The sequence below is a fragment of the Streptomyces sp. NPDC017225 genome (assembly GCF_044331465.1).
Classification (GTDB): Bacteria; Actinomycetota; Actinomycetes; order Streptomycetales; family Streptomycetaceae; genus Streptomyces.
This window is the reverse complement of sequence record NZ_JBIRNE010000031.1, coordinates 1-57,671: the sequence shown is the minus strand read 5'-3', so window position 1 is coordinate 57,671 and position 57,671 is coordinate 1. Positions and strand designations below refer to the sequence as shown.

At 70.3% G+C, this 57,671-nt stretch carries 45 protein-coding genes and 3 pseudogenes (1 of these 48 running past the window's edge); 15 read left to right on the top strand and 33 right to left on the bottom strand.

Going from position 1 to position 57,671, the window contains the following annotated elements; all coding sequences use genetic code 11:
* The 6 genes from ACH4NX_RS36210 to xylB form a co-directional block, all read right to left on the bottom strand.
* Positions 1-761: the start of an SDR family NAD(P)-dependent oxidoreductase gene (locus tag ACH4NX_RS36210; RefSeq protein WP_398130150.1), read on the bottom strand. The gene continues 5,728 nt to the left of window position 1, outside the view; 761 of the gene's 6,489 nt are visible here — the first part of the coding sequence; the start codon lies at positions 759-761; its stop codon lies off the left edge, out of view.
* A 457-nt stretch (positions 762-1,218) separates the two neighbouring features.
* The gene (locus ACH4NX_RS36205) at positions 1,219-2,742 is read right to left on the bottom strand and encodes an aldehyde dehydrogenase family protein (protein WP_351392997.1); all 1,524 of its coding nucleotides are present in this window, start codon (positions 2,740-2,742) and stop codon (positions 1,219-1,221) included.
* A 139-nt stretch (positions 2,743-2,881) separates the two neighbouring features.
* A complete protein-coding gene (locus ACH4NX_RS36200; RefSeq protein WP_351393000.1) occupies positions 2,882-4,150 on the bottom strand; it encodes a GAF domain-containing protein in 1,269 nt (422 codons plus the stop codon).
* 120 nt (positions 4,151-4,270) lie between these two features.
* Positions 4,271-4,876, bottom strand: a complete 606-nt coding sequence (locus ACH4NX_RS36195; protein ID WP_351393004.1) for an N-acetylmuramoyl-L-alanine amidase — start codon at positions 4,874-4,876, stop codon at positions 4,271-4,273.
* 482 nt (positions 4,877-5,358) lie between these two features.
* The gene (locus tag ACH4NX_RS36190) at positions 5,359-6,567 is read right to left on the bottom strand and encodes an ROK family transcriptional regulator (protein ID WP_351393006.1); all 1,209 of its coding nucleotides are present in this window, start codon (positions 6,565-6,567) and stop codon (positions 5,359-5,361) included.
* Positions 6,568-6,852: 285 nt separating this feature from the next.
* Entirely contained in the window at positions 6,853-8,298 is a 1,446-nt protein-coding gene (gene xylB / locus ACH4NX_RS36185; protein WP_351393009.1) for a xylulokinase, read from the bottom strand.
* A gap of 222 nt (positions 8,299-8,520) precedes the next feature.
* On the opposite strand from xylB, the gene xylA reads away from it, so the two are divergent.
* Positions 8,521-9,684 (top strand): xylose isomerase, encoded by a 1,164-nt coding sequence (gene xylA / locus ACH4NX_RS36180; protein WP_398130149.1) that lies wholly within the window; start codon positions 8,521-8,523, stop codon positions 9,682-9,684.
* A 377-nt stretch (positions 9,685-10,061) separates the two neighbouring features.
* Here xylA and ACH4NX_RS36175 read toward each other — a convergent pair whose 3' ends face one another.
* Together ACH4NX_RS36175 and ACH4NX_RS36170 are read right to left on the bottom strand one after the other, a co-directional pair.
* Positions 10,062-11,330 carry an SWF or SNF family helicase gene (locus ACH4NX_RS36175; protein ID WP_351393015.1) on the bottom strand — a complete coding sequence of 423 codons (1,269 nt, stop codon included), beginning with the start codon at positions 11,328-11,330 and terminating at the stop codon, positions 10,062-10,064.
* The gene (locus ACH4NX_RS36170; RefSeq protein WP_398130155.1) at positions 11,327-14,194 is read right to left on the bottom strand and encodes an SNF2-related protein; all 2,868 of its coding nucleotides are present in this window, start codon (positions 14,192-14,194) and stop codon (positions 11,327-11,329) included. Before ACH4NX_RS36170 ends, ACH4NX_RS36175 begins: the two co-directional genes overlap by 4 nt.
* 263 nt (positions 14,195-14,457) lie before the next feature.
* Here ACH4NX_RS36170 and ACH4NX_RS36165 point away from each other — a divergent pair, with 263 nt between their 5' ends.
* Complete coding sequence (locus ACH4NX_RS36165) at positions 14,458-14,640, top strand: hypothetical protein (RefSeq protein ID WP_351393018.1); 183 nt, start codon at positions 14,458-14,460, stop codon at positions 14,638-14,640.
* 3 nt (positions 14,641-14,643) lie between these two features.
* Here the strand turns inward: ACH4NX_RS36165 and ACH4NX_RS36160 are convergent.
* The 3 genes and pseudogenes from ACH4NX_RS36160 to ACH4NX_RS36150 all read right to left on the bottom strand — a co-directional run.
* Positions 14,644-15,112, bottom strand: a pseudogene (locus ACH4NX_RS36160) (tannase/feruloyl esterase family alpha/beta hydrolase); the annotation flags it as partial.
* A 51-nt stretch (positions 15,113-15,163) separates the two neighbouring features.
* Entirely contained in the window at positions 15,164-16,129 is a 966-nt protein-coding gene (locus ACH4NX_RS36155) for a hypothetical protein (protein ID WP_351393021.1), read from the bottom strand.
* A gap of 139 nt (positions 16,130-16,268) precedes the next feature.
* Positions 16,269-16,565 carry a hypothetical protein gene (locus tag ACH4NX_RS36150; protein WP_351393025.1) on the bottom strand — a complete coding sequence of 99 codons (297 nt, stop codon included), beginning with the start codon at positions 16,563-16,565 and terminating at the stop codon, positions 16,269-16,271.
* A 97-nt stretch (positions 16,566-16,662) separates the two neighbouring features.
* Here ACH4NX_RS36150 and ACH4NX_RS36145 point away from each other — a divergent pair, with 97 nt between their 5' ends.
* Positions 16,663-17,559 (top strand): oxygenase MpaB family protein, encoded by an 897-nt coding sequence (locus ACH4NX_RS36145; RefSeq protein WP_351393028.1) that lies wholly within the window; start codon positions 16,663-16,665, stop codon positions 17,557-17,559.
* A gap of 305 nt (positions 17,560-17,864) precedes the next feature.
* On the opposite strand, the gene ACH4NX_RS36140 is transcribed toward ACH4NX_RS36145, so the two are convergent.
* Positions 17,865-18,464, bottom strand: coding sequence for a class I SAM-dependent methyltransferase (locus ACH4NX_RS36140; RefSeq protein ID WP_398130148.1), 600 nt, complete (start codon positions 18,462-18,464; stop codon positions 17,865-17,867).
* Between the two features lie 137 nt (positions 18,465-18,601).
* Between ACH4NX_RS36140 and ACH4NX_RS36135 the strand changes: the two genes are divergently transcribed.
* The gene (locus ACH4NX_RS36135; protein WP_398130147.1) at positions 18,602-19,039 is read left to right on the top strand and encodes a DUF742 domain-containing protein; all 438 of its coding nucleotides are present in this window, start codon (positions 18,602-18,604) and stop codon (positions 19,037-19,039) included.
* A gap of 65 nt (positions 19,040-19,104) precedes the next feature.
* A pseudogene (locus ACH4NX_RS36130) lies at positions 19,105-19,729 on the top strand (GTP-binding protein).
* A 31-nt stretch (positions 19,730-19,760) separates the two neighbouring features.
* Here the strand turns inward: ACH4NX_RS36130 and ACH4NX_RS36125 are convergent.
* A complete protein-coding gene (locus ACH4NX_RS36125; RefSeq protein ID WP_351393037.1) occupies positions 19,761-20,189 on the bottom strand; it encodes a PPOX class F420-dependent oxidoreductase in 429 nt (142 codons plus the stop codon).
* Between the two features lie 128 nt (positions 20,190-20,317).
* Between ACH4NX_RS36125 and ACH4NX_RS36120 the strand changes: the two genes are divergently transcribed.
* Complete coding sequence (locus tag ACH4NX_RS36120) at positions 20,318-20,731, top strand: roadblock/LC7 domain-containing protein (protein WP_279563170.1); 414 nt, start codon at positions 20,318-20,320, stop codon at positions 20,729-20,731.
* A 137-nt stretch (positions 20,732-20,868) separates the two neighbouring features.
* Positions 20,869-21,819, top strand: coding sequence for a DUF6397 family protein (locus ACH4NX_RS36115; RefSeq protein ID WP_398130146.1), 951 nt, complete (start codon positions 20,869-20,871; stop codon positions 21,817-21,819).
* Between the two features lies 1 nt (position 21,820).
* Here ACH4NX_RS36115 and ACH4NX_RS36110 read toward each other — a convergent pair whose 3' ends face one another.
* Both ACH4NX_RS36110 and ACH4NX_RS36105 read right to left on the bottom strand, forming a co-directional pair.
* Complete coding sequence (locus ACH4NX_RS36110) at positions 21,821-22,687, bottom strand: acyl-CoA thioesterase II (RefSeq protein ID WP_351393044.1); 867 nt, start codon at positions 22,685-22,687, stop codon at positions 21,821-21,823.
* 19 nt (positions 22,688-22,706) lie between these two features.
* The gene (locus ACH4NX_RS36105; protein ID WP_351393047.1) at positions 22,707-25,220 is read right to left on the bottom strand and encodes a DUF3516 domain-containing protein; all 2,514 of its coding nucleotides are present in this window, start codon (positions 25,218-25,220) and stop codon (positions 22,707-22,709) included.
* Positions 25,221-25,365: 145 nt separating this feature from the next.
* Between ACH4NX_RS36105 and ACH4NX_RS36100 the strand changes: the two genes are divergently transcribed.
* On the top strand, positions 25,366-26,160 hold the full coding sequence (locus ACH4NX_RS36100; RefSeq protein ID WP_351393050.1) for a metal-dependent hydrolase: 795 nt from the start codon (positions 25,366-25,368) through the stop codon (positions 26,158-26,160).
* Positions 26,161-26,183: 23 nt separating this feature from the next.
* Here ACH4NX_RS36100 and ACH4NX_RS36095 read toward each other — a convergent pair whose 3' ends face one another.
* The 5 genes from ACH4NX_RS36095 to ACH4NX_RS36075 form a co-directional block, all read right to left on the bottom strand.
* Positions 26,184-26,456, bottom strand: a complete 273-nt coding sequence (locus ACH4NX_RS36095; protein WP_351393052.1) for a type B 50S ribosomal protein L31 — start codon at positions 26,454-26,456, stop codon at positions 26,184-26,186.
* 63 nt (positions 26,457-26,519) lie between these two features.
* Positions 26,520-26,990: a DUF5709 domain-containing protein gene (locus tag ACH4NX_RS36090; RefSeq protein ID WP_351393055.1), complete on the bottom strand. Its 471-nt coding sequence runs from the start codon at positions 26,988-26,990 to the stop codon at positions 26,520-26,522.
* Between the two features lie 514 nt (positions 26,991-27,504).
* Entirely contained in the window at positions 27,505-27,678 is a 174-nt protein-coding gene (locus tag ACH4NX_RS36085; protein WP_398130145.1) for a hypothetical protein, read from the bottom strand.
* Positions 27,679-27,736: 58 nt separating this feature from the next.
* Positions 27,737-29,518, bottom strand: a complete 1,782-nt coding sequence (locus tag ACH4NX_RS36080) for an ABC transporter ATP-binding protein (RefSeq protein WP_351393058.1) — start codon at positions 29,516-29,518, stop codon at positions 27,737-27,739.
* Positions 29,515-31,380, bottom strand: a complete 1,866-nt coding sequence (locus ACH4NX_RS36075) for an ABC transporter ATP-binding protein (RefSeq protein ID WP_351393061.1) — start codon at positions 31,378-31,380, stop codon at positions 29,515-29,517. Before ACH4NX_RS36075 ends, ACH4NX_RS36080 begins: the two co-directional genes overlap by 4 nt.
* Before the next feature lie 267 nt (positions 31,381-31,647).
* Here ACH4NX_RS36075 and ACH4NX_RS36070 point away from each other — a divergent pair.
* A pseudogene (locus ACH4NX_RS36070) lies at positions 31,648-31,882 on the top strand (hypothetical protein); the annotation flags it as partial.
* A 15-nt stretch (positions 31,883-31,897) separates the two neighbouring features.
* Here ACH4NX_RS36070 and ACH4NX_RS36065 read toward each other — a convergent pair.
* Positions 31,898-32,359, bottom strand: coding sequence for a MarR family winged helix-turn-helix transcriptional regulator (locus ACH4NX_RS36065; protein WP_398130144.1), 462 nt, complete (start codon positions 32,357-32,359; stop codon positions 31,898-31,900).
* A 128-nt stretch (positions 32,360-32,487) separates the two neighbouring features.
* On the opposite strand from ACH4NX_RS36065, the gene ACH4NX_RS36060 reads away from it, so the two are divergent.
* Both ACH4NX_RS36060 and mltG read left to right on the top strand, forming a co-directional pair.
* The gene (locus tag ACH4NX_RS36060) at positions 32,488-34,290 is read left to right on the top strand and encodes an ABC transporter ATP-binding protein (RefSeq protein WP_351393066.1); all 1,803 of its coding nucleotides are present in this window, start codon (positions 32,488-32,490) and stop codon (positions 34,288-34,290) included.
* A gap of 43 nt (positions 34,291-34,333) precedes the next feature.
* A complete protein-coding gene (gene mltG, locus ACH4NX_RS36055; protein WP_351393069.1) occupies positions 34,334-35,203 on the top strand; it encodes an endolytic transglycosylase MltG in 870 nt (289 codons plus the stop codon).
* 12 nt (positions 35,204-35,215) lie between these two features.
* Here the strand turns inward: mltG and ACH4NX_RS36050 are convergent, their stop codons facing one another.
* Entirely contained in the window at positions 35,216-36,310 is a 1,095-nt protein-coding gene (locus ACH4NX_RS36050) for an NAD(P)-binding domain-containing protein (RefSeq protein WP_398130143.1), read from the bottom strand.
* Positions 36,311-36,437: 127 nt separating this feature from the next.
* On the opposite strand from ACH4NX_RS36050, the gene ACH4NX_RS36045 reads away from it, so the two are divergent.
* On the top strand, positions 36,438-36,860 hold the full coding sequence (locus ACH4NX_RS36045) for a secondary thiamine-phosphate synthase enzyme YjbQ (protein ID WP_398130142.1): 423 nt from the start codon (positions 36,438-36,440) through the stop codon (positions 36,858-36,860).
* Positions 36,861-37,094: 234 nt separating this feature from the next.
* Here ACH4NX_RS36045 and ACH4NX_RS36040 read toward each other — a convergent pair whose 3' ends face one another.
* Together ACH4NX_RS36040 and ACH4NX_RS36035 are read right to left on the bottom strand one after the other, a co-directional pair.
* Positions 37,095-37,601, bottom strand: a complete 507-nt coding sequence (locus tag ACH4NX_RS36040; RefSeq protein ID WP_279563156.1) for a hypothetical protein — start codon at positions 37,599-37,601, stop codon at positions 37,095-37,097.
* 471 nt (positions 37,602-38,072) lie between these two features.
* Positions 38,073-39,104, bottom strand: a complete 1,032-nt coding sequence (locus tag ACH4NX_RS36035; RefSeq protein ID WP_279563155.1) for a hypothetical protein — start codon at positions 39,102-39,104, stop codon at positions 38,073-38,075.
* Between the two features lie 373 nt (positions 39,105-39,477).
* Between ACH4NX_RS36035 and ACH4NX_RS36030 the strand changes: the two genes are divergently transcribed.
* Together ACH4NX_RS36030 and ACH4NX_RS36025 are read left to right on the top strand one after the other, a co-directional pair.
* The gene (locus tag ACH4NX_RS36030; RefSeq protein WP_279563154.1) at positions 39,478-39,849 is read left to right on the top strand and encodes a helix-turn-helix domain-containing protein; all 372 of its coding nucleotides are present in this window, start codon (positions 39,478-39,480) and stop codon (positions 39,847-39,849) included.
* Between the two features lie 11 nt (positions 39,850-39,860).
* Positions 39,861-40,415, top strand: coding sequence for an ImmA/IrrE family metallo-endopeptidase (locus tag ACH4NX_RS36025; RefSeq protein WP_398130141.1), 555 nt, complete (start codon positions 39,861-39,863; stop codon positions 40,413-40,415).
* 137 nt (positions 40,416-40,552) lie between these two features.
* Here ACH4NX_RS36025 and ACH4NX_RS36020 read toward each other — a convergent pair whose 3' ends face one another.
* The 9 genes from ACH4NX_RS36020 to ACH4NX_RS35980 all read right to left on the bottom strand — a co-directional run bounded on the left by ACH4NX_RS36020 (position 40,553) and on the right by ACH4NX_RS35980 (position 56,133).
* The gene (locus ACH4NX_RS36020; RefSeq protein WP_398130140.1) at positions 40,553-42,121 is read right to left on the bottom strand and encodes a restriction endonuclease; all 1,569 of its coding nucleotides are present in this window, start codon (positions 42,119-42,121) and stop codon (positions 40,553-40,555) included.
* Positions 42,122-42,306: 185 nt separating this feature from the next.
* Positions 42,307-42,693, bottom strand: coding sequence for a DUF6221 family protein (locus tag ACH4NX_RS36015; protein WP_279563151.1), 387 nt, complete (start codon positions 42,691-42,693; stop codon positions 42,307-42,309).
* Between the two features lie 353 nt (positions 42,694-43,046).
* Entirely contained in the window at positions 43,047-44,771 is a 1,725-nt protein-coding gene (locus tag ACH4NX_RS36010; protein WP_279563150.1) for an MGMT family protein, read from the bottom strand.
* Positions 44,772-45,116: 345 nt separating this feature from the next.
* The gene (locus tag ACH4NX_RS36005; RefSeq protein WP_383525053.1) at positions 45,117-47,081 is read right to left on the bottom strand and encodes a hypothetical protein; all 1,965 of its coding nucleotides are present in this window, start codon (positions 47,079-47,081) and stop codon (positions 45,117-45,119) included.
* Positions 47,082-47,223: 142 nt separating this feature from the next.
* Positions 47,224-48,504, bottom strand: coding sequence for a TIGR02679 family protein (locus ACH4NX_RS36000; protein WP_279563148.1), 1,281 nt, complete (start codon positions 48,502-48,504; stop codon positions 47,224-47,226).
* Entirely contained in the window at positions 48,501-52,739 is a 4,239-nt protein-coding gene (locus tag ACH4NX_RS35995; RefSeq protein ID WP_398130139.1) for a TIGR02680 family protein, read from the bottom strand. The genes ACH4NX_RS36000 and ACH4NX_RS35995 overlap by 4 nt, the downstream gene beginning before the upstream one ends.
* Entirely contained in the window at positions 52,736-54,061 is a 1,326-nt protein-coding gene (locus ACH4NX_RS35990; protein WP_398130138.1) for a TIGR02678 family protein, read from the bottom strand. Before ACH4NX_RS35990 ends, ACH4NX_RS35995 begins: the two co-directional genes overlap by 4 nt.
* On the bottom strand, positions 54,058-55,686 hold the full coding sequence (locus ACH4NX_RS35985) for a TIGR02677 family protein (protein WP_383525047.1): 1,629 nt from the start codon (positions 55,684-55,686) through the stop codon (positions 54,058-54,060). Before ACH4NX_RS35985 ends, ACH4NX_RS35990 begins: the two co-directional genes overlap by 4 nt.
* Before the next feature lie 138 nt (positions 55,687-55,824).
* Positions 55,825-56,133, bottom strand: a complete 309-nt coding sequence (locus ACH4NX_RS35980) for a transposase (RefSeq protein ID WP_398130137.1) — start codon at positions 56,131-56,133, stop codon at positions 55,825-55,827.
* A gap of 265 nt (positions 56,134-56,398) precedes the next feature.
* Here ACH4NX_RS35980 and ACH4NX_RS35975 point away from each other — a divergent pair, with 265 nt between their 5' ends.
* A complete protein-coding gene (locus ACH4NX_RS35975) occupies positions 56,399-57,394 on the top strand; it encodes a hypothetical protein (protein WP_279563143.1) in 996 nt (331 codons plus the stop codon).
* Positions 57,395-57,671 lie beyond the last annotated feature (277 nt).

Here is a 57,671-nt window from a genome sequence, read left to right as displayed (position 1 = left end):
CCGCAGCCCTCTCCGCGTACGTAGCCGTCGGCGGCGGCATCGAAGGCGTGGCAGCGGCCGGTGGGGGAGAACACGCCCCACAGCGCGGGGGCGATGACGCCCTCGGGGCCCAGAGTCAGCATGGCGGCCCCGGCCAGGGCGACATCCGACTCGCCGGCCCGCAGGCTCTGGCAGGCGGTGTGCACGGCGACCAGTCCGGACGCGCAGGCGCTTTCCACGACGACCTGAGGACCCCGGAGGTTCAGCATGAACCCCACGCGGCCGGGGCCGATGCTGTCGAAGCCGGTGTACATCGCGTAGGCGTTGACCTCTTCAAGAGGTCGCTGCACCCGCAGCATGTAGTCCTTCTGGTAGATACCGAAGAACATGCCCGTCGGCGTGCCCGACAGCCGCCCGGCGGGAATGCCGGCGTGCTCGATGGCCTCCCATACCACTTCGGACAGCAACCGGTGCTCCGGATCCACCCAGGGCGCTTCCTGCGCGTTGATCCCGAAGAACTCCGGCTCGTAGGCGTAGACGTCGTCCTCCAGGAAGCAGCCGTAGCGCAGTCTCTCCGCGACCTGGGCGGGAAGGCCGGCCAGTTCCGCCTGCGCCCACCGCTCACGGGGTACTTCCCGCGCCGCGTCCCGACGCGCCATCAGCAACCGCCACAATGAGGTGAGAGAGCGCACCTCACCGGGGAACCGACAGGCGGCTCCGACGACCGCGACCGGTTCGTCCCGAACCGCTCCTGGCTCCTCGACGCCGGGTTGCACATGCATGGGCTGTCCGTCCTTCACCACGAAGAAGCCGGGGCCGCGGCCGGTTTCCGGAGCACTCCGCGCCGCGCCTCGCATCGAACATGCGACACGGGTTGCATCGGCACATGGCTGGGGGGAGCCCAAGGGCGCATGGCTTTCGGGCGGTTGCACGTCCGGAATCACCAACGCCCCAACACGCCAGGTTCAGCCGCTCGGGTGACCTGCTGGAAGGTGTTCGGTCGGGGCGGACGGGGAAGGCCCGGACCGCGCCGGCAGAGGGCCGAACACGTCACCGGGCCGGCCGGTCCAACAGAGCATCCGGGCACCGCACACGAACAGGCCACGGCCCGTCCCATGGCCGCTGAGGAAGACGGCTCCGACTCCGACGGCAGGCGCGGGGCGACCGCGTCGCCGTCCGCCCCGGCGACGGAGGGCGCCCGACGGGTGGAAAGCCAGGTCAGGCGCCCGTGAGCGGTGTCTAGAAGAAGCCCAGCTTCTTCGGTGAGTAGGACACCAGGAGGTTCTTCGTCTGCTGGTAGTGCTCCAGCATCATCTTGTGGTTCTCCCGGCCGATCCCCGACTGCTTGTAGCCGCCGAAGGCGGCATGCGCCGGGTAGGCGTGATAGCAGTTCGTCCAGACACGCCCCGCCTGGATGGCGCGGCCCGCGCGGTAGGCGGTGTTCATGTCGCGGGTCCACACACCGGCGCCGAGACCGTACAGGGTGTCGTTGGCCGTCTTGATCGCGTCGTCGAAGTCGCTGAAGGACGTGACCGACACGACCGGGCCGAAGATCTCCTCCTGGAAGATCCGCATGCGGTTGTGACCCTCGAAGATCGTCGGTTGGACGTAGTACCCCCCCTTCAGCTCGCCGCCGTGCTCGATGCGTTCACCGCCGGTGAGCACCTTGGCGCCCTCCTGCCGGCCGATGTCCAGGTAGGAGAGGATCTTCTCCAACTGGTCGTTGGACGCCTGCGCGCCGAGCATCGTGTCGGTGTCGAGAGGGTGACCCGGCTTGATCAGCTCGGTGCGGGCGACGGCGGCCTCCATGAACTCGGCGTATGTGCCGCGCTGGACCAGAGCCCGGGACGGGCAGGTGCACACCTCGCCCTGGTTGAGCGCGAACATCGTGAAGCCCTCGAGTGCCTTGTCGCGGAAGTCGTCGTCCCGCGCCCAGACATCGTCGAAGAAGATGTTCGGTGACTTGCCTCCCAGCTCCAGCGTGACCGGCTTGATGTTCTCCGAGGCGTACTGCATGATCAGCCGCCCGGTCGTGGTCTCCCCGGTGAACGCGACCTTCGCCACCCGCGGGCTGGACGCGAGCGGCTTGCCCGCCTCCGCTCCGAAGCCGTTGACGACGTTCAGGACGCCGGGCGGCAGCAGGTCCGCGACCAGGCTCAGCCAGTAGTGGATGGAGGCCGGGGTCTGCTCGGCGGGCTTCAGGACCACGGCGTTGCCGGCGGCGAGAGCCGGGGCCAGCTTCCAGGTGGCCATCAGGATCGGGAAGTTCCACGGGATGATCTGCGCGACCACGCCCAGCGGTTCGTGGAAGTGGTACGCGACGGTGTCGTCGTCGACCTCGCCGAGCGAGCCCTCCTGAGCGCGGATCGCGCCCGCGAAGTAGCGGAAATGGTCGATGGCGAGCGGGATGTCGGCCGCGAGCGTCTCGCGCACCGGCTTTCCGTTCTCCCAGCTCTCGGCGACCGCCAGTCGCTCCAGGTTGGCCTCCATGCGCTCGGCGATCTTCAGCAGGACGCCGGAACGCTCGGTCACCGATGTGCGGCCCCAGCCCGGGGCGGCCTCGTGCGCCGCGTCGAGCGCCCGCTCCACGTCCTCCGCCGTACCGCGCGCGACCTCCGTGAACGGCTGACCGTTCACCGGTGACGGGTTCTCGAAATACTGTCCGCGCGCCGGCCGCACGTACTCGCCGCCGATGAAGTGGTCGTAGCGCGACTGGTAGGAGACGATCGCGCCCTCGGTGCCGGGCGCCGCGTAACGGGTCATCCTGTCTGCCTCCCTCGTCGAGTGCCGCCCGTCGTTGGACAGCCTCGAGCGGCAGGCTAGGGAGCAGGACGTTGCGCAGACGTTGCACGTACGGCGGTCATCCACCGGTAGGCCGGGACCGGTCCGCGCCGATGGGCAGTCACCGGGCGCTTGGCGCCCTCAGCTCGGACTCCAGCGCGGCGAGCCGGGACCGGACCGCGGGCGTGGGCCGGGCCGAGGCCAGTGCGCGCCACACGTCGAGGTCGTCCTCGCCCCACGGCGCGTGCACCCAGTCGGCCAGCAGGTCGGGATCGTGGCAGGCGATCAGTGCGGCGCGCAGCCCGTCGGCGAGCCGCCGCCGGAGCCGTACCACTGCCGGAGCCCGGGAGCCGGGCAGCAGCGGACCGGGGTAGGCCGCCGCGGCCCCCGTCACCGTACCGGCCCGCAGACGACGCTCCATGACGGCGGCGTCCGACTCGACGGGCATCGCGAGCCGGTACGGTCGGGATTCCAGCCGGCCGGGCCCCAGCACCCCGCGCAGCCGCGCCAGTTCGGCACGCAGGGTCACGGGCGGCACCGTCTCGTCCTCGTACAGCGCGCACAGCAACTCGTCGCCGGTCAGGCCCTCCGGGTGATGGGCCAGCAGCACGACGATCTCACTGTGCCGCCGGCTCAGCCGGACTCGGCGGCCGTCCGCGCTCAGCAGGGCCTCGTCACGGCCCAGCGCGGTCAGCTCGGCCACCTCGGCCACCTCGGCCGGGGAACGCCGCGGGGTGAACAGTGCCAGTTGCGACTCGGCGGCACGCGCGACCGCCTGGACGAAGCCCAGACTGTGCGGATGCGCCAGACGATCCCCGCCGGTGATGTCCACGGCACCGAGCACCCGCCCGGTGCGGGGATCGTGCACCGGAGCCGCCGCGCACGTCCACGGCTGGACCCGTCGTATGAAGTGCTCGGCCGCGAAGACCTGGACCGGCCGGCCCACGGCCACCGCCGTCCCCGGCGCGTTCGTCCCGACCGCGGACTCCGCCCACCGGGCACCCGGCACGAAGTTCATCCGCCCCGCCCGGCGCCGGGTGGCCGGATGCCCCTCGACCCACAGCAGTCTGCCGTGCGCGTCGCAGACCGCGAGCAGGTGCTCGCCGTCCGCGGCGAACGTGCCCAGGAGCTCGCGGACCAGAGGCATCACCCGTGCCAGTGGATGCTCGGCCCGGTAGGCGCCGAGGTCGCCCTCCGTGAGTTCCACGCTCGCGGTGCCGTCCGGGCCGACGCCTGCCCGGGCCGAGCGCCGCCAGGATTCCGCCACCACGGCCCGCACGGGGCGCGGGACCGTTCCGGCCTCGGTGAACGTCTCGTGCGCGCGCCGTAGCGTCCGCGCGCGTTCGACGGGGTCGGCCCCCGGTTCCAGAGCCAGCCATGAATCAGGCAACTCGGCCTCCCCGGACGGTGCTGCTGTCGGTGGTGCGACGGGGACATCGTCACTTGGCGGACAGGCGCGGACAACCTCTTCGACGAGCCGGATCTCCCGAGACCCGGGGCACGGTGACGGTCAGGCGAAGTTGACCATTCTGATGTAGCGGGTCCAGTCCCACAGGGGTCCCGGGTCCGTGTGGTCGCTGCCCGGTACCTCGTGGTGCGCGATGATGTGTGTGCGGTCCTTGGGGATGCCGTAGGTGGCGCAGATCGTCGCGGTGAGCCGGGCAGACTGCTCGTACAGGGCGTTGGTGAAGTATTCGGGTCGGTCCACCCAGCCCTCGTGTTCGATTCCGATGCTGCGGGTGTTGTAGTCCCAGTTCCCGGCGTGCCAGGCGATGTCCGCCTCACGGACACACTGCGCCACGTGCCCGTCGGAGGACCGGACGACATAGTGCGCGGACACCTGCTTCTCCGGGTTGCGGAAGATGGAGAGGGTGTCGGCGTACGTCTCCTGCGTGACGTGGACGACCACGCGGTCGACGGAATAGGCCGTGGGACGGCTCGACCGGCTGTAGTTGGACGTAGTCGCCGGCTGCCACTCGGCGGAGGGGTAGTCGACGGCCCGGGGCCGTGCGGCGGCCCGTGTGCCGGAGAACAAGGCATACGGGACGGTGGCGAGCGCGGCGCCCTTCAGGAGCCGTCGCCTGGTAGGAGCCGGTACTGTCCTTTCCCTTTCCATGAGGACTGCCCTTTCGTCGGTGGGGCCCTCGGGCCCCGTGTGTGGGGGGAGCTCAGCTGTGCGCGTGGCTGAGAAGGAGAACGCTGACGCGGACGTTCGCCGGCTGCCGGGCGAGGAGCGTCCGCGCGAATCACCGTACGGCGAACGGGGATTGCGCAGAAGGGCGCCGCGCCGTTCCGTGGACAGCCACCGCCCTGTGGACACCGCGCTCACTCGATCGAGTGGCGAGGGCGTGGACCGAAGGCAGTCGAGGCATCTCCTGACGGGTGCGGTCGGCCGGCTCGGCCCCCGCGGCCGTCACGGGGTCGGGGATGGTCTGCTTCGTGTCCGGCGCGGGTTCGGGTTCGGGTTTGTTCCGTGTCCGGCCCGGGGTCCGGGTTCGGGTCTGCTCCGTGTCCGGCGCGGGGACGGCTTCGGGTTCGCTCCGTGTCCGGCCCGGGACCGGGTCCGGGCTCGGCTCCGTAACCGTCACCTGACCGGGATCAAGACCGCTCCGCCACCATCGCGGGGTCGTCCAGGACGGCCCGTACGACCGAGTGCGCGGCGCCGAGCAGGGGCCCCTCGGAGCCCAGCTCCGACACGGCGACCGGGCAGGCCGGGCCCGCCGTGCGGCGAGCCAGTTCGTCCCGCAGCGACGGCAGCAGCCACGGTGCGAGTCCGGCCAGTGCTCCGCCCAGCACCACGCTCTCGGGGTCGAGCAGGTTGACCGCCCCGGTCAGCGCGATGCCGAGCGCCGTGCCCGCCTCGCGCAGCGCCCGCCGCACGGCCTCGTCGCCCTGCGCGGCACGCCCCGCGAGCAGCCCCACACGATCCTCGCCCGCCTCCACGCCGGCCGCGCGCAGTACCGCCTTCTCACCGGCGTACTGCTCCAGGCAGCCTCGCCCGCCGCACGCGCACTCAGGCCCGTCGGGGCTGACCGGCACGTGACCCAACTCGCCGGCGAACCCCCGGGTACCGCGCAGCAGCCGCCCGTCGACGACCACGGCCGCGCCGATACCGATCTCGGCCGAGACATGCAGGAAGTCCCGTGGAGTGCCGTCACCCAGCCAGAGCTCGGCGAGCGCGCCGAAGTTGGCCTCGTTGTCCACGGTCAGCGGCAGGTCCGCGGGCAGCCGCGCGCCCAGATCCGCGTCGTGCCAGTCCAGGTTCGGAGCGCGCACGACGGTACGGGCGTCCCGCGCCACGAGGCCCGGTACGGCGACCGCGAGGCCGGCCGGCCACAGGCCCTCGGCCTTCGCCTCCGAGACGACCTGCCGTACCAGACCGGTGAGCTGCTCGGTCACACGCTCGAGCGAGCGGCCCCGGTTGCTGCCGTGCCGCACGACACGCGACCGCAGCCGGCCTCGCAGGTCGACCGCGCAGACCGCGAGGTGATCGACGCCGACCTCCGCCCCGATGCCGGCCGGGCCCCGCGCGCTGACGGCGAGCGCCGACCCGGGCCGCCCCACCCGGCCGGGACGCTCGGGCCCCAGCTCGTCCAGCAGCCCCGAGCGGATGAGCTCGTCGACGAGGGTCGACACCGCCGCACGCGTCAGCCCGATCCGTGAGGCGACGGCTGCCCGGGACAGCGGCCCCTCGGCGCTGACGGTGTGCATCACCCGTGCGAGATTGCGGCGGCGCATGCCCTGCTGGGTGTCCGGCAGCGCGCGTCCGGGGCGGGCCGGGTGTGCGTCGTGCGGCGGTGCGGTCATGCCTCCGTCAGTCCTTGGTCGGTCTTCGGTCGGTCCGTGCCTCGGCCACGTATCCCGTCGGCGCCCGGCGGTCGAGGGCGCCCTCAGGAAGACAGCCGGGGACGTCCATCGGTGCCGCACTCCGCCGGTGAGCGTGGTCGTGGTCCACGGTCCCGCCCTCCGGCAGTGTGCGCATCGGTCGCCGTTCACACCGACGCGCCCCCGACGAGGCCTCCGTGCCGGGGTGTCCCGATGGAACAGCCCGCGCAGGTGCCCGTCGGTGGCGTCGCCGGGGTGAGCGCGTCCTCAGCGGGAGTCCGCGTTCGGTTCCAGCAGCGGTGCCGCGTCGGAGAGTACCCCGGTGATCCTGGTCAGTGTCGCCTCGTCCCGCTCCACGGCGTCGAGTACCGGTCCGGCGGCCGTGTTCCAGCGCCGGGCGACCGCCGCCGCGTCCTCGCCGGTCAGCAGGCCGGCCGCCTGCGCCGCGGCGCCGAGGGCGACCAGCTCCCTGGCCTCGGGGATCTGGACAGGGCGCCCCGACAGCCGTCGTACGGTCTGCTGCCAGGCAGCTCCGCGGGCGCCGCCGCCGATCAGCAGCAGTGGTGCGGACGGGTCCGCGTCGGCGTCGAGGACCAGGTCGAGGGCGCCGAGCAGCGAGTGGACGGCGCCGTCGTACGCGGCCTGGAGCAGCTGGCCCGCGGTCGTGTCGTGGCGCAGGCCGTACAGGAGGCCGGAGGAGTGCGGCAGGTTCGGCGTGCGTTCGCCGTCCAGGTAGGGCAGGAGCGTGACGTCGGTGCCCGGTTCGACGGCTTCCCGGTCCAGTCCCAGCAGGGCCGCGACGCGGTCGACGGCGAGCGTGCAGTTGAGGGTGCAGGCCAGCGGCAGCCAGTCGCCACGGGCGTCGGCGAAGCCCGCCACCGTGCCGGTCGGATCGGCGGCGCGGTGCTGCGACACGGCGTACACGGTGCCGGACGTGCCGAGGCTCATCACCGGCATGCCGGGGCGCAGCCCGAGACCCAGCGCGGCGGCCGCGTTGTCACCGGTGCCGGCGGCGACCAGGGTGCCCTTGGCGAACGGCAGGCCGTGGCCGTCGCGCACGGTGCCGGCCACCTCCCCGGGCCGGACCACCCGGGGCAGCAACGCGGGATCGAGTCCCACGCGCGCGAGGGTCTCCTCGTCGTACGATTCCGTGCCGGACGCCCACCAGCCGGTGCCGGACGCGTCGCCGCGGTCGGTGGTCCCCTCGCCGGTGAGGCGTTCGGTGAGGTAGTCGTGGGGGAGGCGTACGGCCTTCGCCGCGCGAGCCGCCTCCGGTTCGTGCTCGGTCAGCCAGGCCCACTTGGTGACCGTGAACGAGGCGCTGGGCACGCTGCCCGTGCGCTCCGCCCAGGACTTGGGGCCGCCCAGTTCCTCGACCAGGCGGCGGGCCTGCGGGGCCGAGCGCACGTCGTTCCACAGCAGGGCCGGGCGCACCGGGTCGCCGTGGGCGTCCAGCGTGACGAGTCCGTGCTGCTGCCCGCCGATCGACACCGCGGCGGCCTCGCGCGCGGCGTCACCGCACTGGTGCAGGGCCTCGCACAGCGCTTCCCACCACTGGCGCGGATCGCTCTCGCGGCCTGCTCCGGTGGACACGGTGTGGGGCGCCTGACCGCTCGCCACGACCCGGCCGGTGGCCGCGTCGACGACCAGCGCCTTGGTGGACTGGGTGGACGTGTCCACGCCGACGACGAGCGGACCCTCGGCTGCTGACATCGGGTTTCTCCCTCTTCCGCGGCTCTGCGGGATCTGACTGAAGTATCTGGACGGACCTGCGCTGAGCAGGGGTTTCGCGGTCGTTCTGGCCCTCGCGACCCGGATGTCACTCCTTCGGGGTCGCCTTGTGCCTTCCCAGGACCGTGTGTGCATACTAATTTGTAAAGCGCCATGACGAAATAGTCGGCAGCAAGTGATCGGCAGCGAGCGAGGAGCCACGGAATGAACTACCAGCCCACTCCCGAGGACAGGTTCACGTTCGGTTTGTGGACGGTCGGCTGGCAGGGCCGGGACCCCTTCGGTGATGCCACCCGGCGCGCGCTGGACCCGGCGGAGTCGGTGCGGCGTCTGGCCGAGCTGGGCGCGTACGGGGTCACGTTCCACGACGACGACCTGATCCCGTTCGGGTCGAGCGACACCGAGCGCGAGGAGCACGTCAAGCGTTTCCGGCAGGCGTTGGACGCGACGGGCATGAAGGTGCCGATGGCGACGACGAACCTGTTCACGCACCCGGTGTTCAAGGACGGCGCGTTCACCGCCAATGACCGCGACGTGCGCCGGTACGCGCTGCGCAAGACGATCCGCAACATCGATCTCGCGGTGGAGCTGGGCGCGAGTGTGTACGTCGCCTGGGGCGGCCGGGAGGGCGCGGAGTCCGGTGCGGCCAAGGACGTGCGGGACGCGCTGGACCGGATGAAGGAGGCCTTCGACCTGCTGGGTGAGTACGTCACCGAGCAGGGCTACGACCTGAAGTTCGCGATCGAGCCCAAGCCGAACGAGCCGCGCGGTGACATCCTGCTGCCGACGGTGGGCCACGCGCTGGCGTTCATCGAGCGGCTGGAGCGGCCGGAGCTGTACGGCGTGAACCCGGAGGTCGGCCACGAGCAGATGGCGGGGCTGAACTTCCCCCACGGCATCGCGCAGGCGCTGTGGGCGGGCAAGCTGTTCCACATCGACCTCAACGGCCAGTCGGGCATCAAGTACGACCAGGACCTGCGGTTCGGCGCGGGCGATCTGCGGGCGGCGTTCTGGCTCGTCGACCTGCTGGAGAGGGCGGGGTACGCGGGACCGCGCCACTTCGACTTCAAGCCGCCGCGGACCGAGGACCTCGACGGAGTGTGGGCGTCGGCGGCGGGCTGCATGCGCAACTACCTGATGCTCAAGGACCGGGCGGCGGCCTTCCGCGCCGACCCGCGGGTGCAGGAGGCACTCGCCGCGTCCCGGCTGGACGAACTGGCGCGTCCGACCGCCGAGGACGGTCTCGCGGCTCTGCTGGCCGACCCGACGGCCTTCGACACCTTCGACGTGGACGCGGCAGCCGCCCGCGGCATGGCCTTCGAGTACCTCGACCAGCTGGCCATGGACCACCTCCTCGGCGCCCGCTGAGCGGTACGGCCTCTGTGCGCGGGCTCCGGCCCCCTCCGCTTCACGGACGGGGCCGGAGCCCGTACGCACCGGGCCGCCCGGCAGCGGCGACGACTACCGGGCGGACGGTGCTCGGCGGCCGGCAGACGACTGCCGCACGGGACCGGACCGCCAGCAGCATCCGCGCCGTCCCCGAGCCGCGCCGGCACCGGGCGTCAGCCGCCTCCGGTCGTTCGGGTAGCCGCCCGGGCGTCGTTCGCGACATGGCCGGTCGTGCTTCGCCCGGACACGCATGTCACGGACGCCAGGACGGCCCGGCGTCCGCTCTCGTCGCGGCGTGCTCCTCGCCCGGTTCCCGTCCCCGACGCACAGGGCCGCCGCTGCCTGGGACCGGGGCGTCAGGACTCGTCCCCGGCCGCGAGTACCGCCGTGGCCAGCGCCGTCGCGGGGTCCTGCGCGGCGCCGCCCACGGGGGCCCAACGGTCGCTCTCCTTGCGGTAGGGCCACCAGCGGCCGTCAGGGTCCAGACGGAGCTGGTGCGGCGCGCCGACGACGGTCCACCGGTTGTTCCGCGCCCGCAGTGACGGCCGTTCGTCCTCGTCCCAGGCCGATTCCAGTGCCGCACGCGCGCGTGCGAGCGTGTCGCCCTCCACCGTCCACTCCTCCTCGAGTACGGACAGGGCGACCACGCCCCCGAGCCGCCACGCGCGTACAGCGACGGCCAGTGCCTCCGGGGTACGCCCCGAGCCGTCGCCCAGGCGGTGCAGCACCTCCGGCCCGGGATCGCCCGCGGCCAGGCGCACCGCGTCGTACGAGGCGGCCGGTTCCGTGCCCACCGCCTGCCGACCGTGTCCGCTCCGTAGGGCCTCGGCGAGCAGTCGGTGTGCCTCGGCCGCCGCCCGGGAGGCCAGGAAGGCCAAGGCGGCCGGGTCGACGCCGGGAGGTGGCGTGCCTTCCGTGTCCAGGGACGGCGGTGCGCCCGGCCCTTCCTGGAGACCGGGCAGGCCGGGCAGCGGAGGCAGCAGGTGTCCCGCCGCATACGCCTCCGCGGCGTCCACACCCTCCGTGCGGAAGGAGGCATCCTCCGCGGGCGCGTCGCCGCGCGTCTGGAGGGCGTCCAGTACGGCGCTTTCCGCGCGTCCTCGCATCAGGAGCAGCACGAAGGGGTCCTGGTCCAGCAGCCTGGCCACCTGATAACAGAGTGCCGCGGTGTGCCCGCAGTGATCCCAGGCACCGCAGTCGCACTCCGCCTCCAGGTCGCCCAGGCCCGGCAGCAGGTCGATGCCGGCATGTGCGGCGTCCTCCACGAGGTGTGGCGGCATGTCGCGGTCCAGAAGCGCCGCGACATGCCCGGACCGCTCGATCGCCATGTCGGCGAAACGGTCCCACTGCGCGTCGGACAGCCTCTCCAGCAGGACGTCGGCCCGGTACGCCGTGCGGTCCCGGTCCTGGACGACCGCGGTGATGCGGCCCGGGCGTACCGACACCGCGCCGACCGCTCCTGCGCGCGCGAGCCGACGGCCCGCCTTCACCTGTGCCGCGTCCATGGCGGCGTCCTCCAGCGCCTTCAGCCAGGCCTGGCCCCACCATGTCTGCGCGAAGCCCCTCCCGTGTGCGGGCGGCAGCGCGGCGAACGTTCGTTCCGTTTCGTCGTCGTACCGGGTCATCGCATACCTCCTCGCAGCTCGACCAGGTCGGCCAGTTCCGCGTCCGTCAGCTCCGTGAGCGCGGCCTCACCCGTCCCGAGCACCGCGTCGGCCAGTGCCCGCTTGCGGTTCAGCAGGGCGGCGATGCGGTCCTCGACGGTTCCCTCGGCGACCAGCCGGTGCACCTGCACGGGGCGGGTCTGGCCGATGCGGTAGGCGCGGTCGGTGGCCTGCGCCTCGACCGCCGGATTCCACCAGCGGTCGTAGTGCACGACGTGCTCCGCGCGCGTGAGGTTCAGGCCGGTGCCCGCCGCCTTCAGCGACAGCAGGAAGACCGGGACCTCACCCTCCTGGAACCGCCGGACCAAGGACTCCCGCGCCGTGACGGACGTGCCGCCGTGCAGGAACAGCGAGGCCACGCCGCGGGCGGTCAGGTGCTGTTCGAGGAGACGCGCCATCTGCACGTACTGGGTGAAGACCAGCACACTCGCCTGTTCGGCGAGGATGGTGTCGAGCAGTTCGTCCAGCAGCTCCAGCTTCCCCGAGCGGCCCGTGATCCTCGGCCGGTCCTCCTTGAGGAACTGCGCGGGATGGTTGCAGATCTGCTTCAGGTTCGTCAGCAGTTTCACGATCATGCCGCGTCGCGCCATGCTGTCGGTCCCGGCGATCTCCGCGAGCGCTTCGCGCACCACCGCCTCGTACAGCCCCGTCTGTTCGGTGGTCAGCGACACCGGGTGGTCGGTCTCGGTCTTCGGCGGCAGCTCCGGTGCGATTCCGGGATCCGACTTGCGGCGGCGCAGCAGGAAGGGGCGTACGAGCCGTGCCAGCCGTTCCGCCGCCGCCGGGTCCTGGCCGCCCTCGACGGCCTGTGCGTAGTGCCTGCGGAAGGTGCCGAGCCGGCCCAGCAGCCCCGGGGTCGCCCAGTCGAGGATGGCCCAGAGCTCGGAGAGGTTGTTCTCCACCGGGGTGCCGGTGAGCGCCACGCGTGCGCGTGCGTTGATGGAGCGCAGTTGCCGTGCGGTCTCCGAGTACGGGTTCTTCACGTGCTGGGCCTCGTCCGCCACGACCATGCCCCACGGCACGGTGGAGAGCCGGCCCGTGTCCAGGCGCATGGTCCCGTAGGTGGTGAGCACGAACTCGCCGTCTGCCAGCTCCGCCAGGTCGCGCCGGGCGCCGTGGAAGCGGCGTACGGGCGTGCCGGGCGCGAACCGCTCGATCTCGCGCTGCCAGTTGCCCATGAGGGAGGTCGGGCAGACCACCAGGGTGGGTCCGGCGGCGGACTCGTCGGCCTGGCGGTGCAGATGCAGGGCGATCAGTGTGATGGTCTTGCCCAGCCCCATGTCGTCGGCGAGACAGCAGCCCAGGCCCAACGACGTCATACGGGCCAGCCAGTTGAGCCCCCTGCGCTGGTAGTCGCGCAGCGTGGCGTCGAGGGCGGCCGGCTGCGCGACGACATCCTGGGCCTCGGGGTCGGCCAGCCGTTCCCGCAAGGACGCCAGCCAGCCCGTGGGCCGGACTTCGACGCGGCGCCCGTCGACCTCCGTCGAGCCCGTCAGGGCCGCGGCGAGCGCGTCGACCGGGGTGACCTTGTGATCCTGCCGGTTACGGGCGCGGTGGGCCTCCTCGGGGTCGACGAGCACCCACTGGTCGCGCAGGCGCACCACGGGGCGGTTTGCCTCGGCGAGCAGATCCAGCTCCTCGCGCGTGAGCCGCTGCCCGCCCAGTGCGAACGACCAGTTGAAGGCGAGCAGCGCGTCGGCGGACAGGAACGAGGTGCCGGTGTCCGACGAGGCCGTGCGTGGTGACGGCTCGTCGTCCGGTGGTCCGACCTCGGCGCGGGCGGTCAGGTCACGGGCCAGCTCCCTCGGCCAGTGCACGTCGACTCCCGCGCCGGCGAGCGCCCGGGAACCTGTGCCGAGGAGGTCGGTGACCTCTTCGTCGGAGAGTTCGACGGCGTCCGGCACAGCGGCCGACAGCATGGGGGTGAGCGCGGGCCAGGCCCGTGCCGCACGGCGGAGCGCGAGCAGGGCGTCCATGCGCGCTCGAGTGCCGAACGCGTCGTCCACGTTGCCCGCCCACACCTCGGCGGTGTCCGCGACGAGCGCGGGATCGCTCACGTCGTGCACCTGGAGAACGGCCCGGAACGCCGGCCGGGTGTCCTGCGAAGCCGCGCCCGACAGGCCCCGCACCTCGACGCGCAGTGACAGCCGGACGCCTGCGTCGTGTCCCGCGGCGATGTCGGCAGCCCACTCGCGCAGTTCTGGCGTACGCCTGGGCTCCCGCGATGCGTAGGCGGGTCCGGCCGTCACCAGCTCGGCGGCGGGGGAACGGGGGAGCGTGTCGGCGACGGCGTCCAGGAAGGCGCGGACCAGCCGTTCCGGGTCGGGCAGCCGCAGAGGTTCGGCGTCGTTCACGGGTACTGCGTGTGCCTCGGGCGGCATGACGGCGGCGAGGTGGCGGATCCGTTCGGTCTCCTCCGTGCCCAGCGGGCCCGTGCGCCAGGCGTCGTGGTCGGCCGCGGACAGGCCGGGCAGCAGCAGCCCGCGCGCCACGAGACGCAGCGCCTCGAGGGCGACCGCACCCCAGAACACGGTCGCCCGGTGGCCGTCCGCGCGGACGCGCGCGCGGGTGAGAACCGGCAGGGCCGCCCGCACCGGCAGCAGCACCGCCGGCACGCGCACCGGACCCACGCCGTCACCGTCCGGCAGCACGACCGTCAGGTTTTCCACGCGCCCCGACGAGCCGGCCACGGGGGCCTCGCCGTCGGGCCGCCAGAAGGCGACTCCGCCGGCGCGGGCGGGATCACCGGGAATGAGAACAGCACAGCAGCGGGAGAGTTCGGAGATCTCGGAGAGTGTCGCCGGGAGGGTGGTCTGCGCAGCGATGACGTATTCCTCAAATTTGACTAGCTGGGGACGCGGTCGCCGAGTGTACAGGATTCCCGTAATTACGGGGTGTGACCTGGGTGTGGCGTGGGTCACTGTCCATAGGAGGGGGGTCTTCTCTCCCAAGGGAGTCGCCGACGGGGTCTCAGGGGTGCGTAAGGGTACGGCCTCAGGGACCTCTCAGGGTCGGGGTACGGAACCGTCGGGAGCCCGGGCCCGTTTTCAGGACAGAGAGCGGCAGTGGCCGCGAAGGAGGCGACACCATGTCGAAGAACGCCAAGGTCGCAGCAGGGGGTGTCGCGGCCGGACTCGTCCTGCTGATCTGGCTGCCCTGGTGGGCTGCCCTGCTCATGGTTCTGGGAGTCCCGGCCGCCGCGTACCTCACCCTGGACCCCGCGCAGCGACGCAGGCTGCGCCGCGTCGGCCGTAAGGAGATCGGCCGCTGAGTCTCAAGACCGCGTCTCGGCGGTCCCGGCCAGGGCACAGGAGTTGACCACATCGCCGTCCGCGGGCCTGCCGATCGTGTGGTCCGCGGGAGGAGTGGTGTCCCGGTCCACCCATGCGGTCAACGCGTCGAACGCCGACCGGCAGCAGGGCAGGATCGGTCGGAGCCGGTCGGGATGGAGGTCGTACAGCCCGTCGACGTGTGTCCCGCCCTGGACCGTGTAGTAGCGGCGCAGATCGCCTCGCCCCCTCGCGTCGATCATGCGCGCACACATCGGAGTCGGTGGCCTTGGGCAGCAGCGAGTCCGGACCGCCGTGCAGGCTGATCAGCGGTTTGCCGCTGTGTCCGGTCTGTGCGACCCGGGCCACCGCACGGTCGACGGAGGCGGGGCGTTCCGCGTAGTCGCACGCCGCGTCGGACCGGCACGGCGCCAGGATCTCCTCCAGGGTCGACCCGGCGTTCGGTCCCGGGCAGTGGGACCATGGGCCGGGTCTCCGAGCGGCAGCGGCCCCGGTGCGTCCGGGTCAGCTCGGCCGTACGGCCATCTTGTCGAGGGCCTCCAGAAGTCCGGGCAGCGACGGCCCCCGGCCCACCGGCAGGACCTCACCGGGTTCGTCGTCGAGCAGGATGAAGGCGATGTCGTCGGTTCTGGCGACGAGCGACCAGCCGGGGCCGTCGGCACGCAGCGTCCGCGCCTCCCCCGGCGCGAACGACGACCGGACCCGGCCGAGCGGCGGGGGCGTGTCGACGTAGGCGCGGGCCTCCGCGAGGACCCTCCGGACACCGCCGTGTCCGGTGGACCCGGCACTGGCACTGGCACCGGCACCGGCTTGCTCAATACTGGCGTCGGCGCTCTCCTCCGCAGCACCGGCCCCGTCCGTGGCGCCGACCTCCGCACCCTCGCCGGTGCCCGCGTCCCTCTCCACGGCACTGTCCGGTGCGCCTCCCGGCGCGTCGTTCGCCGGACCGGCGCCGCCCGTCACCGGGAAGTCCGCGTCGTCGATCTGCTCCCGCCACTGCGTCCACTGCAGGGCGATCTCGTCGGCTCCCAGGCGTCGCTGCGCGGGCCCCCAGACGGTGGTGTCCGGCGGCGACAGCGCGGGCCGGTCGGCCGACTCGGGGCCGGGATCGTGCGGGGCGGGCACGCCGGGGGCCGCCACGGCGACCGCGAGGGGCCAGCCGGGCAGCGCTGCCACGACCGTACGCTCGTCCGGTGAAAGGTCGTACTCCATGCCGCAGTCCCAGGACGCCACGGCGACGGCGACCAGCGAGACGTCGTCGATGACGACGGTCCACCGGGCCCCGTCACCGTCCTGACCGAGTACCAGGCCGTAGCCGTCGGCCAGAGGCGGGAGACCGAGCGCCGCGCACGCCTCCGGGTAGTCGTCGCCCAGCACACTCGGGAACTTCGCCGGTGTCAGCAGCACCGCCGTCAGCACATAGAGCGCGTCGTCCGCGGCGGCGACGGCGTTCTCGTCCGTCCCGGCCATCCCAGCCTCCCCGTCGGTTCGTCCAATGGCGCGCACCCTAGTGCGACCGGGAAGTCCTTGTCACGACTCCCAGACGCACCCGAGCTGCAGCTTTCCGGCTGGACGGGGGCGAATCGACCACCCGGGCCGGACGAGCGGGTCAGGCCGCGGGCAGTCCCAGGAGCGAACGGGCCACGTCCTGCGGCGACTCGCCGCGTTCCCGGGCGAGCGCGATCACAGCCCGGCACGCCAGCTCGTTCACCCCGAACGACAGGGCCTCCGGCGACACCCAGGCCGCCGCCTCGTCGATCCGTTCCTGGTCGTCGTCCGCGCACGCGGAGACGTACACGGCGGCGGCCTCGAACAGATTGTGCGGGCGCTGCCCCCCTCCCGACTTACCCTCCGTGCGCCGAGCGGTGCGAGATCTTTCCCAGGCCTCGCGGATCCTGCCGAACAAGCGGACCACCCCTCCCTGCCGATCACCATGGCTGATCGTGCATCTCCTGCTACTCAACGTAGAGTTGCAGCTTCGACGGCAGAAGGGGATGGCCACGATGAAGCGTTTCGAGCGGCTGGCACAGATCCGGCGGATGGATCCGTACGAGGACGCTTCGGAGATCTACCGACTGGCCTCGGCCTACGAGTTCCCGTGGGACTTCGCCCGAGCCCTCGAGCTGGCGCTCTACCGCACCTACGCCGTACCGAGCATCGGCCGGCTGCTGGCCGGGACGGCGGAGTTCACAGGCCGGCCGCAGAAGCGGTACGACGACACGGCGCTGCTGCTCGACGCCGTCGTCGAGCACGGATTCGGCAGCGAGCAGGGCCGCACGGCCATCCGGCGGATCAACCAGATGCACCGCAGCTACGACATCTCCAACGACGACATGCGGTACGTCCTGTGCACGTTCGTCGTGACCCCCAAACGCTGGATCGACGCCTACGGGTGGCGCCGGTTGTCACGCCACGAGACCATCGCGTCCGCCGTTCACTACCGCACGCTGGGGCGGCACATGGGCATCAGGGGCATCCCCGGTACCTACGAGGAGTTCGAAGCCTGCCTCGACGCGTACGAGGAGGCCCACTTCGCGTGGGACGAGGGGGCGCGCCGGGTCTCCGACGCCACTCTCCGCCTCATGGCCTCCTGGTATCCGAGTCCCCTCGCCCCGCTCTTGCGTACCGGGACCCTGGCCCTGCTCGACGAGCCGCTCCTGCGAGCCTTCCGGTACACCCCGCCGGGTCCCGGCACCCGCGCGCTCGTGCGCCGTGCGGTGCGACTGCGCGGGCGCGCGGTCCGCCTGATGCCGCCGAGGAGCGCCCCGCACCACGCCCGGCAGAACTGGGAGATCAAGGGCTATCCGAACGGCTACCGGCTGGCGGAACTGGGCACCCGCCCGACCCCCGGCGTACAGGGCTGTCCGATCCGCCACATCGACACGTCAGCCGTCGAGTGAACGGATCGTCCCCCGCAGCCGGTTGAGCCGGCCTGGGACATGGGCGCGGGACGTGGCTCGCGCGACGGTCAGCACGCCACGCCGGAAGAGGGCGTCCAGCGATTCTCGTCGGTGATCGCGCACAGCATGGGCGGCGCCGTCGCCGTCGTCCTCGCCCACCGGAGGCCGCGCGCGTGCGCGTGGTAACCGTGCCGAAGGCTCGGCCGAACGTCATGTTCGACCGTCTCGACACGTTCGCGGCAGCGATCGCGGGCCGGGACTGGACGATCGGCCGCCGCGCGGGTGGTCGGCCCTGATGCGAGCGGTCAGCCGTCGTGCACGGCCAGGGCCAGGAAGCGTGCGTCCTCGTCGACGTACGACGTCATGCGCCAGCCGGAACCGGCCAGCAACGGCCTGAGCCTGGCCTCGGCACGCAGGTCGTCCGGCGTGATCCGCCGTCCCTGCCGGGCCGCGAGCGCCGCCCTTCCGATGGGGTGGAACAGTGCCAGCGTGCCGCCGGGCCGTACGACGCGAGCCAACTCCCGCAGACCCCCGGCGGGATCCGGCAGGTGCGCGACGAGGCCCGCCGCGAACACGGCGTCGAGCGACCGTGACCGCAGTGGCAGCGCCGTGACGTCGGTCAGCAGCAACCGTCCGTCACGGTCCCTCCCGGCTCGTACGGCGGTCTGGAGCATGGCAGGGGTCAGATCGGCCCCGACAACCAGGCCCGACGGCCCCACGGCCGCACGCAACGGGGGCAGGGCGCGTCCGGTGCCGCAGCCCGCGTCGAGCACGTGAGCCCCCTCCCGCAGGCGGAGCTCGGCGACCGCGGCCTCGTAGGCGGGGCCGTCGTCGGGGAACCGGCTGTCCCAGTCGGCGGCGCGGGCGCCGAAGAACTCCTGGACATGCGTGTGGTCGTTGCTCATGCTCCGCATGATCCCCCAATGGCGCGGAGGAGATGCCGCAGCGCACGCCTTCGAACGTGACGCGATCGTTCCAGCGCCTTCCTGCGTCAGACAACAACCGCTTCGAAAAGTGTTCCCGTCGTGCGTCTTCGAGGGGTTTGGCGTCCCGGGGCCATGCGACACCTGGACCACGCCGACCTGGGCCGCCTGAGCCCCCGTGCTGTCGTACGCGACGGCCTGTACCGGCGCGGCCCTCGTACCGCGCTGCACCGTGCGCGCCCTCGCCGTCACCGGGCCCTCGCCGCCACCGGGCGCGCGCCGCAACTGGCTGCTCACCCTGGCCTCGGCGATCGGCACGGGCATCCGGGCGAGCACTTCGTCGCCATGCTCGGCTTCCGGGGCAGCGGCACGGAGAGAAGACCCGGTCGGTCGCGGAACTCGCCGCGGACGCGGACCTGCCCGTGGGCGTCGTCAGGGTGCTCCTCGGCGACCTGGTGGAACTCGGCTCCGTGATCGTCAGCCGCCCCGTACCGCCCGCGCGGCTGCCCGACGAACGGGTCCTGCGTGAAGTGATCGACGGACTGCGCGCACTGTAGAGGCGGCCCGAAGGGCCTTGACCCGCGATGACGTTCGCGACCACCCGGACCGAGAGAAGCGATCGATGGCCTGCGAGCGCGCCGAGCGCTCCCCTCGCCTGGGCGTCACGGACGGCGACACGACCGCGCCGGCGTTGAAGATCCTGGTCGCCGGAGGGTTCGGCGTGGGCAAGACCACCCTGGTGGGCGCGGTCAGCGAGCTCAGGCCTCCGCGCAAGGAGGAACTGCTCCGCGAGGCCGGTCGGCCGGTGGACGACACCGACGGCATCGACCGCAAGGTCACCACCGCCGTCGCCATGGACTTCGGACGCATCACCATCCGGTCCGGACTCTCCCTGTACCCCTTCGGCACCCCGGGCCAGGACCGCTTCCGGCCCCTCTGGGACGAACTGGCGCAGGGCGCGCTCGGCGCCGTCGTGCTCGCGGACACCCGGCGCCTGCCGGACTGCTTCCCGGTGGTGGACTACGTCGAGCACCGGCGCGTCCCGTTCGTGGTGGCCGTCAACTGCTCTACGGGCGCGCCGCTACGACGCCCGGGACGTCCTGCGCGCTCTCGACCTGGACCAGGGGACTCCGGAGGTGGTGCTGTGCGACGCCCGGGACCGCGACTGGGGAAAGGGGGTGCTGATCCGGCTCGTCGAGTACGCCGGGCGGGCGCGCACCGCCCGGCTGCTCGACTCCTTGCGCTGAGCGGACCAGCCCGCATGGGGCCGGGCAGGTCTCAGTCCGCCACGGCCTTCTGAGCCATGACCTTGTCCACGGTGACACGGACGAGGAGCTCGCCCGGAACGCCGTTGCGGACTCCGAACTCCTCGGCGCGTGCCTCTCCCATGTACCGGGCCCCGACGCGGGCTGCCCAGTGCCGGAGTTCGTCGAGGTCCTCCGAGATCCGAGCGCGCCCCTGGAGCACGACGAAGTCGAAGGGCGGCCGGTCGTCGTCCACGCACAGCGCGACCCGGCCGTCACGGACCAGATTGCGTCCCTTCACGGTGTCCTTGCCGGTGTTGAACACCACGTCGTCCCCGTCCAGCAGGAACCAGATCGGCGCCACATGCGGGCTGCCGTCCGCCCGAACGGTCGACAGCTTCCCGGTGCGGGTGCCGTCCGAGACGAACGCCCGCCATTCCTCGTCGGTCATCTTCTGTGCCATGCCCCCATCCTCCTTGCCCGCAGCACGGGCGTGGTGAAGGCTGGCGGACAGATCCTCCGGGCAGAGGGGGGCGACCATGCGCACGAGACCACACAAGACCACACGGGACAACACGGGGAGAACGGATCATGGCGCAGAACCAGGGACTTGGCTGGCTGCTCGACGACCTGACCGAGCGTGTCGAACACGTCCGGCACGCATTGGTCCTGTCCAACGACGGGCTTGTCACCGGAGCCAGTACAGGCCTGCGACGCGAGGACGCCGAACACCTCGCCGCCGTCTCGTCCGGACTGCACAGCCTCGCCAAGGGCTCGGGCCGCCACTTCGGGGCTGGTCAGGTACGGCAGACGATGGTCGAGTTCGACGACGCCGTGCTGTTCGTCACCGCCGCCGGCTCGGGCAGCTGCCTGTGCGTGCTCAGCGGCGCGGAGACCGACATCGGGCAGATCGCCTACGAGATGACGCTGCTCGTCAACCGCGTGGGTGAACACCTCGACGTCGATGCGCGACAACCGGGCCGGATATCATCTGAAGAACTCTGACCTGGGCATTCAACGTTCCCGAGAGGTCTGCCGCGGAGTTTTCCACAGGCTCGCCACGGATGCCGTGACACTGGCTACGTTCTTGTGTCAGGCGGGCGCGGACTGCGCCGGCCGCACAATCCACGGGGGTCAAGAGCATGTCCGGCAACACCATCACACACGACATCACGGCCACTGCCGAGCAGACCGGCACCACCCGCGTCACCACTCGAGGCACCATCCGTGACACCTCGCTCGCGCCGAGCCGTGCGGCGCGGGAGCTCGGCCTCAGGCGCCGTGACTTCGACCTCGCCGTACGCCTCGGCCGCATCCGCACCGTGCCCGACGAGAAAGGAGGCGGCCGGCGCGTCGCCCGCGACGAGATCGAGCGGATCCGGGCGGGGGAGGGCTTCCCCGAAGCCCTCCGGGACAGCGTCCGAGCCGTCGGGGCCACGGAGGGCGCGGCCCTCATGGAAGTGACCAGGGCCCGGTTCACCCGCCTCGCACGGCTTGGGCTGCTGGTGCCGATGACGTTCTACGTCAACCGCTATCGCGTCGTCGTCTGGCTCTACCTGGCCGACGACCTACGACAGTTCGCGGCCGACGAGAGGAATTCCGCCCCGCTGAAGGGCCGGACCCCCGAGGGGCTGCGGGACCAGCTGACCGAGGGCCTGGACCTGCGCCCCCGCAACTGGCGGGGGCGGCACCTGGGTTTCCTGCTCCGCCAGGCCGACGACCCGTGGTCCCGGGCCGCGGCCATGGCGTCACTGCTCGCCCCGGTCGACGTCTCGGAGGTCGTCAGGGATCCCTACGAGCGCTCCCACCTCAACCGGTTCCGCCCGGCGCGGCCTGCCCACGGCACGCCCGGCTCACCGGCCACGCGGCTCGCCGAGGAGGTCATGACGGCGACCGACCCGGACGAGATCGACTGGCTCCGCACGGACCTGGCGGCCGCGGTGGAAGCCGCCAGGCGACACCGTCCGGCGCCGCGCCCGGCCCTTCGCCCGGTGCCGCCGCCCCCGCCCCACCGGAAACCCACGCCGCACGCGGCGGAGGAGACCGGACGGCTCCGCGGGCTGCTCGGCCGGATCTGGCGCAGAGGCTCGTGACCTACAGGGCCCGGAACAGCCCTTCCTGGACGACGGACACCAGCAGGCGCCCCTCCGCGTCGTAGATCCGGCCCCGGGCCAGCCCCCGTCCACCGGTCGCGATCGGCGACTCCTGGTCGTACAGGAACCACTCGTCCGCTCGGAACGGCCGGTGGAACCACATGGCATGGTCCAGCGACGCCATGTCGAAGCCCCGCGGACCCCACAGAGGTTCCACCGGGATGCGCACGGCGTCCAGGAGCGTCATGTCGCTGGCGTAGGTCAGGGCGCAGGTGTGCACGAGCGGGTCGTCCCCGAGCGGCCCGACGGCACGCATCCACACCGCGCTGCGGGGCTCGGCGCCCTCGACCTCGTCGGCGCTCCAGCGCAGCCGGTCGACATAGCGGATGTCGAAGGGCTGGCGGCGTGCCATCCGCTCGAACTGCTCCGGCAGCGCGCCCAGATGTTCCCGCACCTCGTCGGCGACCGTCGGCAGGGACTCGGGATCCGGCACTGTCCGGGCCGGCGGCAGCTGATGCTCGAAACTCCCTTGCTCAGGCTTGTGGAAGGAGGCGGTGAGATTGAAGATCGTGCGGCCCTGCTGCACCGCGGTGACCCGGCGGGTCGTGAACGACCGCCCGTCCCTCACCCGTTCCACCTGGTACACGATCGGGACGCCCGGGCGTCCCGGGCGCAGGAAGTACGCGTGCAGCGAGTGCACGGGGCGGTCGCCGTCCGTGGTGCGGCCCGCGGCGACCAGCGCCTGGCCGGCCACCTGGCCGCCGAAGACCCGCTGCAGTGACTCCTCGGGGCTGCGGCCACGGAAGATGTTGACCTCGATCCGCTCCAGGTCGAGCAGGGCGACGAGGCTCTCGGCCGGATTCGTCATCGGTGGGATTCTCCTGTGTTCACAGCTGACCGACATCGGTGACGCGGACGACCGCCCGGCCCTCCGCGTCGGAGGCCGTGAGGTCGACCTCCGCGCTGATGCCCCAGTCGTGGTCGTCGTTCGGGTCGTCGAAGATCTGTCGTACGCGCCACAGGCCGTTCTGCGGCTCCTCCTGGAGTACCAGGAGCTTGGGCCCGCGGGCGTCCGGACCGGTGCCGAGGTCGTCGTACTCGTCCCAGTACTTGTCCATGGCCTCGCCCCACGCGTCGGCGTCCCAGCCGGCGTCGGAGTCCATCTCGCCCAGTGCCTCGACCTGGTCGAGGGCGGCCAACTCGACGCGGCGGAACATGGCGTTGCGGACGAGGACACGGAAGGCGCGCGCGTTGGCGGTGACCGGCCGTACCTGGTCGGCCTTCTCCTGCGCCTCCTCGGCGGTCATCTCCTCCGGGTTGGCGAGCTGCTCCCACTCGTCCAGCAGACTGGAGTCGACCTGACGCACCATCTCGCCGAGCCACTCGATCAGGTCCTGCAGGTCGTCGGACTTCAGGTCGTCCGGGACCGTGTGGTCGAGGGCCTTGTAGGCACTGGCGAGGTAGCGCAGCACGATGCCCTCGGTGCGGGCCAGTTCGTAGTGGGACACCAGCTCCGTGAAGGTCAGTGCCCGCTCGTACATGTCCCGGATGACGGACTTCGGCGACAGCGGGTGGTCACCGACCCAGGGGTGGCTCCTGCGGTAGGTGTCGTAGGCGTGGAAGAGCAGTTCATCCAGAGGCTTCGGGTACGTGATGTCCTGGAGGCGCTCCATGCGCTCCTCGTACTCGACACCGTCCGCCTTCATCGCGGCCACGGCCTCACCGCGCGCCTTGTTCTGCTGGGCGGCGAGGATCTGTCGTGGGTCGTCCAGCGTGGACTCCACGACGGACACCATGTCCAGCGCGTACGACGGCGACTCGGGGTCCAGCAGCTCGAAGGCGGCCAGGGCGAACGTGGAGAGCGGCTGGTTCAGCGCGAAGTCGTGCTGCAGGTCCACCGTGAGCCGGACGACACGCCCCTCGGCGTCCGGCTCGTCGAGCTTCTCGACGATGCCGCCGTCCAGCAGCGAGCGGTAGATGGCGATCGCCCGACGAATGTGCCTGAGCTGCTGCTTGCGCGGCTCGTGGTTGTCCTCCAGCAGGTGCCGCATCGCCGCGAAGGCATCACCCGGCCGGGCGATCACCGACAACAGCATGGTGTGCGTGACCCGGAATCGGGACGTCAGCGGCTCCGGTTCGGAGGTGATGAGCTTCTCGAACGAGCTCTCCGACCAGGCCACGAAGCCTTCGGGGGCCTTCTTGCGGACGACCTTCCGTCGCTTCTTCGGGTCGTCACCGGCCTTGGCGAGCGCCTTCTCGTTCTCGACGACGTGCTCGGGTGCCTGGGCGACGACGAAGCCCTCCGTGTCGAATCCCGCGCGCCCGGCCCGGCCGGCGATCTGGTGGAACTCCCTGGCTCGCAGCGTGCGCACCCGGGTGCCGTCGTACTTGCTCAGCGCCGTGAACAGCACGGTGCGGATGGGGACGTTCACGCCCACGCCGAGCGTGTCCGTTCCGCAGATCACCTTCAGCAGGCCGGCCTGCGCGAGCTTCTCCACCAGCCGCCGGTACTTGGGCAGCATGCCGGCGTGGTGGACACCGATGCCGTGCCGGACGTAACGGGAGAGGTTGCGGCCGAACTTCGTGGTGAAGCGGAAGTTGCCGATCAACTCGGCGATCCGCTCCTTCTCCTCACGCGTGCACATGTTGATGCTCATCAGCGCCTGTGCCCGCTCCACGGCCTGCGCCTGCGTGAAGTGCACGATGTAGACAGGAGCCTGCCGGGCCGCGAGCAGGTCGGTGAGTGTCTCGGTGAGCGGCGTGTAGCGGTACTCGTAGGAGAGCGGCACGGGCCGGGTTGCCGAGCGGACCACCGCGGTGGGACGGTCGGTGCGGCGCGCGAGGTCTTTCTCGAAGAAGGAGACGTCACCGAGCGTGGCCGACATCAGGACGAACTGGGCCTGCGGCAGTTCCAGCAGGGGAATCTGCCAAGCCCAGCCGCGGTCCGGCTCCGCGTAGAAGTGGAACTCGTCCATGACGACCTGGCCGATGTCCGCGTGCTTGCCGTCCCGCAGCGCGATCGACGCCAGGACCTCGGCGGTGCAGCAGATGACAGGTGCGTCGGAGTTCACGGAGGCGTCACCGGTCAGCATGCCGACGTTCTCGGTGCCGAAGATCTTGCACAGCTCGAAGAACTTCTCCGACACCAGCGCCTTGATCGGGGCAGTGTAGAAGGTGACCTCGTCCCGGGCCAGCGCGGCGAAGTGGGCGCCCGCCGCGATCATGCTCTTGCCGGAGCCCGTGGGCGTCGACACGATCACGTTCGCACCGGAGACCGCCTCGATCAGCGCCTCCTCCTGGTGGGGGTAGAGCGTGAGACCGCGCTCCTGGGCCCACGCCTCGAAGGCTTCGTACAGGGCATCGGGGTCGGCGGTCCGCGGCAGCTGGTCGATGAGGGTCACGCCCCCATCTTGCCTGCCCCGGGTCCTGATGGGGGAATCGGCTGTCCGCGTGAAGATCACGAACGCTACGCTGGGTCGCTCACGAGGCATCAGTGGACCCGGACAACTGCACAGTGGCACAAGAGGAATGGGGCGGGCAACGGCGATGATGGGACCAGCGCACTCACTGTCGGGCGCCGCGGCGTGGCTCGGCGTCGGGGCGGCGACCGCTGCCGGGGGGCACTCGATGCCCTGGCCGGTGCTGCTCGCCGGAGCTCTGATCTGCGCCGGAGCGGCGCTCGCCCCGGACCTCGACCACAAGGCGGCCACCATCTCCCGGGCCTTCGGACCGGTCTCACGGGGGTTGTGCGAGATCGTCGACAAGCTGTCGTACGCCGTCTACAAGGCCACGAAGAAACAGGGCGACCCGCGCCGTTCCGGTGGACACCGCACGCTGACGCACACCTGGCTGTGGGCGGTCCTCATCGGCGGGGGGACTTCGGTCCTGGCCATCACGGGCGGCCGCTGGGCGGTCCTGGCGATCCTCTTCGTGCACATGGTACTGGCCATCGAGGGGCTGCTCTGGCGGGCGACCCGCGGCTCCAGCAGCGACGTGCTGGTCTGGCTGCTGGCCGCGACCAGCGCCTGGATCCTCGCCGGGATACTGGACAAACCGGACGGCGGTGCGGACTGGCTGTTCACCGCTCCGGGCCAGGAGTACCTGTGGCTGGGGCTGCCGATCGTGCTCGGGGCGCTGGTGCACGACATCGGGGACGCGCTGACCGTTTCGGGCTGCCCCGTGCTCTGGCCGATACCGGTGGGCCGCAAGCGCTGGTACCCCATAGGCCCGCCGAAGGCGATGCGCTTCCGGGCGGGCAGCTGGGTGGAGCTGAAGGTGCTGATGCCGGCGTTCATGCTGCTCGGGGGAGTGGGCGGTGCGGCGGCGCTCAACTTCATCTGAGGGATGAGAGGGATCCGGTCCGGTCAGCCGGTCCCGCCGGAGCCCTGCTCCTCGCCTGCGCCGTAGCGCCGCTCGAAGCGGGCGACCCGCCCCTCCGAGTCCACTGTGCGCGCCTTGCCCGTGTAGAAGGGGTGACTCTCGGAGGAGATCTCCACGTCCACCACCGGGTAGGTTTCGCCGTCGTCCCATGCGATGGTCCGGTCGCTGGTCGCGGTGGACCGGGTGAGGAAGGCGTACCCGGCGCTGCGGTCACGGAAGACGACGGGCCGGTACTCGGGGTGCTTGTCCTGCTGCATGGCTGCTCCTCGGGTGGCGCGGATCATCGGGGCGACGGCGCGAGAACGCCGCCGCGGGCGGTGCTAGCCGGGCAGGGAGTCCTCGTCGACGATGTGCATCGCGGCCTCCTCGGCGGAGGCGGCCGCCCCGTCGATGCCCACGTCCACGGCGACCAGTGCCGGCTCCTCGTCCTCGTGCGCTCCCTCGTCGGGTGCCACGAGCCGGCCGGAGCGGCCGGCGCCGACCTCGTTGTCCAGCAGCTCGCCGTCGGTGCCGTCGGAGTCGCCCAGTCCGTCGCCGCCGGGTGCGAGCAGGTCCGGCCGCTCCTCGGAGAGCCGCTGCTCCAGCGTCTCGCCCCGGTGGCGTTCGGCGGCCGTCACCCCGGTGTGCTCCACCGCCCAGGGCCGCTCGGGCGGGGACCAGCCCCGGTCGAGGGGATCGTCGACACCGTCGTACTCAAGGGTGTCCTCACCGTCGAGCAGCCCGGTGTCCTCCCTCTGCTCGGATCCGTCGGGCTGGTAGACGTCATCTCCCCATCCGTCGGCGCTGATCACGGGTACCTCCAGGGGGTGGGGACGGCCCCTTCTCTCCGTGGACCGCGGCGGGCCGCCGCTGCACGGGGCACAGGCGTCAACCGTCGTCAGAACCGCGCGGTTCCAGGGCCTGCCCCGAGCCGGTGCCTCTACCCAGCCTTCCACTCCCGTTCGGGACCGCGCAACGGCACGACCGTCGACCGGGGCACCCGCCCCCCCCGGCCCGGCGGGCCCGCCGGGCGCCCGCTCCGGCCGACCAGGGGTTGGAAGCCCGTCGAGTACCGGTCTGCTCCTGCCGAGCACCACCCAGTCCATGCCGAGCACTGAGCGGACACTGGGCGGGCCGTTCGAGCACCGGCCTGCTCCGATCGGGCGGGGGAGAGGACCACTGGTGCGTTGGTCCGCTCCGAGGGGGCACGGGCGGAGTCAGCGGGAGCGTCGGGCTCCTCCCCTCAGGTACGACCACACCCGGCCACCCACCCACCGGTCGACTCCGGCGGAACACCGGTCGACTCCGACACAGCCCCGAGTTTCCCTACCGTGCCCGGCCCGGCACGGACCGCAACAGCCCCCACCGTGTCCGGCTCCGCGCCGACCGCATCCCTCCGATGCCGATGCCGCTGCCGATGCCGCTGCCGATGCCGATGCCGCTGCCGATGCCGATGCCGATGCCGATGCCGACGCCGATGCCGATGCTGGCGCTGGCCACGGCCCGGGCGCCCGGGCGGGGCGTGGCACGCCCGGGCAACCGCCGAGTAGGGGCACGCTCACCCGTGCCACGACCGCCACAGCGCCGCGTACGCGCCGTCCGCCGCGACGAGCTCGTCGTGGCTGCCCAGTTCGCTGATCCGGCCGTTCTCGACCACGGCGATGACGTCCGCGTCGTGGGCGGTGTGCAGACGGTGGGCGATCGCGACGACCGTGCGGCCTTCCAGCACCCTGGCCAGGGACCGTTCGAGGTGGCGTGCGGCCCTGGGGTCGAGCAGGGATGTCGCCTCGTCCAGCACCAGGGTGTGCGGGTCGGCCAGGACCAGGCGGGCCAACGCGATCTGCTGGGCCTGCGCCGGGGTGAGCGAGAAGCCGCCCGAGCCGACCTCGGTGTCGAGGCCCTCGTCGAGCCCGCGGGACCAGTCGTCCGCGTCGACCGCGCCGAGCGCCGCCCACAGCTCGGCGTCGGTCGCGCCGGTCCGGGCCAGGCGGAGGTTGTCGCGCAGCGAGCCCACGAAGACGTGGTGCTCCTGGTTGACGAGGGCGACGTGCGAGCGGACCCGTTCGGCGGACATCCGGGAAAGCTCCGCGCCACCCAGGGTGATCCGGCCCTCACGAGGGCCGTAGATGCCCGCCAGCAGCCTGCCCAGCGTGGACTTTCCGGCGCCCGAGGGACCGACCAGGGCGAGCCTTGTGCCGGGGGCGACCTCCAGCGACACCTTGCGCAGGACGTCCACGCCCTCGAGGTAGCCGAAGTGCACGCGGTCGGCGTGCACGAGCCGTCCGTCGGGGGTCAGCGCCGGGTCACCCGCGTCCGGCTCGATGTCCCGCACGCCCACCAGCCGGGCCAGGGACACCTGCGCCACCTGCAGTTCGTCGTACCAGCGAAGGATGATGCCCACCGGGTCGACGAGCATTTGCGCCATCAGTGCCGCCGTGGTCAGCTGGCCGACCCCGATCCAGCCCTGCAGGACGAACACACCACCGATCAGCAGGACGGAGGCGAGCACGGTCACATGGGTGACGTTGATGACCGGGAAGAGCACCGACCGCAGCCAGAGGGTGTAACGCTCCCAGGCCGTCCACTCCCTGACCCGGCGGTCCGACAGCTCGATACGACGGGCGTCCAGGCGGTGCGACTCGACGGTGCGCCCGGCGTCCACGGTCTCGGCGAGCGCGGCGGCCACGGCGGCGTACCCGGCGGCCTCCGAGCGGTAGGCGGAGGGCGCCCGCCGGAAGTACCAGCGGCAGCCGATCACCAGCAGTGGCACCGCGAGCAGCACCGCCGGCGCCAGCGGCGGGGCCGTGATCACCAGCCCGCCGAGCAGGAGCACCACCCACACCACGCCGATCGCCAGCTGGGGCACGGCCTCGCGCATGGCGTTGGCGAGCCGGTCGATGTCCGTCGTGATCCGGGAGAGCAGATCACCCGTGCCGGCCCGCTCCAGCACGCCGGGCGGCAGCCCGACCGACCGCACGAGGAAGTCCTCGCGCAGATCCGCCAGCATCCGCTCGCCGAGCATGGCCCCACGCAGCCGCACCTCCCGTACGAACACCGCCTGGACGACGAGCGCGAGTACGAACAGCGTGACAGTGAGACCCAGGCGCAGCTCGCGGGTGTCGTCCGACACCCGTTCCACGAGCCCGCCCAGCAGGTAGGGGCCCGCCATGGAGGCGATCACGGCGACGGTGTTGACGGCGACGAGGAAGAGGAACGCGCGGCGGTGCCGGCGCAGCAGTTCTCCCGCGTACGCGCGTACGGTCGCGGGCGCGCCGACGGGCAGGGTGCTCGCCGTCGTCGGGGCCGCCGGGTCGTAGGACGGTGGCGCGACGCCGATCATGCCGTCTCCTCGATCTCTTCCAGTCGGTGCAGTACGTCGTCGTCGCCGAGGACATCGTCGTCCAGGGCAGGGCCCAGGGTCTTCGTCGCCTCGTTCCCGGCCGTGTTTCCGTCCTGGTGTGCCGCGGTCTCGTCGTCGGTCTCGCGGGTCACCACCGCCCGGTACCGGGGCTCGGTGTGCAGCAGGTCCCGGTGGGCGCCGACCGCGGCGACCTCGCCGTCGTGCAGGAAGACGATGCGGTCCGCGCGGTCCAGCAGCAGTGGCGACGAGGTGAAGACCACGGTGGTGCGTCCCGCCCGCAGTGACCGCACGCCCTCCGCGATCCGCGCCTCGGTGTGCGAGTCGACGGCGGAGGTCGGTTCGTCCAGGACGAGCGCCTCCGGATCGGTGATCAGGGACCGGGCCAGCGCGAGCCGCTGGCGCTGGCCGCCCGACAGCGAGCGGCCCCGCTCGGTGATCCGGGCGTCCATCGGGTCGTCGGCGCCGAGCGACCCCTGCGTGAGGGCCGCCAGTACGTCCGCGCACTGGGCGGCGGCCAGCGCGTCCTCGGCTCCGACGGCGCCGGACGCGGGTACGTCGAGCAGCTCGCGCAGCGTGCCGGAGAGCAGTACCGGGTCCTTGTCCTGGACCAGGACGGCGGTGCGCGCGGACTTCAGAGGCAGCTCGTCCAGCGGTACGCCGCCCAGCAGAGCGGACGTGCCCTCCTCGGACGGGTGCCCGCCGAGCCGTTCCGCCAGGCGCCCGGCCGCGTCCGGGTCGCCGCACACCACGGCGGTGAGCCTGCCCTCCGGCGCGAGCAGACCGGTGGTCGGGTCGTACAGGTCCCCGGCCGGCGCCTCGGCAGGGCGTGATCCCGCGGTGTCCGTGGCCCGTTCCAGCGCCAGCACCCGTGCGGCGCGTTTGGCCGAGGGCCGGGAGAAGGAGTACGCCATGGCGATCTCCTCGAAGTGCCGCAGTGGGTAGGTGAGGATCATGACGGAGCTGTAGACGGTGACGAGCTCGCCGACGCCGATGCGGCCCTCGCGGGCCAGGTGGACGCCGTGCCAGACCACCGCGACCAGCAGGAGCCCCGGCAGCAGCACCTGGATCGCGGAGATCAGGGACCACATCCGCGCGCTGCGCACGGCCGCGTGGCGTACCTCCTGGGAGGCGCTGCGGTAACGGTCGAGGAAGAGTTCCTCGCCGCCGATGCCGCGGAGCACGCGCAGCCCCGCGACGGTGTCCGAGGCGAGTTCGGTGGCGCGGCCGGCCTTTTCGCGCTGGACGTCGGCCCGCTGGGTGGCCCGGGGGAGGAGGGGCAGTACGGCGAGGGCCAGCACCGGCAGGCCCAGGATCACGACGACGCCGAGCTCCGGCTCGTAGACGACCAGGGCCACGCAGACCAGCACGATGGTCAGAGCGGCCGCGGTGAAGCGGGAGACGGCCTCCACGAACCAGCCGATCTTCTCGACGTCGCCGGTGGAGACGGCCACGACCTCGCCGGCCGCCACGCGGCGGGTCAGTGCCGAGCCCAGCAACGCGGTCTTGCGGGCCAGGAGTTGCTGGACGCGGGCCGCTGCGGTGATCCAGTTGGTGACGGCGGTGCGGTGCAGGAAGGTGTCGCCGAGCGCGTTTCCGGCGCAGCACAGCACCATGATTCCGCCCGCGAGGGCGAGCCGGGTGCCGGAACGGTCGACGACGGCCTGGATGGCGAGACCGACGCAGAAGGGCAGGGCGGAGACGGAGGCGAAGTGCAGCAGGCCCCAGGCCAGCGACTTGAGCTGGCCTCCCAGCTGGTTCCGGAACAGCCACCACAGGAATCGGGGTCCCGAACGTGCGTCCGGCACGCCCGGGTCGGGAAACGGAAGGTCTCGGATCTGCATGGCGTCCCAGTGGCTCGTGTCAGGGGGTGCCGTTCGCGACGGCATCAAGGGGCTGCAAACCGTGAAAGGTTCGCGTCACGACGTGCCCAAAATCAAGCGGTTTTCCGCTATGAGGTACGAATCCGGCTGCCGTCCGTCGCACGCCTCCCGCGCCGGTGCGGCACGAGTGCGACCATGGACCGATGCGGAGCAGTGGTGCGCGGCGTACGGCGGTCGCGACGGTGGCGCTGGGAGCCCTGCCGGCGGCGTTGTCCGCCTGTGGCGGCCGACTACGTCGTCGCCGCCGACTGCGACCGGGTCGAGGGCACCGCGCCGACTGATCCGACCCGCCCCGAAGGCACGTCCAAGGGCGGGGGAATCTGGCCGCATATGGACCACGGCAGCGGTACGTCCGCCTGTGTCGGTCTGCCCCGAGCCGGCGATGGAGTACCTGCTGCGCACTCTGGACCCGGACCGGCACCCGGTGGTGGTCATGGGGGTCCGGGCGCGTCTGTCGGCCTGACCACGCGCCTTTCGGTCACGCCGTCCGTCGGCTCCGCTCCATGTCGGGTCCGTCGATCAGGGTGTCCAGCAGACCGCCGAGCACCACACGCTGCTCGCCCGTCAGGGGGGCCAGGATCTCCTCAGCGGCACACCGGCGCGCGCCGTGCAGTTCCCGCAGAGCCGTGCGCCCGTCGTCGGTGAGCTCGATCCGGATCACCCGGCGATTGGCCGGGTCCGGGACGCGGCGTACCTTCCCGGCCGACTCCAGTCCGTCGACCAGCGTCGTCACCGCCCGCGGCACGACCTCCAGGCGCTCGGCCAGATCGGCCATGCGGGGCGGCGAGCCGTAGTGCGCCAGGGTGCGCAGCAGCCGGGACTGGGCCGGTGTGATGCCGAGGTCACGGTGCTCGAGGTGGCGCTTCTGGATGCGGTGCACCCGGCGGGTGAGCCGCAGCAGCTGCTCGGCGAGCAGGCCGTCGGGATCGGGGGCGGTCATGGGGGAACAATATCAGGATGACGTTCATTGTGAGTATAGGTAACAATGACTTATGATCCGTAAGGCCCGCAGGAGGTCCGCCGACCGCAGACCAGGCCGGCCTCCTCCGCCGCCCTCCGAAGGAGCCCATGCACCCCGATCGCGACTCCACCTGGACCGCACCCGCCGACGCCAAGGAACAGCCCCGGCAGGTGCGCCGCATCCTGAAGCTGTTCCACCCCTATCGCGGACGCCTCGTGATCGTCGGGCTGCTGGTCGGCGCCGCGTCGCTGGTGTCGGTCGCCACCCCCTTCCTGCTGAAGGAGATCCTCGACGTCGCGATTCCCGAGGGACGCACGGGCCTGCTGAGCCTGCTCGCCCTCGGCATGATCCTCGGCGCCGTCCTCACCAGCGTCTTCGGCGTCCTGCAGACGCTGATCTCCACGACCGTGGGTCAGCGCGTCATGCACGATCTGCGCACCGCCGTCTACGGCCGGCTGCAGCAGATGTCACTGGCCTTCTTCACCCGCACCCGCACCGGCGAGGTCCAGTCCCGCATCGCCAACGACATCGGCGGCATGCAGGCCACCGTCACCTCCACGGCGACCTCCCTGGTCTCCAACCTCACCAGCGTGATCGCCACGATCGCCGCCATGGTCGTCCTCGACTGGCGCCTGACCGTCGTCTCGCTCCTCCTCCTGCCGGTGTTCGTCTGGATCAGCCGCCGCGTCGGCAGGGAACGCCGGAAGATCACCACCCGGCGCCAGAAGCAGATGGCCGCGATGGCCGCCACCGTCACCGAGTCGCTCTCCGTCAGCGGCATCCTGCTCGGCCGGACCATGGGCCGCTCCGACTCGCTCACCCGTGCCTTCGCCGACGAGTCCGAGAGCCTGGTCGACCTGGAGGTGAGGTCGAACATGGCGGGCCGCTGGCGGATGGCCGTCATCACGATCGTCATGGCCGCCATGCCGGCCGTCATCTACTGGACCGCGGGCGTCGCCCTGCGACTCGGTGGCCCCGACGTCTCCCTCGGCACCATCGTGGCCTTCGTCTCGCTCCAGCAGGGCCTGTTCCGTCCGACCGTGAGCCTGCTGTCGACCGGCGTCCAGATCCAGACCTCACTCGCGCTCTTCCAGCGCATCTTCGAGTACCTCGACCTGCCGATCGACATCACCGAGCGGGAGAACCCCGTCCGCATCGACCGCGTCAAGGGCGAGGTCCGCTTCGAGGACGTCGAGTTCCGCTACGACGGCAAGGGCGGCCCGGTCCTCGACGGCATCGACATCACCGTCCCCGCGGGCAGCAGTCTCGCCGTCGTCGGCCCGACCGGCGCCGGCAAGTCCACGCTGGGCCACCTGGTGCCGCGGCTGTACGACGTGACGGGCGGCCGGGTCACCCTCGATGGCGTCGACGTGCGCGAACTCGACTTCGACACCCTCGCCCGCGCGGTCGGCGTCGTCTCCCAGGAGACGTATCTCTTCCACGCCTCGGTCGCCGAGAACCTGCGCTTCGCCAAGCCGGACGCCACCGACGAGGAACTGGAGGCGGCGGCGCGGGCGGCTCAGATCCACGACCACATCGCCGCCCTGCCGGACGGCTACGACACGGTGGTCGGCGAGCGCGGACACCGATTCTCCGGTGGCGAGAAGCAGCGCCTGGCCATCGCCCGCACCATCCTGCGCGATCCGCCCGTCCTCGTCCTCGACGAGGCGACCAGCGCCCTGGACACCCGTACCGAGGCCGCCGTGCAGGACGCCATCGACGCCCTGTCCGCCAACCGCACCACGATCACCATCGCGCACCGCCTGTCCACCGTCCGGGGCGCCGACCGGATCGTGGTCCTCGACTCCGGGCGCCTGGCCGAACAAGGCAGGCACGAGGAACTGCTGGAGCGGGACGGGCGGTACGCGGCCCTGGTCCGCAGGGACGCACGACTGGAGCCGACAAGATGACGATATGCCGGGTTTGCGTGCAGATGGGGGTTACCGTGCCCGCATGCAGACGAACACTCCGCCACGGAGAACGAGAGGCACCAGGAGAACGATTCGACTGACGCGCCGGGGGCGTATCGCCCTGATCGTGACCGGCGCCGTCGTGGCCGGTACCGCCGTGGCGGTGCCGCTGCTGATGACGGACGACGAGGGCGAGTCCCGCCCCACGACCCTGGTCATCCCGGAGGGCCGGCGCGCGGCCCAGATCTACGAGGCCGTCGACAAGACCCTCGCCCTGCCCCCCGGTACCACCAAGAAGTCCCTCGCCAAGGCCGACCTCAGGCTGCCGAACGACGCCGGGGGCAACCCCGAGGGCTATCTCTTCCCCGCGACCTATCCGCTCGGCGAGAACCCGACTCCCGAGGAGCTGCTGACGGCCATGGTCGACACGGCGAACGAGAAGTTCACCGGCGCGCCGATCGCCGCGGGCGCCGAGCGCAACGCGCTGAACGTCTACCAGGCGGTCACCATCGCCAGCATCGTGCAGGCCGAGGCCGCCACCAAGGAGGACATGGGCAAGGTCGCCCGGGTGATCTTCAACCGGCTCGAACGCGGTATGCCGCTCCAGATGGACTCCACCATCAACTACGCCCTGGGCCGCTCCACCCTCGATACGACGCCCAAGGACACGAAGATCGACAGTCCCTACAACTCGTACCAGCGCATGGGCCTGCCGCCCACCCCCATCGCGAATCCCGGCGACGAGGCGATGAGCGCCGCGATCAACCCGACCCCCGGCGACTGGCTGTACTTCGTCACGGTCAAGCCGGGTGACACCCGCTTCACCGCCGACTACGCCGAACACCAGCGCAACGTCGCCGAGTTCAACCGCGTACGGCAGAGCGCGCCGAAGGAGCCGGCCGAGGCGAAGTGACCCGGCGGGGCGTCACGCGGCGACCGGTGCCTGTTCCGCCAGCAGCCGCCTGATGTCCCGTACGGCCGCGCGTCCGGCCCGGTTGGCGCCGATGGTGCTGGCCGACGGCCCGTAGCCGACGAGATGGATCCGCGGGTCGGCGACCGCACGCGTCCCCTCGACCCGGATTCCACCGCCCGCCTCCCTCAGTCGCAGCGGCCGCAGATGGTCGATGGCGGCCCGGAACCCGGTCGCCCACAGGATGACGTCCACGGCCACGCCCTGCCCGTCCCGCCACGCCACGCCGTCGGGTGTGATCCGGTCGAACATGGGCCGGCGGTCCAGCACACCGGAGGCGAGGCCCGCCCGGACGGCGTCGTTCAAGGGCAGCCCGGTCACCGACACCACGCTCTTCGGCGGCAGCCCCTGCCGCACCCGTTCCTCCACGAGCGCCACCGCCGCCCGGCCCGCGTCCTCGTCGAAGGGCCCCTCGCGGAAGACGGGGGGACGCCTGGTCACCCACGTGGTGGCCGCCGCGTACGGGGCGATCTCCAGCAGGTGCTGCGTTCCCGAGGCGCCCCCGCCCACCACGAGTACGCGCCGCCCGGCGAACTCCTCGGGACCGGCGTACCGGGCGGTGTGCAACTGCCGTCCCCGGAAGGTCTCCTGCCCCGGGTAGCGCGGCCAGAAGGGCCGGTCCCAGGTGCCCGTCGCGTTGATCAGCGCCCGAGCCGACCAGGTGCCGGCCGGGGTCTCGACGAGCAGCCGCCCGCCCGTCCCCTCGCGCACCGCGCGGACGTCCACCGGACGCCGGACCCGCAACTCGAAGGCGCGCTCGTACGCCGCGAAGTACTCACCGACCACCTCGGCGGACGGCCGCGCCGGATCCGCCCCGGTCAGCTCCATACCCGGCAGCGCGTGCATCCCGTGCACCTTGCCGTACGTCAGCGACGGCCAGCGGAACTGCCAGGCGCCGCCGGGCCCGGGGGAGTGGTCGAGCACCACGAAGTCGCGCTCCGGCTCGAACCCGGTGCGCCGCAGCTGGTAGGCCGCGGCGAGTCCCGCCTGACCGGCACCGATGACCACGACCTCGATCTCGCGTGTCCCGACCTCGTGTGTGTTGTTCACGCTTCTACCAACGAAGCCGAGCGCCCCGATCTTCCCCGATCCGCCAGGGGACGATCACGACCGGCCCGGACGTTCCCGCGTCCGCCGTTGCCGCGTCCGGTCCGCCGCGTACGTCAGGATGGGAGACATGCCCGATGCCTTCACCACCCGAGTCCTGAATCTCGCCACCGGCTCGTCGGAGCGGGTCGCCGACATCACCGGTGACTGCGAGTCCTTCCTGCGCGAGGCGGCGGCCGGCCGCGACGGCCTCCTCAACGTCTTCGTCCCGCACGCCACCGCCGGCATCGCGATCATCGAGACCGGCGCAGGCAGCGACGACGACCTGCTGGCGGCCCTGCACACCCTGCTCCCCGCCGACGACCGCTGGCAGCACCGCCACGGCAGCCCCGGCCACGGCCGCGACCACGTCCTGCCCGCCTTCGTACCCCCGCACGCGACCCTGCCAGTGATCGACGGACGCCTGGAACTCGGCACCTGGCAGTCGGTGTGCCTGGTGGACACGAACGTCTCGAATCACGACCGTACGGTGCGCTTGTCGTTCCTCGGGTAGTACCGCGTCCGACGTCACTGTAGGAGTCACGTCCGGCCGCACCAAACGAGACGCCCGCTGGAGCGGTCATAGCCGCTCCATCCGGCAGTTCTCCCGTCAGGGCATTGCCGCAGGCGGGCCGGAGCTCACCGCGTAAGGACTGGCCTCCGCCACACCGTGCAGTCTGTCGCGTCTGGTGGAGACTGATGAGTATCCGCGGTCGCCGGCGAACTGACGTCAAGAGCGTGGTTGGCATCAGAGGTGTCGGCGCATCATTGCGATGCAATTGGCTCGAGCCGCGATTGACCGGTCTCGGGGATACGGCACGCCGAGGTTCATCCCGCAGTCGGTGGTGATCGGGGGTTGCTGCCAGGCGAGGCTCATCTGCGCGCCAGCTTCCGCTCGGGCCGTCGCTACGAGAGCTGAGTAGGGGCCCGCGACGGCTGATGCCTCGATCTGCAGCCAGGCTTGGTGGAAGGCCATCCGTGCGAGCAGGCCGCTGACCTCGTCGGTGAGCTGTTGCCGCACGGCGGGGGAGGACTCGGGCCGGCGCCGTATGCGGTACGGCATCTCCAGGTACTCCTCGACCGTGGTCAATGCTTCGGCGAAGGTCTTGGCCCGGCTTTCCCTGCGTACCGCCCGCTGAGCGAGGGTGTAGGTCAGGTAGGCACCTAGGAGAGCGATGCAGGGGACGATCAGCGCGGCTGTCTGAGTCCAGGTCCAGCCGCTGTCCGTCGTCTGTGCCGTCGTGATGACCTGCACACATCACTCCCCGGCATGCCGTGAGGGGCGTCCTCCACTACCCACTGGCCGCCTTGCTCACCGCCGGTGAGCCGCCAGTAGTGTTCGAGGAACAAGTGTGTGCGGACTATCTCGATGAGGTCCAGCAGCCCTTTCGAACTAGTCCAGCGACGTTCGTCCGGATCGAGCGGGTACCAGAGGCAGAGGGCGTCGTCAGGCGAATACCGGTGCTTCGATGCCGCTCCGTGATTGGCGTGGACGCGTGGGAAGTCCTGGGGCAACTGACCATAGGTTGGGTAGGGCGGATCCGCATAAAAGCGAATCTGGACGTTGACCGGGTCGGGTTCGCCGACGACGTCCAGCCCGGTGAGTTCGTATGTCAGCGAACCACCGCGATACGTGTGGCGGAGAGCATCACCGAAGTATCGCCGTGCGTCCCGTTCGAGCGGGGCCCACCAGACAGGCTGGGCCCCGTACCAGAGGGGCACGGTGTCACTCTCCCCAGGCTCGGGTCCGGGTCGGCGTGACAACCCCGGTGACGAGTCCGAGTCCAGAGATGGCCGGAGCGCCTGCCCGGGCAGCTTGCCCGAGGCGGTCGGCTTCCTCTTCCGTGGCGTCGGGCTTCGCCACGAGCTCCGGGAGGACTTGGTGCAGGGCGTGCTGGGCCAGGCCTGGTCGACCGTTCTTCTCGTGCTCGATGGCGAGGTCGATGTACTTCCGGGCGGTGCAGAGCCTCTTGTGGACGTCGGGGCGCGGCATGTTGAGCGGGATGGGGCCGGCTACGCCGGCCGGGTCGGGCGTCGGGCCCTTGCCGATCTCGTCCGCCGCGTAGGTAAAGAAGACCCGCAGGGCGTTGATCAGCGGCATGGGCTCATCAAGGCAGTTGAGGCTCAGGGCCTTGATGTTCCAGGAGCACATGGGTTTGCTGTGGGTGCCGTTCCAGTGCTTCAGCAGCCGGACCGTGCGGGCGAAGACGACCTTCGTCTCCTTGATGGCCTGCAGCACCATTCGGGTGTGAGTGATCGGGTCGGCCCGGTCCCACTGGGTCGCGATCTTCGTGTTCGGGATGTATAGGCCGCGTCCTGAAGGGTGCGGGATCGCGGTCATGACGTCCGCCGTGAAGTCGGCCTGGCCCGGGGTAACCGGGTCGCCAAAGCGTACGAGAACGGCGCGGCGGCGCCCTTCGACCTCGATGGTGAGCTTAGGGAACTCGTCGTCGAGGTCCTCGTGGATCGCGTCGCGGGCGATCTCCATCAGAGTCAGGGCGCTCTTCTTGCCAGGGCCGTACGGCTCGGCGTCCTTCTTGGTGAGGACGGTGCCGAGGTCGACGTCGGTCAAGGGGGTGTTGGCGTCGCCGTGCGCGACGCTGCCGTTGAAGTAGGTGGTGGAGCCGGGAAAGGCCCGCCGTACGGATGCGGCGAGCAGTGTGCGGCGGCGCTTGGCCTCGGTGAGTTCCTCGTCGGTCACCTGGATCTTGCGGCGCCCTTCGTCGAGGAGCTGCGCGAGGGATTGCTTGCGGACCATCGTTACCTCCTGGGCGGCCGGTGGATGGCCGGGACCCGGCCACCCACCGGGGCGAGACGTACTACTTCTCTCGGCGGACACCCTTGAACGGTGTGCCGCCTGTCCTCGCGTCCATGAAGCAGCCGTTCTCGCCTCGCTTCATCCACGTGCCAGTTCGGGGATTGAGGACCTGGCTTCGTCGGGAGACACTGCCGCGACGGAAGCCCTTGCCGGTGTTCGTGGCCATGTGGCCGCCACCTTTCGAGGTCGGGGCGCTAGGGCCGATTGCTAGATCGATAGGGATACCGATCTAGCAATCCGAGAGTAGAGGGTGTGGTTCGACTTTCGCAAGTGGTGCCTGATGTGTAATCTCCACGTCTGGGAGGAGACGATCGTGAGCGAGCGGATTGCAGCAGGACGGTTTGACGCGGTCGCGTTTCACACGGCCCTGGATCGCACGCGTCAGGAACGTGGCCTTCTCTGGAAGGATGTAGCTCAGCAGGCCGGTGTCAGCGCTTCGACGTTGACGAGGTTGGCTCAGGGGCGCCGGCCCGACGTGGATGGACTCGCGGCTCTCGTCACATGGGCCAATCTGAGCGCGGATGACTTCGTTCGCCGGACCGATGAGCCGCGCAGCCAGGACACGTTGACCAAGGTGGCTACGCATCTACGGGGCGACCGCAACCTCACGCCCGAGGCCGCGGAAGCCCTCGAAGCCCTGATCACTGTCGCCTACAACCAATTGGCGAACGATCAGCCGGAGTAGGGGAGCTCCCTATGTCGTTGCGTCACGGCTTCAAGGCCGAAGCCAATCGCCTGGCGGTGCAGGTGCGGGCGGAGCTGGGGCTCCATCCCACGTCGCCTCTCGCTCCGGCGCTGCTCGCGGAGCACCTGGCGATCCCGGTCGAGACTTTCAGTTCCGCGATCGCCCATGACGAACTGGTCGGCCGGCTCCTCACCACTGAGTGTGAGGCAGTCAGTGCTGTGACCGTACATGCCGGGCCGCGGCGGGCGATCTGGGTGAACGACTCCCATGATCTGGGGCGCCAAAACAGCTCGGCACACCACGAGATCGCCCACGCTCTCCTGATGCATCCGCCTGGTCCTGCGCTCGACTTCCGCGGATGCAGGCATTGGGACGGGGAGATCGAAGAAGAAGCCGACTGGCTCGCCGGCAACCTCCTCATCACCAACGAGGCGGCCTGGTCCATCGCCCGGCGCGGCACCAGCTCCGAAGAAGCAATGCTCCAGTACGGAGTCAGCAAGCCCATGCTGACTTGGCGGATGAACATGAGTGGTGCGCGTGCGCGCCGTGTCCGATCGGCCAGTTAGATCGACGCGACAAGCCAGCTGCCGGTCGTAGTATTCGCTTCTGACGCCGCGCAGGCCGACCCGGGACTGGGCTGGACGGCGATAAGTAGCCTCTTCCTCAGCGGTGAGGACCAAGTCGCGGTCACCGCCGCGTCCTTCTACCGTGGGCGCCGCTTCGGCGGCACCGGGCCAGGAATGACGTCCAGGTTCATGTGCTCCTTAAACAGGTGCACCAGGTTCGCTCCGTCCAGGAGTTCCAGTCGCCCGTGCTCGTTGGCGAACGCCTCGCTGGCCCGGCCGAACCATGAGGTCGTCACGAGGATGCCCTTGGCCGCGCGCTTGTGCTCCACCACGCCGGCGAGCGCCGAGACGGTCTCGAACGGCACCACGTTCTTGGTGCGCTTCGCCTGAATGATGCACAGCCCCTTCATGACGGGGTCCGTGTTCATCGCGACCGCGTCCACACCCTCGTCGCTCGATGGTTGAGTGTTGACGCTGTCCAAGCCGATGGCTTCGAACAACTGCCGGATGAGGTGCTCGAACTCTGTGGGTGTCAGATCCATGAGCACGGGCCGGCTGTCCAGACCCGCCACGACGTCCAGACTGTCCATGAGGCGGAACTTGGACAGGTCGAACGTGACCAGCGGCCGTACCGGCTCGAGCTCATACGGGTTCGGTGAGATGATCGACCGCAACCGTTTCAGGCAGGCCTGCGGCTCCACCTGGGTGAGCACCAGTTGACCGAATTCGTCTCGATCCGCCTGGAGAGTGATCAAGCAGGGATGAACGTCACGTCCGGTGGCCCGGTCAATGGTCGCTACGTGTCCGTTCAAGGCGACGGACTGGATGACGCCTTCGGTGTCGGATGCGAGGATCTCGTGCACGGTACGCAGAGCTGTTTGAGCGAGGATTGATGAGTACAGCTCCTTGCGCTCCTTCTCGGGCCGTGGCACCGGCGTGATCTCGTCGCGTGTCTTGACGTATCGGTATGCGCGAGCTGCTGGTACCACATCTTCCAGCGGCAGGTCGATCTCGACCAACAGGTCGCCGGTGTCGGCCTGATACGACACCTGATGTGCCTTCGGAAAACCGTGTGGGTATACGGACGCGGCCAGCACTTGGTCCACGAACCACTCGACAGCGTCCACATCCCTGTCCCTGTAGGCGGTACGACGCTGCTCGAGTTCGGCGTTCCACACCTCAACCCGGGCCGCCTCGTCCCGGTTGCGCCTGTCGTGTTGAACGCGAGCCTTCTCCAGCTTCTCGACGCGCTTCTTCTCCTCACGCGCATGGTCGCGCAGGGATCTGTCGAACCGCTTGCGGGCAGCTTCGACCTCCGCGTCGTAACCCCGTCGGCCGAACCTCAAGGCACCGAGAATGCCCCGAGGCGCTGACGGTTCGAACTCCTCCCAGCGCGGTAGGGGCGCGGCCTTGGTGCGTCCCTTCGGCGGCACGAATGGCTGGGCCACGAAATCTTGCCTCAGCCGGTCGAACGTCAACGGCCGCTGATCGAGTACTGCTGTGCGAAGCAGCTTCGACAGTTGCTCGGCATCGTGCTCAGCCACGCTGGTGCGATCGCTCGCTTCCTGAGAGCGGGCAGCCTCGTACGCGAGTTTTGCCTCGCGGGCCTTTCGCTTGGCCTCGGCCTCGGCGGCTTTCCTCGCCTTCTCCCGTTCCTTGGCCTGCCGCGCGAGTTCCCGTGCGTATGGATCGTTCCCGCCCGCCACTCTCTTCCCCCAGCTCAGTGCATGATCGTCAGTCAGGACCTTCCGTAGTATCTCTCACTGGCGGGGCGACGTCAGCGGGCGCTTGCCGTGAGTGATCTCCACGGTAGTTGGGCGACCAGAGCGGTGAAGCGCCGCCACCGCGCGCAGCGGTGACAGGGCTTGTATCTCCTTGTGCATCCTGTGACCTATGCCCGGCCAGGGCGACTGAACCTCGGATCCGGCTTGTCTTCCTCCTCGTTCGGCTCCCAGCCAGGGCGGAAGTCGGGGTGGGTGGCGTATGCCGCAGCAAGGTGGCGCAGTGGGAACGTTGTCGCAGAGAGCACGATCATGGCGGGACCGTGAACCATGAAGTCGGTGTGCTCGGCGTCTTGCTGCATCCGCTCCACGAAGCGCAGGATGCCTTGTTTGGCAGCGACGTCGGCAAGAACCCGGGCCTTCAGCCCTGTGGTGTCTTCGGCCGTGCCGGGCTCAAGAGCCTGTGCCGTGGCTTCGTCCTCGTCGATACGAGCCCGGAGGAACTTCGCCAGGTCCGCGACTTCATCACTTCTCATCGGTTGTGCCCTCTCGGTCATAGCTGAGGGGAGCATCATGCCGGACGGGTCTGACAGGGCTGCTTCTGCGACGTCTCCCCCGGGAAGACGTGGTCACCTTGAGGCGCTGTTCCATAAGTACGACGCAAGGCCCGGTGCTGCGTGCGGGGACGACAGTTCCTCGCCCTCCGTTCAGGTCAGACAGCGACGCTCGAAGCGAGAGCGGGACCTCCGTGACCCCGGACCTTTGCGGTTACGCTGGGGTTGCCTTAACGGAGGTTGGTGGAGTCGAGGGTCACCACCTTAGACAACTGCGGAGCATGCGCCGAGCGCTTAATGGCACACCCGTTCGGTGCCGTGTCGTACGCGCGGTGCTCCCCAGAGGCGGTCGCTTCTCAGATGTCGAGTAGTTGCCGGAGGGCGTCCGGGCCGAGGCGCTTGTCCGCATCGGCGACAGCCCCGTTGAAGCGGACTCCTTCGGTTCCGAGGATTTCTGCGGGGGTGTCCGTTCGGGTCTGGTCCGCCCACTGGAAGCCGTTGCTGACGCGTCCTGCTGCATTCAAGACACGCCAGGGGCTGGGACATTGGCCGCAGGTACTCAGGTGTCTTCCGACCGGAACGGCGTGGCTGCCTATCACTGCTGCCACGTCACCGTAGGTGGTCCATCGTCCGGCAGGGACTGCGGCCAGCAGGGTGTGCAGCTCCGTCCAGTCTTTGCGGGTGCCGTTGAGTTGCTTGGCCAGCCCTGAGAGGTTGAGTCCTGCCAGGGCGGCCCATTCTTCGCTGTCGACATCGCTGGGAACCTGACTGGTGTCGACGTCCCACCATGTTGTGCCCTGTATGCCGTCGGCGGTGCGGCTCGTCACGCTCGTGAAGATGTGGTTGGCCAGTCCGGTGGGGGAGTAGGACGCGCCGTCGGCATCCCAGACCAGTGGCTGGGCAGTGTTGTTGGTCCAGACTGCGGTTGCTCTGCTGATGTCCTCTTCTACCCACGCGTTGATGGCATTACGGATGGCTTCCGTTGTGCCATGGCGCGGTGTCATGAGCAGTTTGGTGCCTTCGGGCAGCAGTCCCGCGCCGACGAGTACGTGGACGGCGTTGCGTGAGCGTGCGCGTTCCTGCAGCTTCTTGGCTGCTGCCTCGCCTTCGACTCGGGCAGGTGCGAGTGTGAACTCCTCTACCTCCGGGGTCGGATAGACCTTGGTGAAGCCGGCGACGACGTGTCCCGCCACCTTCCACAGCCCCACCTGAATGAGGTCGATGTCGAGGCTCATTTCCGACAGCCAGACCACGGAGTGGGTAACCTGCTTGGGGAAGTCAGCGGCGATGATCACCTGTCGAGGGCGTTGGAGCAGCTCCGGGCTCCACTCCCCGTCCACATGATCGAGCAGGCGCTGCCTGCATGCATCGATGTCGAGGTTTTGTCCCCTGCGCGACAGGAAGTCGCGGTGCGCCTGGGTCAGGGTGCTGAGGTCGAACCGGGACACCAGGGCGGCGTAGGTGATCGCCTGGAGGTGCACGTCCCGATCAGCTGTTCCGCGCTTCAGTTCGACCACGACGAGGCGCCCTGTTGCGTCCAGTCCCAGGACGTCCAGCCGGTCGCGCGCCGGCACGCCGTCTGTGTCGGCCCATCGGTCGTACTCCGCGGTAACGACGAGCACCGACTCCCCGAGCACCTGCGGGTGGGCGATCACCCACTCCTGCAAGTGCTGCCTCTCAAGGAGGCCTTCCGCAGCCAACCCGGTGCGCGCGATCGGTGTGGCCGCCTCGCCCATGACGGTGAAGAGGTGATCCACGATGGCCTCCTGGTGCAACCGGCAGCGCGACGCTCGACGTTCAGAGCTTACGTGGGCCGAAACCGGCGGGCCGGCCTTGACACTCTTCCCGCGGCCCCGGCGCTTGCGGAACGTGCTCCACCAGCGGTTGCCGCGGCTGATCTTCCAGGCGGTCCGCTCGGTCATCGGCTCACCGGCCGCGCGGGCCTCGTCGGCCAGGAAACGGTGGCCGAACTCCGGGGCGTCGCGATGCGCGTCGAACAGGGCGTTCGCCCGGTACGCCGCGGCGAGTTCGGTGTCGGTGGCCGGTGCGGCCAGCCACCGGTAGTAGGGCTGGCGGGCCATCTTGAGTACCCAGCAAGTCACCGCCGCTGGCACCCTGTGAGGGGCAGCGGCCAGTTCGCGGACGAGCGGGTACATCATTTTGCTTGGGCACTGCAACATCCTTCCGGGTCGCCGCTCAGCAAGCCAGCTCAAGGTGTCACCTGATCATGCAACAGTCGCTTCTTTCTGTTCAGAGCGTCGGGGGGTCGCGGGCGCGGGTGGTTTCGAAGGGGCCCGGGAAGCGGGTTGGCTCCCCGATGGCTCCCAGGGATCGAACCGCCCGCACCTGCCATTGACGCCTCTCCGTACGTGGCGCGGCGATCGGGTTTAGGTCCACGAGGCTGAGGCTGATCGACACGGAGGCCGTCAGCGTCCTGGCGGAGGTGCCGGCCACGCGACTCCCTCGACCGCCGCACCGAGGAGGTCGCCCAGCCGATGCCAGGCACCCGGACCGGCGTGCGACATGGGACTTGCCGCGAACCGTTGCCAAGCAGCATCGCTGTCTCCGAGCACCTCGGACACGTAGGCCGCGACTGCGGGATGAGTGGTGTCATAGCGCGGACCACGGGCTTTGAGCGCTGACCAGGCAGGCAGCAGCCGGAGCAGCTCCGGAGGGCACTCGGGCCGGGCCAGCATGATCTCGGCCCAGCTTCTTCGCAGTTCGGGCCCACCGCCCAGGCGCCTTCGCAGGTGCAGTGTGAGGTCGAGCAGAGTCTGCTGCGGAGCGGAGTGACGGGCCAGTAGGTCGTCGAAGGTGAGGGACTTTCGGTAGGAGCGGGCGGCGAAGGAGAGCAGGGCCTCCTCGACGAGCGCGTCGTTCCCCGTGTGCCGGTCCAGGTACGCGACGAGAACGGCCTCGTCGGCGTCGGCAAGCTGTCTGAACCGGATGCCTTGTGGGCCGCCGAGCGAGGCCGTGCGTCGGCCCGGCAGGGCAGGGACGGGATCCGTGACGAGCGGCATGATGGTGGCCATCAGTTTCTCGGCCCGTTGGTTCTCTTCCCACGCGGAATGGTTGGAGGGGTAGCCGTATGCGCTGGACCGGGTAGCCAGGGACCGCCTGGTGTCCTCAACTACAAGACGCGCCCTCTGCCGCGTCTCCTCCGTGACTTCGGGGAGATGGACGAGGAGTGCGTGCAACCAGCCGAGGTCGCGCACGACCCGATAGCGCGAGGCGGGTTCCGGTTCCCAGAGGTTCAGAGCAGAAAGGCAGATGGTTGCGAACCGCGTGGCGAGGGCGGCGACGAGCTCCTGGGACGCCAGCCATTCTCGGGGCCGGCCGTAACGCCGGGCCTCTCCGGGGTTGAGGAGGAACCGCCAGGTCTGGCTTCCTGCCCGCTCCACCCAGTCGACGGCGAGGCGGCAAAGAACGGTCTGGATGGACTCGGACTGCATCTCCTCGTCGAGGAATCGTTCCACGTAGTCGCGCTCGTCCTGGGACGCGGCCGCCAACGCGTCGGCGTAGCGCTCCCGAGCCTGCGTGGGCGTCAGCCCGTCCCGGCAGGACCGGGAAATCCGGGTGACGAGAACCGCGCGCTCGAAGGACTCCAGGTTGTGTGCCGCGACTTCCTCCAACAAGGCTGGTTCTACGTGCCACGGTATGGATCCGAGCAGGTGCTCACGCACCACGCGATCGGCTGCGGGGTGCGTTGCGGACCATTCCAGCAGGCGGCGGTGATGTTCGGTCTGGACCCGTAGGACGCCGTCCCACATGCTTTCCCAGGCGTCGGATGCGGCGCGGTGACGCTCCATCCACGCGTCGACGTCTTCTTCGCCGTCAAGCTTGTCCGGCCCGAGCGGTAGGCAGTCGAGGGCTGCGACGAACACGTCCTCGTGCAGGCCGTGTTCACCAAGAACGACCTGGGCGGGCGTTGGAACCTTTAGCAGCTCGGGGGCGATGGGCAGGCGCGATGTCGACCGCCGGCGGAGCTCAGCGACGACGGCGTGGATGAGTGCTGCGCCACCCTCTCTCCGGCCAAGGGCACCGAGTCGCGCCTCAGGGCACTTCTGCAGGACCTGCGCCCTGTATGCCTCCGGGCAGGCTTGGTGCGACAGAGCGACGCGGGTCAGGTCCATGCGCTCGGACGTCGTGTGCGGGCGCGGTTCGCGACTGAGATCGCTCTTCACTGCCATGGCCAACAGCCACTCGGGCGCGGACTTTGCGAGCGGTCCTGTAAGCAGGGACATGGCCAGGCCGTCCCGATCCGTGCCCGGGGGCGCCGCGCGAATCGCCTCGACAGCCATGCGGGTAGGCGGGGAATCGTCGGACGCCCGCGCGATGACCGTACGCAGGAAGTCGTGAGGAAGAGACAGGCGTGTTTCCGCCGCGGCCATCGGACTCCAATCGTCGGCACCGCCCCGCGACGTGATCCTCTGGTCAGCGCCACCCGGGCACGGTGTCGTATCAGGTGTGAGCGTCAATGATGCCGAAAGGGACTGACAATCCAGGTGAGTTCGGCATGATACTGACGTCGCACTACACCTGGCATGACAGGTCTGCCACCAACAGATCGAGGGTGGCCTCCTCGTGGAGCGCCACGCCGAGGACGGTCATGGCGGGGGCGAGGTCCGGGTCCCAGTCTGCGTCGACCGGCTGTCCGTCGAGGGCCAGTTGAGGTATGCCTTCGGCTTGACTGCGGGCGGCCAGGCGCTCGTAGTCCGCAGTGTCCATGCGCCACGGCAGGGCTTCGTAGCGGCGGATGACCCGGTTGGCCAGAGTGATCCCCGGCCAGTCGAAGTCGCCGTGGTACACGAATTGGCAACCCGTGGCGGCGAGGGCGTCGAGAAGAGTGAAGACCACGGTGGCCGCGCTGCCGGAGGTGCACACCAAGGGCTGGATGCAGGCCGCGTCCGCCGCGGCTTCCACCACGCGCGGATTCTCACAGATGTGGATAAGAGTTCCGGCGGAGAGCTGCAGCCGGAGGCCACGCAGGTCGCGTGGTGTGACGTGAACTTCGGCGTGATGGTCGGCTCGCTCCCGCAGAGCACGCTCCCGCCAGCCCACGCCGTCGGGTCGCAGTCCGTACGTCAGCACCGTGCTGGAGACCTCGTCCGGCGTGACGGACACCAGCCGCCACAGAGCGCGTCGGCCGGCCGCGTCGTCGGGGAACTCGGTGCCGTGGGCGAGGGCGACCCCGCGTTGGACGAGGCGTGCCAGCCAGGTGCCGTCGTCAAGGCCGTGCGCGGAGCCGGTCGTCATGGCGGCGAGTTCTCCTCGACCGCGTGTGCCGTTGCGTTCAGGTCCGTCGGGTCCGAGGAGAACGGTGAGGACTTGGACCGCCTGCTGGAGTGTCCGTATCGCCGCTTCGGGCGTCACTCCTCTCGGAACACCGGAACGGCGCAGCAGGTCGTACCACTGCCGGGGCCATGCCTGGTCGGCGAGTGGGGAGGCGTCCAGTGACGAAGCAAGAGACGACCAGACCTGCTCCCGCCGTGCCGTCGCGTCCGCGCGGGCGGCACGGCGGTCGGTGAGGGGCGGGCCGAGTTCCTCCAGCGTCTGCCTTAGCCCGAGTCCGGCAGCCGACGCGCGTAGCCGTGCGTCGAGCACGGCGAGCCGTATGGTCACGGCGGCACCTGTGAGGGGTTTGCCCAGCAGGAGAGACAGGTCGTTGCGCTCCTGGGCGTTCATCGCGGTCAGTCGGAGCGAACCCGTGGCCCGTACGCCGTTGCTCTCCAGGCGTTTGCGTGCCCCCTGCCAGAGCCGGGTGAGTCCAGGTCCCGTCAGCCATTCGCGCGCCGCGGCGGGCAGCCCGCTCATACGGACACCAGACGCCGGTGCCGGCCGTTCCAGGTGTAGTGAAGGGTGGCCACCCCGCGCACGTGTGGATCACGGAGGCACTCGTATATGTGCAGGGACGGAACCTCGGGCCAGTTGCCCATGAGCCGCTCGCTGGTGAGGACGAAGTCGAGATCGAGGTCGACGAGGATACGGCCCAGCCGGCCGTGGGTGGGTTCATCGACCTTGGCGAAGGCGTCGTCCAGGAGAATCAGGCGTGGCGCATGCGGTGCCGACTCGGCGAGGCTGGTGAAATGGGCGGCTGCCGCGGCGAAGAGCACGAGGTAGGAGAGAACTCGTTGTTCGCCCTGGCTGAGACCGGTCCGGCCGGTCAGTTTCCTACGGCGGCCCGGAGCCGCGTCCTCGACCACAAAGGTGTGGAAGCGGAACCAGTCGCGGTAGTCCAGCGCGGTCCGCAGATGGGCGGCGTAACCGGCTGACGGGTCGGCACGGCGGGCGTCCTCGATTCGGCGTTGCAGCACCTCGCGCAGCTGCTCGGTCTGGTCGCGCGTCCTGAGGCTCGACGGACTGCGCAGCAGCTCGACGGCCGCGCGCACATCCGCGTCCACGTCCTCGTCCAGCTTCCACAGCAGCTCGACACCGAGGCCGTGGGAGGTGCGCACGGTCCGCAGGGTGTCGTTGAGAGCCGCGACCAGGTTCGCTGCGGTGATGACCTGTGCCGAGAGGTGGTCGCCGAGCTCACCGGTCAGGAACCGCTGGAACACTTCGCGTTCGCGCTCGGTGAGCCGTCCCCGGGCCTCCGCCGCCTGGACTGCGATCCGCTCGCCCACGGCCGCGACGTCATGGGACCCATGGTCGTCGACCAGACGGCACACCTTGATCCCGTCTCGCTCCTCCAGCTGCGCGTCGAATCCGCCGGCCAGTTGGTCACGCAGATCGGTGTGGCGGTTGAGCAGGGTGCTGTCCGACACCTCGCCCTTCGGGCGGCCGAGGGCTTGCTCCACGGCGTCGGCGAGGGCCCGCAGCGCTCGCAGACGGCTGCGCACGTCCGCGGCGGGATCGTCCGACACGTACTCGGGCAGCGAGGACCGGTCGAGGCCGGCGCCGAGCACCACCTCCGGCCGGCCGAGAGCAGCGCGAAGAGCGCTGCCGGTGTCGATGACCATCGTTTCCTGGTCCGCCAGGGTCCCGCGCAAGCGCTTCTCGTCCTCTTCCGCGCGCACGCGGAGGTCGTGGAGGTCGTCGCGGGCTCGTTGCGCCCCGGGCAGGACGCGGACGGCGTGTGCGATGCGCTGTTTGGCCTCCTGCTCGCGAGAGAGGATCTCCTCCTCGGACGACCCGATGGCTTCCTCGCGGGTGCGCAGGTCCTGCTCAGCGGTGCGCAGTCCGGCGAGGTGGAGCCGGTAGCTCTCGTCCGCGGCCAGGCGATCCTCTTGGGCGCGTCCGTACCGGTCGGCATCGGCCTGGTTAGTACCGAGCCGCTCGCCCGTGCCGCTGACGGCCCTGCGCAGATGCCCGATGCCGCTGAGCAGGCCAGCCAGTGCGGTGCGCACACGGTCCAGGGAGGCGGGGTCGCCGGGCAGGTCGTGGGCGGAGGCGGTGGCCTCCGCCCTGGTCCGCGCCGATACCGCGAGAGCGCGTGCCTCCTCAGCCAACCGCGCCGCTCGGGTCGCCTTGGCGGTCAGGTCGCGCAGGGTCCGCTCGGCTGATTCACTCCTGCTCCATGCGTCAGCGAGATTCCGTGCTTTTGGGAAGTCCCGTTCCGCGAGCGTGAGAGCCCGGCGCATGGTATCGGCTGCGGCGAGCTCTTCGCGGACCTCGGCCAGCCGCTGTTCCGTATGCGCGATCCTCTCCTCCAAGTCGGCGAGGATGCGTCGCCGATTCTCGGCGCGTACGGCGGCCCCCACGTACTCGGTGGCGCCCTTGTCATGACGACCGCTGAGTACGCCCAGACGCCAACTGCCGTCGTAGAAGGCCGCGTTGTGCGCGGAGGTCTCCTGTGCCGATGCGAGTGCGATGGTGGCCAGGAGACTCCCCACCTGCTCGGAGGTGACGCCGCAATCCGGTTCAGGGGCTGGGCGCAGGGCCGAGGCGAGAGTCGGTCCGTCGGATAGCACGGGACCCGGCTGGAGAAGGGTGTCCTGGGTGCGTAGATTGAGAAGGACGCCGTCCGCACTCACCCACGCGTCCAGGATTCCGCTCGCCTCCAGCGCCCCTTCCAGACCGGCTCGGTCGGCCGGAGCCAGGTCGTCCGCGAAGTCCACGAGCCGGTAGAAAGGGGCTCCACTGCCCGGCGTCCTCGCGGCGGCGCGATGGTGCGGGGCCGGTGGCTCGGGGTCGGTACGTTGCTCCCAGTCCCGCTTCTGCTCCGCCAGGCGGTCGAGCTCCTCGCCGAGTCGGCTGACGCCGAGTACCAGGGCGTCGCGGCGCTCGGTGAGTTTCTCGCCGTACGGCTCCAACGCGGCCTGAGCGGTCAGCCACGCCTGGCTGTCGATAGCGGGCGGCAGCGTGCGGTCCGCGAACGGCGCATCGGTAGAAGTCTCGAGGCCGACGACGGCGTGGACGGCGCCAAGCGACGGGCAGTCGGCACCCAGCGCATTCCGCGTGCGTGCCGCCCACTCAGCGACTTGACGGGAGTAGGCGCCGCTCTCCTCAGTGACCTTCTCACGGCTGCCGTCGAGATGGCCGGCGGCGTCTTCTGCTTCGCCTTCCAGCCGTTCTCGCTCGGCATCAGCCTGGGTTGCCCCGGCCCGGGCTTCGTCCGCCAGTGAGATGAGGTGTGTCACCTCCTGAACCATCCGGGCCCGGTTCCTCGCGACCGACTCGGCGTTTTCCAACTGGTTCTGCCAGGACTGCAGCCCTTCCTGCGCCGTGACCGTGTCCACTCGGGCCACCGACCGGTGCCGTACGGTGCGCGTCTCCCCGTCCGGAGTCGTCAGCCCGGTCTCGGTGGCCTGGGCGAGAACCGTGCGCGGCAGAGCCACCGCCTCGCCGAGGTGGCCGGTAGGAAGCCCGGCCTTCTCCGCCTGCGTCAGCAACTCCCGGTGTTCGGTTCCCAGCTCGGCCAGCCGACTTCCGAGGTGTTCGACACCTTCGGCCAGCCGCTCCGCCGAGCCCTCCTCCGCGTCGTGTGCGTTCCGCAGGGTGGTGAACGCGGCCACGGCAGCAGTGTGCAGTGCCTCCACCGTGCCGCGACGCTCCGACAGTTCGCGCAGGCTGCGGTAGGCGTGACTGGCGTGCAGGGCGGCCAGGTCGGTCCGGGCAGCCTGTTCCTCCTCGCGCAGGGTCTCCAACCGGCCCTCCGAATCCTTCTCCTGCGTCCTCAGGTCGCTCGTCCGCTGTGCGGCGTCTCCGGCCGCCCGGCGCCGCTGAGCGAGGACGCCCAGCTCGTGGCTCACTTTCTGGGCGGAGGTGCGCAGGACCCCGGCCAGGTAGCTGCGGTAACTGGTGAGGAACGTGCGCAAGGCCGCGTCGGTGCGTTCCAGGCGGCCGAGTTCGTCCCGTACGGCGTCGAGGTCGTGGAGGTTGCGCGCCACCTTCTCGACCACGTCCTCGTCGAGCCCCGGCAGGGTCTCGCTCAGCAGGGAGACCAGGCCCCCGTGTTCGATCCGGTCGCCGACCGTCGGGCGCCGCAGCCGATGGAGGAGCTGCGTGAGGTTGCGGTAGCGCGTCGCGTCGGTGATGCCGAACAGTTCCCGGGCCACTCGTGAACGGTGCTGGACCGCACGGTCGGTCGTGTTGTCGGAGCCGACGATCTCCTTGAGCCGGTCGACCGGCAGCGGCTTACCGGCCTCGACCAAATGCAGGTCCTCACCGATCCGCAGCGGGGTGACGAAGAACGTTGGCACCGCCTTCTGCGTCGACTTCGAAGCGCGGATGGCGGCACCCAGCGTCAGGTGGCGGTGACCGCCGTCGTCGGCCGTGCCCCGGAACTCCACCCACAGATACCCGAGACGGTTGGTCTGCTCGAACCCGTCCAGCATCAGCCAGGCGAGCGTGGTCCGGCCGGTGCCTGTCGCGTCCAGTGCCCGGGAGTCGCCGTCCAGAAGATACGGAAGCAGCATCTCCAGGGCCTTGGACTTGCCCGCGCCGTTCTTGCCGCGCAGCAGCAGCCGTCCGTCGCCGAAGGAGAACTCCTGCTCGTCGTACTGCCAGACGTTCTGGATGCCTGCCCGGTGCAGCCGGAAGCGCGCGCCGGTGGTCGTCACGGGGCCGAAGCGCGGCAGCGGAACGAGGCCACGCGCGTCGGTGGTCATAGCGGCAACTCCTTCTGAACGTCCGTGCCTTTGCCGACTGCGGTGGCCGGGCGCACCATGACTTGGGTGGCGTAGCGAGCCGCTGCAGCCAGCAGCACCCAGCCGTCGCCGCCGGGCCGTGCGCCATGGACATCGGTCACCGTGCGTCCTTCCGATGCCTCTTCGACGTACCCCTCCGGCAGTCCTTCGCCCTCGGCGCGCAGTCGGCCCGCGCGGGCCATCAGCCGCATGCGGACCAGCAAGTCCAGTACGGCCTCTCGCAGGGAGGGAAGGTCTTCCAGGTAGCCGCGTTGCCAGTTGCTGCGCTGCCCGTACTCGGTAATGAGCTCGGCGAGCACCTCGTCCACCAGGCCGTCCGGGACGGCCACCCCGATGATGAGTGTCCCGCCGGTCGCCGGATGCCCCGGTTCCTGCGGCCGAAGGCGTTCCACGAGCCGTTCCGCCAGCAGCAGCGCGGCCTGTGCGACGGTCCCCGTGCCCGGCAGGTGCAGATCCGTGAGTTTTTCCTCGGGGTCCACCAGCGCCACGCCCTCGGCACGGATCTCCATCTCCAGACCGAGGAGTTCGGAGAAAGCCTGGGCCTCCCGGCGCTGCCGGGTGCGCAGCCAGTCACGCTCGGCGTCCGTGAGCTCGTCGAGGTGGACGACGGGTGTCTCGACGAGCATCCGGCGCACGTAGGTGCGTGGTCCGCCGAAGCCCGGGTCCGCTGCCCGCCGGACCAGGTCGGCGCCGTTCCGAGCCTGGGAGAGCGGGCCGGCGACGACCACGCGTGCCAGCTCCCGGTCTACCGTGATCAGGGCTTCGCCGCCCGCCTCCTGCACAAGTGCGGCCACATGGCCCTCGGTCTCGATGAGCACGCCCCAGTCGACGAGCTGACGCAGAGCCGCGACCAGGGTCCGCTTCCCGGCCGCTCGGCCCGTCTCCGCCAACTCGATTCCGGCGTCGGCTGCGGCAGCCCTGATATCGGCGACCAGGTGTGAAAGGAGCATCTGCTCGGGCGCAGTCACCAGCACGGACAGGGCGAGCGCGAGACAGGCGTACGTCTGTGGGGTGAACGGGGTGCCGGTGGAGCGCTCCAGCCGATGACCCGAACCCGTCCCCAGCCCCGCCTTTAACAGGCGGGCGTAGGAGCTGTCGACCAGCAGGCGGTAGCCGAGCACCTGCTGGAACCGTTTGCCCAGCCAGTCGGCGTGCCTGCGGATCAGCGGGAAGAGGTCGGCGTGGGGGCCGTCCGAAGCGATCAGCGGGTGGGCGAGCAGCAGCCGGGCGGCGGTGCGGCGCTCGGCTGCCAGGGCTACATCGTGAGTCGAGGGGAGGGTCATGAAACGCTCGCCTCCGCTTCGCCGCCGACCGCGGCGGAGGTGCGACCGATGTCCAGCTCCAGGTCGTCCAGCAGCAGGTCGCCCTCGGCCGAGTACAGAACCGTTCGCGCGCCCGCCGTCCGGCGCACGGTGAGGCAGATACGCAGTTCGGCGTCTTCACTACTGGCCGAGTCGAGGTCGAACACCGCCGTCCTCTCCCCGTCCGTGCTGACGGGCCTGCTGAGCTGTGCGTTTCCGAGCGCTGTGGCCAGTAGCTCCAAGAGCAGGCCGAGCGCCGCTGACGTGAGGCGTACCTCAGCGAACCGGCCGGACACGCTGCGCAGTTCGTCCGCCGCCGCTGCCCTGGCCGCTGCCCGCTGCCGTGCGGCCTCCCGCAGCAGCTGCTTCTGCGCGGAGTGGTCCTCCACCGCGGAGGCCCGGCCCCGCTGGGCGCGGCTGCCTCTTTCACGCAGGGCCACCGGTACCTCGACCACCGGACCGGTCCACCAGCTCGTGTAGGCGGGCACCACCTCGTCGGTGGCCGGAGGTATGCCCAGATGGCGGGCGCCGTACAGCCCGAACGCGGCCACGGCGATGTCGTGTGCGTCCTGCGGCGCCGCTTCGTCGAACCAGCGGGCCAGCCGCAGTAGATCCTTGCGCCGGGACATCTCCCCGGTGGCCGACCGCAGCATCCGCTTGGCGTTGGCGAGCAGCGACTGCAACGCGCGCAGAGTGGCATCGCGTAACTGGTCGACCTGGCTGCCCTGGCCGTCGGTGTTGCTGAACCAGCCGCGCAGGCCCTCCCAGTCCGCGAATTCGCGGCCCCGGCTGCGCTGGATCCGGACGTCCGGTCGGCTTTCGCCCTGCGCCTGCGTCGAGAGCCCGGTGAGCCCCTGGGCGTGGGAGTCCAGCCGGCCCAGCAGAGCCGGGATGTGTGGCCACAGGGCGTCCAACGCCGCCGAGATCCGGGGTGCGCGGAACGCCACGTCCTCCGTGATTGCCTCAACGTAGTCCAGGAGCAGCTCCTTGAAGCCCTGGTACTCGGCGCTGTCCAGGTCGTAGCGGGACAGCACCTGGCCGAGGTAGGCGTAGAAGTCGCGTATGGAGTCCGCGAACTCGGTGAACTGCACGAACAGCGTGCTGATCCGCTCCAGTCCGTCCTGCGGCTCGACGCCGCCCGGCGCGGTCACGAGGTCGGCCAGCTCCCGTAGTCCGCGCTCGACCAGGGCCAGCAGTTCGTTGCTGACCTCGCGGGCGGCGTCGGCCTCGGTCAGCACCCCGTCGGCGTCCCGCTGGATACGTTCGCCCAGTTTCGACAGCTGGTAGCGCGAGCGGGAACGCTGGTACTCGCTGATGCTGGACGCGTTCACCGTGTGGCTGCTGCGTAGCAGGTTTCCCCAGGCCACCAGCTGTTCCAGCCGGACTGTGAGGGTGTCGGCGTCGAGCCCCGCGGCGAAAGTTCCGGCCTGGCGCAGTTTCACCATGATGTCCGGTACGGCGAGATCCGCCAGCAGCGTTCCGCAGAAGACCCGCATGATCGCGACGTGCTCCAGCCGCTCGGGCGCGCTGAGGTACGTGTACGCGTTTAGCCGCCGCCGTGCCTCCTCATCGGAGTCCTGGCCCGGACCGGATTCTGATGCCCCCATGCCGGTGAGGTTACGCGGAGCAGCCGGGCGCCGTCGTTGAGTGGCCGAAAATGCCGCGGACGTGTGCCAGGCTTGATTGTTGCGAAGTCCGGCTGCATCAACTGGACGTGACGGGCAACCCGTCCCCGGCCAGCTCTCTCACGAGCGGGTAGATCCCTTTCCCGGCAGATGCGCTTGCGATAGATACGCCGCAGTCCCCCGCAGGATCTCGTTCTCCTGCTCCAGCAGTTTGATCCGCCGCCGTGCTTCCTGAAGTTCCGTATTCTCCTGACCGGCCGTTCCGGGCTTGGTCCCGTCGTCGATGTCCGTCCGACGCATCCACTTCCACAGCGTCATCGGGTGGACTCCAAAGGCAGTGGACACCCGTTCGACCATCAGGCCCGCGCCGCGGTTTCTTCCGACCCGCACGACGTCTTGGCGGAACTCCTCCGGATGAGGCTTGGACACAGCCAAATCCGTCCCACCCACCCCATAAGGCACACCAGTTCAGATGTCACCCGATTCGTGTGGCAGACCCGCTGAATATCTGCTTACGAAGCGCAGGGTATGCGCTACCCTGCGGGCAGGAATGGAGCCTGGGACGGTACCTGGGCCACCTCCGATCGTCTTGAGGTACGGAGCGTCGGAAAGCACCCTCGCCACCACCTCCTACCCACTTCCTGCGCACCTGTTCTGTCCGGCCGTCGTGTGCCGGACGGCCGAAAGGCGTTCCGTGACCATCTACTCTCAGCACGCCACCCGTGGAAAGACTCAGATCCTGGCGACCTACGAGGGTCCGGACGGCGTTGTATCCAAGACCGTGACGAGTCTTGCCGAGCCTCGCCTCGGGGGCCCGGTCGTCGACGCCCTCAATCGAATTTCCGCCTTCGCCACCGTCCCTGTCAGCATCCACGACCGCCGGGAACGGCGTGTGGGCTATTACCCGCGTACGCAGCTTGCCGCGCTGACAGACCCTGCCGCCCGCACCGCTCTTCTCCATGGTTCCCACAGTCTGTGGTTCGAGTACGTCTGCCTACGGCTTCACCAGGCGCTCGTCGACCTGGAAAGTGCCATGGCGGCTCTCCCCGACACGGTCAGCAGAGCGATCCGGGCCGAACTGGAGGCAGAGAAGCACGGGTTGCAGGCAGGATTCGCGGACTTCTCGGGAACTTCCTCGGAGGAGGATCCGGGGGCCGAGCGCTGCTGGGAATTCGGCCACCCCTTCGTGAAGTACGACGACGGGCTGGACACGCTGAGCGACGAGACGCGCGAGCAGCTCGACCGACGCGAGTCGGGATTCACCTCGGAGGAACGGGAGAAGGCGGTCGCTGCCCTCCGGGTGCTGGTCACCGCGCACGCCCAGGGCGGCGACGTGGGGGCTTCACTCGACGACCCCAGCTGTCGCCTCTTCGTGGAGCCGTACGACTCCGACGGCTTCTACCTGACGATCGAAGCGCCGGAGTCAGGCGACGACGAGACTTCGTGGGAGATCGAGGTCGGCCGATGGGTGCCGGACGATCCCGAGGAGGAGCCCGGGAACCACACCAGCGCGACAGGCCACGACATGGTCGACTGTGCCCTTCCGGTCGCGCCGACCGCCGAGGAGATCGCTCATCTGCTGAATTCCGTGGACGAGAAGCCGCTGCTGCTCGCCGAGTGGGCTGAGACGCCCGTGGGAGCGGTACTCGCAGGGACAGCGATGGTGGTGACCGAACGCTACGACTCGTAATCCGGGTCGGCAAGGAAACCGTGACGCCGGCGTGATGGGCTGGGAATGGCCCGCCACCGCCTGCTGAGCGGATGCTTCAGCCGTGGTGGTCACCCCGCGAGGTGACGGCCGCGGCTGGCCCGGCGTGCGTTGCCATCCGGATGGGCTGGGGTTGTCCTGGCGAAGTTTGGTGGAGTCGAGGGCTAGTAGGGCTCCGTTAGGTCTGTCTCGATCTTGATGTCGTGTGCGGTCTGCTGGGCAGGGGGCGGTGGCAGGTGGTGCAGGTGCCGGTCCAGCA

Coding starts and splice junctions, on each gene's coding strand:
- ACH4NX_RS36205 (WP_351392997.1), bottom strand. CDS start 2,742: ATGACCCGTTACGCGGCGCCCGGCACCGAGGGCGCGATCGTCTCCTAC.
- ACH4NX_RS36195 (WP_351393004.1), bottom strand. CDS start 4,876: ATGGAAAGGGAAAGGACAGTACCGGCTCCTACCAGGCGACGGCTCCTG.
- ACH4NX_RS36190 (WP_351393006.1), bottom strand. CDS start 6,567: ATGACCGCACCGCCGCACGACGCACACCCGGCCCGCCCCGGACGCGCG.
- xylB (WP_351393009.1), bottom strand. CDS start 8,298: ATGTCAGCAGCCGAGGGTCCGCTCGTCGTCGGCGTGGACACGTCCACC.
- xylA (WP_398130149.1), top strand. CDS start 8,521: ATGAACTACCAGCCCACTCCCGAGGACAGGTTCACGTTCGGTTTGTGG.
- ACH4NX_RS36175 (WP_351393015.1), bottom strand. CDS start 11,330: ATGACCCGGTACGACGACGAAACGGAACGAACGTTCGCCGCGCTGCCG.
- ACH4NX_RS36165 (WP_351393018.1), top strand. CDS start 14,458: ATGTCGAAGAACGCCAAGGTCGCAGCAGGGGGTGTCGCGGCCGGACTC.
- ACH4NX_RS36155 (WP_351393021.1), bottom strand. CDS start 16,129: ATGGCCGGGACGGACGAGAACGCCGTCGCCGCCGCGGACGACGCGCTC.
- ACH4NX_RS36145 (WP_351393028.1), top strand. CDS start 16,663: ATGAAGCGTTTCGAGCGGCTGGCACAGATCCGGCGGATGGATCCGTAC.
- ACH4NX_RS36140 (WP_398130148.1), bottom strand. CDS start 18,464: ATGAGCAACGACCACACGCATGTCCAGGAGTTCTTCGGCGCCCGCGCC.
- ACH4NX_RS36125 (WP_351393037.1), bottom strand. CDS start 20,189: ATGGCACAGAAGATGACCGACGAGGAATGGCGGGCGTTCGTCTCGGAC.
- ACH4NX_RS36120 (WP_279563170.1), top strand. CDS start 20,318: ATGGCGCAGAACCAGGGACTTGGCTGGCTGCTCGACGACCTGACCGAG.
- ACH4NX_RS36115 (WP_398130146.1), top strand. CDS start 20,869: ATGTCCGGCAACACCATCACACACGACATCACGGCCACTGCCGAGCAG.
- ACH4NX_RS36110 (WP_351393044.1), bottom strand. CDS start 22,687: ATGACGAATCCGGCCGAGAGCCTCGTCGCCCTGCTCGACCTGGAGCGG.
- ACH4NX_RS36100 (WP_351393050.1), top strand. CDS start 25,366: ATGATGGGACCAGCGCACTCACTGTCGGGCGCCGCGGCGTGGCTCGGC.
- ACH4NX_RS36095 (WP_351393052.1), bottom strand. CDS start 26,456: ATGCAGCAGGACAAGCACCCCGAGTACCGGCCCGTCGTCTTCCGTGAC.
- ACH4NX_RS36080 (WP_351393058.1), bottom strand. CDS start 29,518: ATGATCGGCGTCGCGCCACCGTCCTACGACCCGGCGGCCCCGACGACG.
- ACH4NX_RS36075 (WP_351393061.1), bottom strand. CDS start 31,380: ATGCAGATCCGAGACCTTCCGTTTCCCGACCCGGGCGTGCCGGACGCA.
- ACH4NX_RS36065 (WP_398130144.1), bottom strand. CDS start 32,359: ATGACCGCCCCCGATCCCGACGGCCTGCTCGCCGAGCAGCTGCTGCGG.
- ACH4NX_RS36060 (WP_351393066.1), top strand. CDS start 32,488: ATGCACCCCGATCGCGACTCCACCTGGACCGCACCCGCCGACGCCAAG.
- mltG (WP_351393069.1), top strand. CDS start 34,334: ATGCAGACGAACACTCCGCCACGGAGAACGAGAGGCACCAGGAGAACG.
- ACH4NX_RS36045 (WP_398130142.1), top strand. CDS start 36,438: ATGCCCGATGCCTTCACCACCCGAGTCCTGAATCTCGCCACCGGCTCG.
- ACH4NX_RS36035 (WP_279563155.1), bottom strand. CDS start 39,104: ATGGTCCGCAAGCAATCCCTCGCGCAGCTCCTCGACGAAGGGCGCCGC.
- ACH4NX_RS36025 (WP_398130141.1), top strand. CDS start 39,861: ATGTCGTTGCGTCACGGCTTCAAGGCCGAAGCCAATCGCCTGGCGGTG.
- ACH4NX_RS36015 (WP_279563151.1), bottom strand. CDS start 42,693: ATGACCGAGAGGGCACAACCGATGAGAAGTGATGAAGTCGCGGACCTG.
- ACH4NX_RS36010 (WP_279563150.1), bottom strand. CDS start 44,771: ATGGCCCGCCAGCCCTACTACCGGTGGCTGGCCGCACCGGCCACCGAC.
- ACH4NX_RS36005 (WP_383525053.1), bottom strand. CDS start 47,081: ATGGCCGCGGCGGAAACACGCCTGTCTCTTCCTCACGACTTCCTGCGT.
- ACH4NX_RS36000 (WP_279563148.1), bottom strand. CDS start 48,504: ATGAGCGGGCTGCCCGCCGCGGCGCGCGAATGGCTGACGGGACCTGGA.
- ACH4NX_RS35995 (WP_398130139.1), bottom strand. CDS start 52,739: ATGACCACCGACGCGCGTGGCCTCGTTCCGCTGCCGCGCTTCGGCCCC.
- ACH4NX_RS35990 (WP_398130138.1), bottom strand. CDS start 54,061: ATGACCCTCCCCTCGACTCACGATGTAGCCCTGGCAGCCGAGCGCCGC.
- ACH4NX_RS35985 (WP_383525047.1), bottom strand. CDS start 55,686: ATGGGGGCATCAGAATCCGGTCCGGGCCAGGACTCCGATGAGGAGGCA.